This is a genomic window from Effusibacillus sp. SKA8 (assembly GCF_058273125.1).
Map to the genome: position 1 here is coordinate 115,344 of NZ_JBZCSF010000005.1, position 57,671 is coordinate 173,014.

A 57,671-nucleotide genomic window follows, 5' to 3' on the forward strand; every position below is an offset into this window, starting at 1 on the left:
TTGGGAATCACCCAGGAAGTGGACATCCACAGCGCCTGGTTAAACTCGTTGTCAATCTTTGCCCCCTGTGCTTTAGCCGCCGAAATGCGCCCATTCCAGGCGGCCGCCACGGCCACTTCCTTTGTCGAGAGCAGTTGGGGCGGCTGGGCTCCCGCATCCCACCAGACTTTTATGTCTTTTTTCAGCTTGTCAAGACTTTTCAGCGCCCGGTTCACATCCAGCGGATACAGTTTATCCGGCGCCACACCGTCGGCTAGCAGCGCCGATTCCAGCGTCCCCATGGGGTTTTTGTAAAGCGAACGGGGGCCGGGGAATTTGCCGGTGTCCCAGAAGTCCGCCCAGCTTTTCGGATGATGGTCCGGCGTGAAAAGTTCCGTGTTGTAGGCGATGTTCGTATAGTACAATTCCTGGCCGATCGAGTACTCCGTAACCAGTTCCGGATAGATGTCCGTTTTGTCGATGATGCTGTAGTCCAATTTTTCCAGGAGTCCCTCTTTGGCCAGACGAAGGGCGACGTCCGTGTCGGAGTTGACCACATCCCATTCCACGTTTCCGCTTTGCACCATGGCTTTCAGCTTCCCGACGTCCGTCGGGGACACCACGGTAATTTTTACATTGTACTTTTTCTCAAACGGTTCATACTGCGCTTTTTTGGCTGCCTGCGAGGAAGCCCCGCCCCAATCGACCACGACAAGTTCCTGCAAAGCCGGGGAATTCGAGTTGGCCGCTTTCTCACCCGGACCGCAGGCAACCAAGACAAGGCCGGTGATTAAAGCGAGCGAAGCCATTTTGATCTTGTTCAACATAAAATCTGCCCCCTTTATTTTTTTGAAACTCCAAACAACAGGATTAGCTTATCTCCGCCTCGTAAGGAATCAGTGACGACTCCATGCTGTTCCACCCGAGAAGGATGTCCTGACCGACTTCCAGCTCCCCGGAGAGACGGGCTGGAATTTTGACGACGATTTCTTCGCCGGAGGAAGTGACAGTTTTGACTTTTAAGGCGTCACCCACATAGATTTTTTCACGAACGGAAACTTTCAAAGCGTTTTCAAACTGGCCCGGTTCGCGGACAATATGGATATTTTCGGGACGCAAGGCGATAAATGCTTCCTTACCGTCGAAATCCGGCTCCTCTTTTACGTAAAAAACCGGACCCGCATCCCCGAACAACCGCACAACGGATTTTTCGTTTTCCCTGGCGACAATCCGACCGCCCAGAAGGTTGATTTCCCCAATGAACTCGGCTACAAACTTATTTTTCGGCTTCTGATAGATTTCTTGCGGTGAAGCGATCTGCTCGATTTTCCCCCGGTTCATGACGCAAACCCGGTCGGACATGGTCAACGCTTCTTCCTGATCATGCGTCACGCTGATGGTTGTGATTCCGAGGTTCTCCTGAATATGCTTGATCTCAAGCTGCATTTTTCCGCGGAGATTTTTGTCCAAAGCACCCAGCGGCTCATCCAACAGCAAAAGCGGCGGGTTGAAAACGATCGCCCTGGCAAGCGCCACGCGCTGCTGCTGCCCCCCGCTCAATTGTTTCGGATAGCGGTCGGCAAACTCGCTGAGATGGACCATTTCCAGAATCTTTTGCACCTTATCGCGGATTTGGGCCTTGCTGAACTTACGGATGCGCAGCGGGTAAGCGATATTCTGAGCCACAGTCAGATGCGGAAAAAGGGCGTAATTTTGAAACAGCATCCCGATGTCCCGCTCGTAGGGCTTTTTCTTCGTGATATCCTGCCGATTCAGGTAAATCGCTCCGCCGCTCAGTTCCTCAAAGCCGGCAATGAGCTTCAGCAATGAGGTTTTTCCCGATCCCGACGGTCCGAGAATGGTTAAAAACTCCCCTTTTTTCACCTCCAGATTCACACCGTCGACCGCTTTCACTTTCTTGTAATGTTTGGTTGCGTCAATCAGGGAAAGATGGGTCATCTCCATCCCCTTATCCCCCTTTTTGCACGGTTGAAATGGCAGCTTCAAGTATGTCCAGCCCCGTTTCCAGTTGCTCGTCCGTAATGACCAGCGGTGGCAAAAAGCGAAGCACATTCCCGTTGATGCCCGCGCTCAATCCGGCCAATCCGTTTTTCCAGCATTGTTTTACGATCTCAGCCGTTGCTTCTTTCGCGGGTGTTTTCGTCTCCCGGTCGGTGACAAGTTCCATCGCAACCATCGCCCCCAAGCCGCGCACATCGCCGATTAAACCGAATTTCTCCTGCATCTCCCGGAAGCGGCCGATCATTTTTTCGCCTATGATCCGGGATCGCTCCACCAGATTTTCTTCCTCGATCACGTCGAACACGGCTAGTCCCGCGGCACAAGCAACCGGGCTTCCGGCAAAGGTTCCTCCAAGCTGCCCCACCTCCGGCGCGTCCATGACCTCGGCTCTCCCGGTCACGGCGCTTAGCGGCATTCCCGCAGCAATCGACTTGGATGAAACCGTAATATCAGCGGCCACTCCAAAGTTCTCCATGGCAAACAATCTGCCTGTCCGTGCAAAGCCGGTTTGAATTTCGTCCGCGATGAGCAAAATCCCGTGCCTGTCACAAAGCTTTCTGATTTCTTGCACAAAATTTGCCGACGGTACGATGAAACCTCCCTCCCCCTGTACGGGCTCCATAATGATCGCAGCTACATCCTCCACCGCGACTTCGCCCCAAAAAAATTCTTCGATGCGTTTTACCGTTTCCGCATCCACTTCAGCGGCGGTCATTCCTTCCGGAGCCCGATAGTAATAAGGATAGGGAATTTTATAGGTGTCGGGAGCAAACGGTCCAAACCCGAATTTATAGGGCTTTACCTTGCTGGTCAAAGACATGGTCATCAGGGTCCGGCCGTGGTAGCCCCGGCTGAAAGACAAGACCGTTTTCCGGCCGGTGGCCTTTCTTGCGATTTTGACCGCATTTTCCACCGCTTCCGCCCCGCTGTTCACAAACATCGTTTTTTTCGCAAAATCTCCGGGTGTGTTGGCATTCAGTTTTTCCGCCAGTTCGACGTAGCTCTCATAAGGAAAAACGTGGAAGCACGTATGAATGAACCGGGCCGCCTGTTCCTGGACAGCCTGCACCACTTTCGGATGGCAGTGCCCCACATTCTGAATGCCGATTCCCCCGGCGAAATCAATGAAGGTGTTGCCATCCACATCCGTAACCAAAGCGCCGCTGGCTTCCTGCACGTAAATCGGTGTCACATGATAGGGCCCCACCGGAACCGCCTTTTGTCTGCGTTGATGCAAGTCCTGCGACCGCAATCCCGGGATGGCCGGTGCTGCCGTTACGTCTTTCGCCGTTCGCATCACAAAATATTCCCCCTTCGTTCTGAGATAAACAAAAGCCAATCGCACCCTCATGACAGAAAGCATCTGTGATGAAGATTCGACTGGCTTTTTCATCCGTGAACTCGCTTCTGGCGGGAAGGAGGACGGATGTAACAGTCAGAATTTTTGTTATTTTCTATAATCATACCACCCAAACTTAGTTCCGTCAATACATATCAACTCACATACATACATATCAACTCACATACATATCAACTCGCACGATGCCCTGCCGTTCCCATTCCCCGATTTGCTCCGCCGTCACCCCCAGCAGGCACCGAAAAATCTCATGGTTATGCTGGCCGAGAGCCGGCGGCGGAAACTCGGGCTGCATGTCCGGCAGAAGCCCCTTTTCCCGTACATGCGGATGGTTAACCATCTCTTCCGTTTCCAGTACGGGGGCCATACAACAGTCGACTTCCCGGGAAAATTTCGCCCACTCCGCAAACGTTCGGCTTTGAAAAAGAGCCTGCAATTCCATAAATACCTTATTTTCTTCCACAGCCGGACTGGTATGTGCCGGAATCCAATCCTCCCGTTCCACCGCTTTACAGAAATTCTCCCAAAATTTCCTTTCAAGTGCTCCCAACGTGACAAATCGGCCATCGAGAGTTTCATAGACGCGGTAGCAAACAATTCCTCCCCCCAAACCGGGAACTCCCTGCCCGATTCCAAGCAGTTGTTGGTACAGCGCATGCGTATTCATCATCCCGATCATGGAATCGGTCAGCGCAACGTCCAGATAACTTCCTTCCGATGTAAGAGCCCTTTTTATCAGTGCGGCGAGAATCGCTTCGGAGGCGGCGATTCCCCCGACCAAGTCGGCAAGCTGAATGGCGGGTTGAATCGGCCGTCCTTCCCGGTCTTTTAATTGTGCCAGTACTCCGCTGAGCGCCATGTAATTTAGGTCATGACCGCCCAGATCGCGCAACGGGCCCGACTGGCCGAACCCGGTAAGTGAACAGTAGATCAGATCCGGTCGCTCTTGTTTCAAGGCGTCATACCCGATTCCCAAAGCGTCGGCAACTCCCGGCCGAAAGCTTTCGATTACCACATCCGCCTTGCTTGCCAGTTGAAACGCGAGCTTTTGACCAGCCAGCGATTTCAGATTGATCGTGACGCTTTTTTTGTTGCGGTTGTTCGCGAGAAACACCAACCCGCCCCCGTTTGCCTGTTCGCCCAGCGTACGCGCGGGATCTCCCGTTTGCGGCGGTTCCACCTTGATCACTTCAGCCCCCATGTCGGCAAGCCGAAGTGTGGCATAAGGGCCGGGAAGATAGCGCGAGAAATCAACAACCCGAATTCCTTTCAGCAACAAATTCTTCATGTTCATCACACTCCCCCGTTTACCGGGTCGGTTCCCCCGTTCGGTATTTAATTCCCGTTTTTCCCTTCCGGACAAACCAAACAGTCGTTTTGTACCTGTTATATGTATTCTACTACAGAACCAGAACATGCAGGAATAATCCCCGGATACAATCTTGTTCGTTATTTTCGAAATTTTTTGTCACTTGCACTTGCAAAAATTCCTATCATATTTCAATATAAAAATTAAATATTATGAAATATTATGATATTTAAACGGTAAAGGCAGGAGGGGGTTCCAATGATGAAGTATCCGTTGACATTGCGATCGCTGTTGGAGCGCGCGGAAAAGATGTTTCCGAAAAAGGAGATTGTATCCCGCACCGCTTCCGGGGTCTTTCGTTACACGTATGCGGAATACGGACGGCGGACCCGCCGTTTGTCCAGTGCACTGCAGAAACTTGGGGTGCAGCGGGGAGACCGCGTGGGAACATTCGGTTGGAACCATCACCGTCATTTGGAGGCCTATTTTGCGGTCCCGTGCATGGGGGCGGTTTTGCACACGATCAACATCCGCCTGTCGGGAGAACACATCGCGTATATTGTGAACCACGCGGAAGACCGCGTTTTGTTGATCGACGAAGAACTGGTTCCCGTCATCGAGAAAGTGCAGGACCGATTCAAAACCGTCAAAGCCTATGTCATCATGTCAGACAAACCGGAACTCCCCTCGACCACTCTGACCCCGGCCTATTCTTACGAGCGGCTGCTGGAACAGGGAGACCCCGAACACGTTTACCCTGACCTGGACGAAAACGATCCGCTGGGAATGTGCTACACGTCGGCAACTACCGGAAACCCCAAAGGAATCGTCTACACCCATCGCGCGATCTTCCTGCACAGCATGTGTCTCGGGCTTGCGGACACACTGGCGGTCTCGGAAGCCGACGCCTGCATGCCGGTTGTCCCGATGTTTCATGTCAACGCCTGGGGATTGCCGTTTGCTGCCGTTTGGTTTGGCGCCAAGCAAGTCCTTCCGGGTCCGGTTCCCACCCCCCATGTGCTGTTGGACCTGATTCAACAGGAAAAAGTGACACTGACGGCAGGCGTGCCCACGGTCTGGCTGGGCGTTCTCAAAGCGATGGAAGAAGGAATTTACGACCTGTCGAGCATCCGGGCGATCGTTTGCGGCGGATCGGCGGCTCCGCGCAGCCTGATCCAAACCTACGAGCAAAAATACGGAATCCCGTTCCTGCACGCATACGGCATGACGGAAGCAAGTCCGGTTGTGACCGTTTCCCGCCTGAAAAGCTATCAAAAAGATCTGCCGGAAGAGGACAGGTTGAACATCCGGGCGAAGCAAGGGCTGCTCGTGCCCGGGCTTGAGGCGAGAATCGTCGGCCAGACCGGAGAAGACGTGAAGTGGGACGGCCGGGAGATGGGCGAATTGCTACTGCGCGGACCGTGGATCGCCAGCGAATACTATAACGACGAACGGTCGAAAGACACGTTTGTTGACGGTTGGTATCATTCGGGAGACGTGGCGGTGATCGACGAGGAGGGCTTCATCAAATTGGTCGACCGCACGAAAGATTTGGTGAAGAGCGGCGGCGAGTGGATTTCGTCCGTCGATCTGGAAAATGCGCTGATGGCGCACCCGGCCGTTTTTGAAGCGAGCGTTATCGGCGTGCCGCATCCGAAATGGGACGAACGGCCGGTTGCCTTCGTCGTCCTGAAAGACGCTTTTCGGGGTAAAGTGGAGAAACGGGAACTGCTCGACTATCTGCGGGGGCAATTCGCCAAGTGGTGGGTGCCGGACGACGTGGTCTTCCTCGACGAGATCCCGAAAACGTCGGTCGGCAAATTTCTGAAACGCGTGCTGCGCGAGCAATTTAAGGACCATCTCGTCCCGTAACCGCCTCCCAAAAAGAGAAACTGCCGCCAACCGGCAATAAAACCCCAAGGACTGACGCCCGTCAATCCTTGGGGTTGCTTATTTTCCACTTCATGGACTTACTGCGTCTTTGTTAGCAACCTTCCGTTTCGCACTCCGGCCGGCAGACACCCGGGCGGGACACCACATGGGGGGTCGCGTCGGAGACGGAGACTCCCCGTTTGCCGATCTTGACCGCAAGCCAAACCCCGATGGCGATCACCAGCGCCGCAAACAAAAACGCGGAGCGGAATCCGCCAAGATGGTCAATCATCCACCCGGCAGTACCCGGCCCGATCAATTGCCCCACCGCAAAGAACAACGTTACATAGCCAAGGGCCGCCCCGATCAGGGGAGCCGGCACCTGTTCGGTGGCCGCCGCCTGCACCAGCGACAACATGCCGCCGACCGTGCTGCCCAATATCATCTGAGCCGCCACAAATCCTGCAAGAGTCGGAATGAAAACGGGAATCCCCGTCCCCGCGATCACCACCCACAAAGAGGCGATCAACGCAGAACGCCGGCCGATGCGGTCGGAAATGAATCCCCAGATCGGACCGCTCACCATCCACAAAAAGCCGCCCAATGCGATCACTTTTCCCGCCGCAGCGGGCTCGATCCGCTGTTCCAACATAAATCCCGGCAAAAAAGTGATCGGGATGATGTACGCCACACCGACGACAAAATAGACCGCCGCCACCAGCAAAACCTCTTTTTTCCTATACACCTCGCCGACCAGGTCTTGCTTCGAATCCGCCTCAACCCTTGCTATCGGCGGATTTTTTAAAACAACGGCCGCCAGGATGGTGACCAACAGCGTGAACAAACCGAACAGCACCCACACAAAACGCCAGCTCCAGCCGGGAAACGCGCCAACGGTCGACGGGACGAGACTCCCCGCCGCCAACATGCCGATCCCCATGCCGCTGGACATCAATCCGATCACCAGACCTCTTCGGTGCGGGAACCACCCCACAAGCAGGGAAAGCAACGGAGTGAATGTCAGAGCCGTCCCGACTCCCGCCAGAAACATCATCACCAGCGCCCATCCGTAAGATGAAACCCACCCTAGTCCCAACAGGCTCGCCGTGACCACCCCTCCGCCCGCTATCACAACGAGCTTCGCTCCCCAACGGGCGGTAAGTAAACCGGCAAAAACCACCATCCCCAAATACCCGAGCGCTGTTGATGTTCCCAGCATTCCCGCCTGCGCATACGACAAGGACAGGCCGCTTCTCATGAACGGCATCACGACGCCATACGCAAACCTCGCAAACCCAAGAACCGCCACGTTCAGCAATACACCCGTCATCACATACAGCCAGATGGGACTTTTTCCCGTGTTCACCCAACCACTCCTTTGAATTGAATGATTACTCAGTCATTTTGATCCTATGTTTCTGAATATTCCACAATGTTTGACCGATTTCCTTTTTCAACTTTCACCGGCATTGCAGTTCTGCCAGTACAGGGACTTCCTTTTCGACAAAAGCTTTGATTTCTTCCGCAGTTTCCATTTGCAAAACTTTTTCCGCCAACTGCCGCATATCCGAACGCTTCAGCTTGCGAAGCAGGGCGCGGGCGGGCAAAACGGAGGAAGCGCTCATGCTGAATTCATTAAGCCCCATTCCCAGCAGGATTGGAAGCGCCGTCATATCTCCCGCCATCTCACCGCACAATCCGACCCGTTTCCCCGCTTTGCGGGCAGTCTGAATAACCATATTGATCAGACGCAACACAGCCGGGTGAAACGGTTGATACAGATGTGAAATCTTTTCGTTCGTGCGGTCGCAGGCCAGAGTGTACTGAATCAGGTCATTCGTTCCAATGCTGAAGAAGTCGATTTCTTTCGCCAACTGATCCGCAATGAGGGCTGCAGCCGGCACTTCGATCATGATACCGACTTCCATGCCGGGGTTGAAAGGAAGGTTATTTTTTGTCAGTTCCTCCCGGACTTCCTGCAAGATCCGGTTGGCCTCCCGCAATTCCTGAAGGGAAGCGATCATGGGATACATCAGTTTGATGTTGCCGTAAACGCTTGCCCGTAAAATCGCACGCAATTGTGTTTTGAACAAATCCTGTCGGTCCAGGCACAGGCGAATCGCTCGATAACCGAGAAACGGATTCGCTTCTTTCGGCAGGTTCAGATAGGGTAACTCTTTGTCCCCGCCAATGTCGAGCGTCCGGATGACGACGGATCTGTCCTTCCCCAACGTTTCCGCAACGGCTTTATAGGCTGTGAATTGTTCTTCCTCGGATGGAAGATCGTTTCTTCCCATATATAAAAACTCGGTACGGTAAAGACCGATTCCTTCCGCGCCGTTTTTTACCGCACCTGCCGCATCCTGCGGATTCCCGATATTGGCAGCCAGTTCGATCCGCACCCCGTCCGCAGTGACAGAAAGCTCATCTTTCAGCGTTTCGTATTCCGCCACCCGCGACGCATATATGGCCGCTTTTCCTTTATATTCCCGCAACTTTTCTGGTGTCGGATTGACAAGGACGATACCGTCATTTCCGTCAAGGATGACGTAATCTCCCTGCCGGATTGCAGCGGTAATATCTTTTAACCCTGCGACTACCGGTATTTCCATCGATCTTGCCATGATGGCGGAATGTGACGTCGCCCCTCCGATATCGATGGCAAACCCGGCCACTTTTTTCCGATCAAGCCGGGCTGTGTCAGAGGGGGTCAAATCATGTGCCACCAGAATGACCGGCTCCGTGAAGTCATCCAGTGATTTCGCTTCAATATCCGCATCCGCAAGCCGGCGCAACACCCGTCTGCTTACGTCGCGGATATCCGCCGCCCGTTCCCTCATGTATTCGTTACCCATATTTTCAAAAATGGCAACCAATCTGTCCGTAACCTCTTGTAACGCGTATTCCGCGTTCACCAGCTCCGCACCGATTTTGTCCTTAACCGCACCGACGTATTCCGGGTCTTGCAAGACAAGGATATGGGCGGAAAAAATCCCTGCCTCCGCATCCCCCAACTTTTGCCGGACCTTTTCTTTTATGGTTTCCAATTCGCTGACAGCTTGCCGCACCTTATCTTCAAACCGCTCGATCTCCTGGGCGGCTTCCTCCTTCGAAAGACTGCACTTACAGACCTCAACCGGCTCCTGTGCCCAAAGAAAGGCTGGCCCCATGGCATACCCGGGGGATGCGCCAACTCCCTTCTTCTCCATATTTTTCCTTCTCATAAAACGTCTCTCCTTAGCCATGAACTCGCTGCCCTTTTTGAAGCCATTATAATTATAGTTTTTCAGATTGTCACCGTCCCATACCGCGGCACCACAAATACCGCTAACAAAAGCAATCGGGCTGACAGTCTGCTATAATTTAACCCATGAAAGGGGATGAAAGGATGAAAAATCGAGTTTGCCAACTGCTGGGAATCCAATACCCGATACTTCAGGGGGGATTGGCTTACGTCGGTAACGGTACGCTGGCGGCCGCCGTTTCCAACGGGGGTGGGTTCGGCCAAGTCGGGACAGCCGGCCGCACGCCCGAAAATTTTAAAGAACAGGTCCGCATCGCCGCCGAACTGACCGACAAGCCGTTCGGAGCGAATCTGCCGATCAGCGAGCACTCGGACAACACTCCTTACATCGAAGCCGTCTTGGAAGTCAAAGACAAACTGACGGCCGTCAGTCTCTCCGCGGGGAATCCGAAGCCGCTGGTCCCCGTCTTTAAAAAAGCCGGTCTGAAGGTCATAATTATGACCGCTTCCGTCAAACATTCCCTAAAAGCGCAGGAAATGGGAGCCGATCTGATCGTTTGCGAAGGTTTTGAAGCCGGCGGCCACAACAGCCCGCTGGAGCTGACGCTGTTCAGTCTGATCCCGCAAGTCGTCCGCGCGGTGAAAGTTCCGGTTGTGGCGGCAGGCGGCATCGCAAACGGCCAGGGCGTGGCGGCAGCGTTCGCCTTGGGCGCCGAAGGCGTGCAGCTCGGCACGCGATTCGTCGCCACGAAAGAATGCGAAGCGCATGACAACTACAAACAGCTTTTGCTGGAAGCCAAGGACGATGCCACGGTCGTCATGGAGCGAAGCATCGGCCGTGTCACGCGCGTATTGAAATCGCCGTTTGTCGAAACCATCCTCGAATTCGAAAAAACGCAACCGGCCATCGAGCGGCTTCTCCCCTACATCCGCGGCGTCAACAACAAAATCGCGGCGATTGAAGGCCGTGTCGAAGCAGGATGGTTAAACTGCGGACAAAGCGTGGGACTGATCGACTCGATCGAAAGCGCGGCGGACGTCGTCCGCAATCTCGCCCGGGAAGCGAGAGAAGTGGCAACCGCTCTCGGAAGCATCCGGGAGATTTTTGCCGAGTGACACAAAGGGGCGGTCCCGAAGCGATACAATCCGCTTGCGGGAACTGCCTCTCTTTTTTTTATTCCGTCCGTTCTTTCAGACGAAACAGTTTTCTCAATTTTGATTTTTTTCGCTTCTCTGAGGTTTAAATCCTTTCAAATTGGGCAAATCTAGTTCTTGAAATGCCAATTTGGGAGGAGAATTGCACAATGAACCGATTCAAAATCGCTTTGCTTCCGGTCGTTTTGATGATATCAGGCTTGCTGCTGTTGACGTTGACAGGGGCAGCTTACGCCAAACACGTCTGTTTCTGCGACGGGGAAACGACAACCTCGCCTGTTGCATCCGCCGCCGTCCCAGCTGCAAAAGACACCTCGCCGGCTGCGCCTGCGTCGCGTTCGGGAATTTCGCAAAACGACAAGCAGTTCGTCGCCTACACCGTCAAACCGGGGGATACTTTGTCACAATTGGCACGGGAATACAATACGGAAGTCGACACGCTCATTGCGCTGAACAATATCACGGAGCCGCGGACTTTACGGATCGGGCAACCGCTGACCATCCCGCAAAAATTAAAACCAGCGGAAATTCCGGCGGTTATGGGCATCGAGAAAATCATGACGTTTACCCTGACCGCTTACACGGCCGGTCCCGAATCTACCGGAAAATCGCCGGGGCATCCCGCTTACGGCATTACCGCAACCGGCAAACGGGCCACGGAAGGGCGCACGATCGCCGTCGACCCGAAAGTGATCCCTTACGGCACCAAGGTTTACATTGAAGGTGTCGGAATTCGCACGGCGGAAGACACGGGCGGCGCCATCAAAGGAAACCGAATCGACGTATACATGGAAGATCTCAAACAGGCCATCCAATTCGGCCGCAAAGAAAACGTCCGCGTGTATGTCTTGTCCTCACCCAACGCGTAAACGGGTTTATTCTACTATTGATTGGACAAAATGATAAATACGCCTAACACTCATATAGTAAAATACACACCCAAAACGGAAGAAAAACAGAAAGGAGCATGGACAATGGTGACGATCGAACAAGTGATCCGATCGGAACAAAAAGGCCGCATCATCTATCAAGGCAATCTGTCGTCCCTGCATGCGGATGCCCTGTCGACCATTCCCCTTTACAACCACCCGGACGGTACGGGCTATCAGCGTCCGTTTGACACGGCCAGAGCCTTGTCGTATGCGGAGTATCTGGAGCAGAAAGACGCCTGCCTCACTCCGATCATTCTGAACGCAGACGGAAAATGGACATTTGAACCGTATGACAAAACGCAGCCTGATTTTGGAAGGCTTGTCTGCCAAGGACCGGCACGGGTGATTGACGGCCAGCACCGTTTGGGAGGCATCGACAAATATCACCGGCAGCGGCTGAACAAAGAAGCTTTGCCCGTTCCTTTTCTCGCATTCCATGTGCTTTATCCGGAAGAGGAAGTCTCCATCTTCGACACGATTAACACCAACCAGGTCGGTTTGACAAAGTCCCTGCTGGTCTATTTGAAACGCGACAGGGAGGAATACGCGCGGATTGCGATCGATCTCGCGGAACGCAATGATTCACCCTTCTGCAATTTGGTTGTGGTGGTAACAAAGAAAACCACAGACCGGCCGTTTACGTTGGACCATCTGAAACGCGCCTGCGAACTGATGCTCAAAGGCACTCCGCTGGAAGAGCTGAACCTTGAGAAAAAAAGGTTGGCAATCATCGTCTACTTCCGGGAAATCAGCCGCATCTTCGAGGAAGCGTGGAATTCCAAGACCGCCTTTAAATTGCGAAGCGTGATGGGCTTAATGAGCTGCGCGATGGTGGGACGCAACATTCTGGAAGCCGCCTGGCGGCCCGAAACGGCTTGGATCGACGAAGGGGAAGTCAAACGTCTCGTCTGGAAGATGCATACCTTCGACTGGTCGCGGACCGGCCAGATTCGCTACGCTTCCGGCATCCCCGGGCAGCGCTACGTTTCGCAGGTCCTTAACTATCTAGTTTTTGGTGTTCCGGTCAAAGCGAGTGAACCCGTTCCCGCCCCGAAATTCAGCATCAACGAACAAGTGGGATAGAAAAATCGCCCGACAAGTGACGTTACGCGATCGGGATTTGGAGCAAGTCGCTTGCCAGCAAGGAGTTTTCGCCATGGCGAGCCGCCGCCAGATCTCCGGCTCGTCCGTGCAAATAAACGCCCAGACAAGCCGCTTGCGTGGCATCGTAGCCTTGTGCGAGCAGACTCGCAATCATTCCCGTCAGTACGTCGCCGGTTCCGCCTGTGGCCATGCCGGGGTTTCCCGTTGTGTTGACATAGGCCGTTCCCCCGGGAGTGGCTACGACAGTTTGGGCGCCCTTCAAAACAAGCGTGATGCCGTGTCGCTTGGCAAACTCCCGGGCTGTATGGATCCGGTCCGCCTGTACATCCCGGATTGAAACTTGCAACAGCCGGGCCATTTCGCCCGGATGCGGGGTCATGATAGTGGCGGCCTGGCGGCGGGGCCAATTCGCAAAGTCTTCGGCGATCATGTTCAAAGCGTCCGCATCAAGCACCAGCGGACACGGCGTTCCTTCCCAGACGGTTTGCATCCACCGGCTGCCATGCAAAAAACGGCCCATTCCCGGCCCGACCGCAACCGCGTCCTTTCCATTGACAAGCGACAACACATCCTGCGGGGACGTCTCCGACCAATCGCCGCGGCTCTTATCGGGAATCCCGGCCAGCATCAGCTCTGGCACATGTCCGATCAGAGGCTCCAGCAGCCGGTCCGGCAAGGCCCACGTCACAAGTCCGCAGCCGGTCCGAAGCGCCGCTTTCGCGCAGAGCATCCCTGCCCCGCTCATGCGCCGCGAACCGGCCACAACCAACACATGTCCATACGTCCCCTTATGGGTATCCGCTTGGCGGGGGCGTGTCCAATCGGTTTGCAAACGTTCTTTCAGCATCCCGTCGGTAGCCAAAAAGGTCTGGACCCCGATCTGATCCGCCAACGCCGCCGGAATTCCGATCTGCGCGACCGTTACCTTGCCGGCCGCTTCCGCTCCGGGGTGTTGCACCAGTCCTCTTTTCAAAAAAGCCATTGTCACCGTGCGGACCGCCCGTATGCAAGGCTCGTACAACGCACCGGTATCGGCATCCAGCCCGCTCGGAATGTCGATCGCAAAAATCGGCAGCCCGCTCGCATTCGCTTCCCGTATCAACGCAGCGTAAGGTTCGCGCGGCGCACCTTTGGCGCCCGTTCCGAGCAAGCCGTCGATAATGCCGTCAAACCGACACCAATCCGTGCCGTTTGGCTGATAGACAACCGCGGGAATCCCCAGGCGTGCCGCAATATCCCGTTGCACGGCCGCATCTCCTGTCAGCCCTTCCGGCGCTTCCGCATATACGATCTGTACGCGGTGCCCCCACTCCGCCAGATGTCTGGCGGCGACCACCCCGTCTCCGCCGTTGTTGCCTTTTCCGACAAGTACCAGTAGAGATTTTTTTTCGCCTTGAAAAAAAGCCTGCACTTCCCGGGCGACTTCGCGCCCCGCATTCTCCATCAAAACCAGGGCCGGTATCCCCAAGCGGTCGATGGCATGCCGGTCAAGCAGCCTCATCTCTTGAGCGGTCACGAGATGCATCGTCCGCAACTCCTTTCGTTCCTGTCATGATTTGAATTCCGCCGCAAGCCGGTTGCGGTTCACCATTGTCTTGAGCGTCGAATTGAGCGTCGCCGGATCGGAACTGAACCCTCCATGGTCCCGAGCGCGGCTGATCAACTCGATGACCTCCTTCCCGGCCGGCAACAGAACCGGCCGGCTTTCCCGTTCCGCAACCACCCACGCCCCCCGCCCGTCGGATATGATTTTTTGCAAGGACGGACTGGTTTTCGCATACATCTGCATTCCGAAAATCGGTTGGTCTCCATGTTGCCCTTCCAGACCGCGGCTAATCAAATAGAGAATCGATTTGCCGTAGTACGGAACCGACTTGTCTGCCCGTTCCAGTTCGTCGCTCAATGTATACAGAAAGAAACGCTTCAGGTACAGCCTGTCACATGCCCGTGCGTACGTGTTTTCAAACTGGGCCACCGTACAGGCTGGCGCATACAAACTGCAGGTGATGATTTTCAGATACGGGTAGACATCCGCTTTTCCCTCCATCAACTGTTTCAGCAAAGTGAGCAACACGATCGAACCCGCACTATGTCCGACAAGATGAATTTCCGCATGCAGCTTTTCTTTGCGCAGGGCTTTTGCCAACAGGAGAAAAAACTTCCAGCCTCCCCCGTGGCTTGCAAATACTTGTTCCCCCCGGCGTTTCATCGCTTCCCACGGCTCCGGAAACAATTTCGCCGCCTCTTCGATCATCTCGTCGATCAGCACGCCGGCTGGCGACATTTCTTGAAAGCGCGTCTCAACCTTGTGCCGAAGATGATCTTCCAAAGCTTCCAGGAAGGAAGATTGCCACATGAAAAATACGGGATAAACGCCGTTTTGCAAAAGTGTCGCGTAACGCCCCTTAATCGCGCCACCTGCCATCGACTCGGAGACCAATCCCCCGTGGCAGTAAAACATCAGCCGATGCGGCCCCGATTTTGACTTAAAAAAATCGATGATACTCCCGGCCATCCGCTGCAACTGGACGACCGAGCTTTGATAAACCCCCGTCTGCGAAAGCTGCCCGTCCGCTTCCGTATTGACGATGTAATCCATCAGATCGCCCGGCTCTTCCCGCCCGTTTTTGCTTCTCCAATTGCGGAACCGATTCATCGGCATCTCCCTCCCCGGTTCATTATATGGGGATCCGCTGCCCGCGTATAACATGCAGACTTAAAGTCACCAAACCAGCCGTTAAAACATCATAAATTTCATCTTCCGTAACTTCAACGTGCAAATGGACAAGCCGGTTTCGATAGCCGGCTATTCCCCGTATTTTTTTTGCGAAGTCAAAGGGAAGCACGTTATTCTTCGCCAAGATATCAAGTATCGAAGTGTAATCTCCCGGCGTCGCAAGCCCTTTTTTGGAAATAATATGGCGTTAAGCATAGAACTCACCCTGTATGATGGCATCCGCCACTTCCTTTTGGTATCGTTCGTAAAAAGGTTTGAAATCCAAATAGTCACGCACCGCGATATCCACCAAATCCGTGTAACTTTCGCGATCTGTAACAATTAGCGGTTTTCCTTCCGCTACAACCGCATATTTTAACACAATCGACAAGTCGTCAAAAAATGCAACATCTACCTTCTGGCCGGGAAACAAACGATCCAACTCATCTTCCCTAGCCCGTGAACCGAACAACATAAGCGCCAGCAACGGATATGGCTTAAAAAGTCGCTCGAACTTCTCTGCAGGAAAAAACATCTTCATCACCTCTTCATTATTTTACCATCTTCTTGCCGCTTGATCACCGAATATCGCCACTGCATCGCCAAAAACCAAAAATCATTTGCTTCCGAATCCACTGCCTTCAAAGGTTCCCAGCCAGATTTTGGCCATTGTTGCCAAACTCGAAAACTAGTACCATCACCTTAGTAGACTTGCAAAAGTAAGGTGATCCGTATCAAGAAGCGGTTACTTGCGGCGCTGGCCTTTATTTTCTTATTTGCCGTCGGTTCCTCCGCCAACCAGGCTGTATCTGAGACAGAATATTCCGACATTATTGGCCACTGGGCGTCCTCCGCCATCATGGCTTTGACTTCCCAAGGCATCATCGGCGGGTATCCGGACGGCACGTTCCGGCCTGATGCGGTCATCACCCGGGCCGAATTTTCCGCATTGCTGGTTCGGGCTCTCAAGCTTCCCGAGCGTTCCGACAGCGCGTTCCCGGATACGGTGGGGCACTGGGCAGCCGGCAGCCTGGCAACGGCTCCTACGATTACAAGATAATCGGCCAAACTGCCGATCTGGTGGTTGTCATGACCTACGATGAACATTGGTTTGGCGGTGAAGCCGGCCCGATCGCGAGCCGCAAGTGGGTGGAAGATTGCCTGCGGTACGCAGTGTCGGAGATCCCCAACGACAAGCTTCTGCTCGGTGTAACGGTGTATGGGTACGATTGGCCCGAAACGCCCGGTGCCAAGGCGAAAGCCGTCTCATCCGCCACGGTGGCCAATTTGCTCGCCAAATACGGCGGCCGTTTGAATTTTGACGAAATAGCATCGGAATCTGGCGTCTCGGCCTCGAAAGCGATTTGTTTTGGAACACGCTCGAATCCTGGAACCGACGGTAAGTCTGGAAAAGCGGCGGGCCATTTTTCAATTGCTGTTCGGAAACGCTGTTGAAACGTTGCCGTCAACCGCAGGACGGCATCGAAAACACCAGTGCCGCAGCCCCGGCGATACCGGCGTCTTTTGTCAATTTCGCTTGCAGAATCGGGATGTTTCCCGCTTCGCGGTACAGCGATTTCTGCCTTACATAGCCGGCCACCGCCCGCAACAAAGGCTCGCCGATAGCGGACACGCCCCCGCCGATGACGATGGCCTCGGGTTCGAACAGATTGACCAGAGCGACACAGCCGATTCCGATATAGCGAAAAGTGTCGTCCATCACCCGTACAGCCCTCTCGTCGCCGGTTAAAAAAGCGGCAACCACGTCTTCGGCGCCCATCGGTCTACCGAAAGCCTCCATGGCCCTCCGGGCAATTCCGGTACCGGAGGCAAGGTACTCAAGACAACCCTTTTGTCCGCAGTAGCATTCCCCGCCACTCGAATCGATCGCCAGATGGCCGATTTCACCGGCATTCCCCGTTCTTCCCGACAGCAGTTTTCCGTTGATGAACAGACCGCCGCCAATCCCGGTACCGATCGTCATATAAGCAAACGTGTCATAAGGTTTGGCGGCTCCGAAGCATTTTTCGCCGAGCGCCGCACAGTTGGCGTCGTTTTCCATGCGGACAGGTCCCTTATAATGTTGTTTCAGTCTCGCAACGACATTGTACCTTTCCCATCCCCGAAGATTGCCCGGATTGATCAGACGGCCTTCCCGCGCATTCAACGGTCCCGGCGCTCCGATTCCGACACCGGTCAACGACTCCCAACCGAGTCCCGTTTCCCGCAACAGGTTTTCGATTCCCTCCATTAACCTGCTCATCGTCTGCTCCGGCGGCGACCCGACTTGCGTTGCGATGCGTCCGCTTTTTAACACGTTTCCCGTCTCATCGACCAAACCGTACGCGATCTTTGTTCCTCCGATATCGATACCCAGTGCGGTTTTCATCTGCCATCCCCTTATACCTTCCAAGGTATTTGGTGTTCCCCCCTGTTCAAGGCTTCCTAAATCCCTGCGGATGGTTCTTGTGCCATTCCCAAGCGCTTGCAATGATCTGCTCCAGGCTGTTGTATTGCAATTTCCAGCCCAACTCCGCCTGGGCTTTCGCGGAAGAGGCGATCAGCACCGCCGGATCGCCGGCGCGGCGGGGACCCACCCGCGCCGGAATCGGGTGCCCCGTAATTTCCCTCGCCTTGTCGAGTACCTGTTTGACCGAGAACCCGGTTCCGTTCCCAAGGTTGAAAATCGCGCTTTCATTCGTTCGGCGGAGCCGCTGCAAAGCCAACCAGTGCGCATTGGCCAAATCCATCACATGAATGTAATCGCGAATGCACGTCCCGTCTTCCGTCGGATAATCGTCGCCAAAGATCGTCACGAATTCCCGCTGTCCCAACGCCGTTTGCAGAAGGATCGGGATCAGGTGGGTTTCCGGTTCGTGATCCTCCCCGATATGCCCTGCCGGATGCGCTCCCGCCGCGTTGAAATAGCGAAGGGAAGTGTATTTGATGCCGTATGCGGCGTCGCACCATTTTAACATTTTTTCGATCGCCAGCTTGGTTTCCCCATAGGGATTGGTAGGTTCGGTGGGATCGGTTTCCTGAATCGGGATTCGCTTCGGTTCTCCGTACGTTGCCGCTGTTGACGAGAACACGATTTTCCCAACGCCGTGTTCCCGCATTTTGGCCAGCAATCTGTGGGCGGCAACCACATTGTTCTCGTAATATTTGAGGGGGTCCCGCACACTTTCCCCCACCAGGGAATCCGCCGCAAAATGAATCACGGCCTCAATGTCGTGAGCCGAAAAAATCCGGTCGAGCAATTCCGTGTCGCGAACGTCGCCCCGATAAAAAATCTTTGCCAGGACCGCGTCCGCATGCCCTTTTTGCAAATTGTCCAAGACGATTACCTCTTCGCCTTGCCGCAACAATTCAGCAACCGTGTGGCTGCCGATATAGCCTGCGCCTCCCGTGACCAAAACAGCCATTTTCTCCCCCCGATTCTTTACCCGACCATTCCCATCGCAGAAGCAATATGCCGCGCCACATGCACCCCGGCGGCGGACGCCTGCGCCAAGCCGCGGGTGATGCCCGCCCCGTCGCCGACCGCAAACAAACCCTGGATCTCCGTCTCAAACTTATCCGTCAAGCGCGGCCGGGCGCTGTAGAACTTCGCTTCCACCCCGTAGAACAGAGTGTGCTCGGAAGCGATTCCGGGAGTGACCCTGTCCAGCGCCTCCATCATCTCCATCAACGATTTCATCGTGTTGTACGGCAACACCAGGCCGAGATCGCCAGGTACGGCCTCTTTCAAGGTCGGCTCGATAAAACCTTCACGGATTCGCTTCTCGGTCGAACGGCGTCCTTTCAAGATATCCCCGTATCTTTGCACGATGACCGAACCGTTGGACAGATCGTTGGCCCGGCGGCTGATTTCCTTCGCATACTCGATCGGCTTGTCGAACGGCTCCGTAAACGTGTGCGAGACCAGCAGAGCAAAATTGGTATTCCGGCTGCCCAGCGCCGGATCCTTGTAGGAATGCCCGTTTGCGGTCATCACGCCCGAATGGTTCTCCACGACCACATGCCCGCTCGGATTGGAGCAGAAAGTCCGCACCCGGGTTCCCACCGAGGTGTTAAAAATGAATTTCGCCTCATACAAGTGTTCGTTGATTTCCTGCATGATCACATCGGATGTTTCAACCCGCACGCCGACATCAACCTGATTGTTCGTCATGGCAAGGCCGCGTCTTTTCAAAATGGCAGCCAGCCATTCCGACCCGTCCCGCCCCGGCCCGACAATCACCCGGTCGGCGCGGATCTCTTCCCCGTTTTTCAAGCGCACGCCCGCCACGCGGAAAGCTTTGCCGCCGGAAGCGCCGCCAGGCGGTTCCTCGACGAGAATGTCCTCGACAAACGTCCTGAACCGCGTCTCGACCCGGTTTTCCAGTGTCCGGTAAATATTTTGCAGGATCTTGAGATTCTCCTCGGTTCCAAGATGGCGGACACGTGCCTTGAGCAGCTTCAACCCCGCTGCGGCCGCCCGTCTTTCGATTGCCGCCACGGCGGGCGTGGTCGGATCGGTAATCTGGCGGGTCGCTCCATGTTCCAAATTGATGCGGTCCACATACTCAATCAGTTCCAACACTTTGGAAGGAGGCAAGTAGTCCTGCATCCAGCCGCCAAATTCGGTGGTCAGATTAAACTTCCCGTCGCTGTAAGCGCCGGCGCCTCCCCATCCGGCAGTGATCGAACACGCCGGCAAACATCCGGCGTACTCTTTCATCTTTGTCGGCGGCGGACACTTCTGCAGTTTCTCTCCGAGAATCGGGCAGCTCCTGTGAAAAATATCGTGTCCCTTATCGATCAACAGCACTTTACAGTCCGGTTTTAACAACGTGAGCTCATACGCGGCAAAAATCCCGCTGGGCCCGGCTCCTACGATAAGCACGTCGTATTTCACAACAGCATCTCCCCACAAGGCAACTTCGTTTTGTAATCGTATTCATCTTGCATCGCTACGATTCCGCTTCCCGGGCAATTTTTATCCACGGCCGTCCGTTCACCCACTCGACGGCGACATCCAAATCAAATGTCGCACTCAACATTTCCCCGCTCAAAATGTCCCGCTTCTCGCCCGCGGCAACAATCTCGCCGTTTCGCAACAACAACGCGTGCGAAAAAACCGGCTGGATCTCTTCGATATGGTGCGTCACATAAAGCAGCGTCGGCCCATTGGCGGCACTTCCCATCGCATCGATCTCCGCCAGCAACTGTTCGCGGGCCCGAATATCCAGACCGAAACACGGTTCATCGAGAATCAGCAGTTTCGGCTCCGCCATCAACGCGCGGGCCAGCAGCACTTTCTGTTTTTCCCCTTGCGAAAGCGTGCCATACCGCTCCCCGCCAAGGTGGCCGCAGCGAACCCGGTTCAACAAATCGAACGCCCGCTCCCGGTCGGACGAATCAACGCGTTCCCACAGCCCGATGGAAGCGAATTTTCCGCTAACGACCACATCCAACACCTGTTCCGACGGATCCATCTCTTCCCGCAGGGCGGAACTGACCCATCCGATCGATTTTCGCACTTCTTGAATCACGCACCGACCGTATGTATGCCCCAGAACTTTGATGGTTCCTCGGGTCGGCCATTCGTAACCCGTAATCATCTTCAAAAGCGATGTCTTGCCCGATCCGTTGAGCCCGATGATCGCCCAATGTTCACCGGGTCGGACCGCCCAATCCACATGCCTGAGGATTTGTTTGTCCTGCCGCAGCCATGACACATCGTGGACTTCGATCAGGTTCATGTTCGATTGCCTCCCCATGCAAAAGATCCCCTATGTCCCGTTAAAATTCACCTTTCAAGGACATAGGGGGAATTCCTTTCGGACTGAGACAAATGAATTTTTATTGCTTCTTTAGCATCTCGTAGACCTGTGCGACATCTTTGTCCCCTCTGCCGGACAAATTGACGATGAGAATCTGCTCTTTGTCCATCTCGGGAGCGAGCTTCATCGCATAGGCCACCGCGTGGGAACTTTCCAGCGCGGGAATGATGCCCTCCACTTTCGACAGGCGGAGAAACGCCTGCAGGGCTTCGTCGTCTTTCACCGCCACGTAATCGGCACGCCCGATCGCTTTGTAATACGAATGTTCCGGTCCGACGCCGGGATAATCAAGCCCGGCTGCGATCGAATGGCAATTCTCCGCGTTGTCCATCACATAACATTTAAATCCGTGTATGATATCCGGTTTTCCGACACTCAGAGGCGCCGCGTGAATTCCCGTTTCAAGCCCTTTGCCGGCGGGTTCGACACCGATGATTCTGACGCTTGCGTCATCGACAAACGGATAGAAGAGTCCGATCGCGTTGGAACCCCCGCCTACGCACGCCATGACCACATCGGGCAACCGGCCTTCTTTTTCAAGTATCTGCTGACGGGCCTCCCGTCCGATAACCGACTGAAAATGCCGCACCATCAAAGGATACGGGTGCGGGCCAACGGCGGAACCCAGCAAATAGAACGTATCTTCGTAGTTCTCCGCAAAATCCATCAACGCTTCGTCCACAGCTTCTTTCAGCGTGCGGTTGCCCGATTTCGCCGCTACCACCGTCGCGCCAAGCATTTCCATGCGGAATACGTTCAGCGCCTGACGCTCTGTATCCACTTCCCCCATATAGATCGTGCAAGGAATTCCAAACAGGGCGCAAACCGTGGCAGTGGCGACACCGTGTTGACCGGCTCCCGTTTCCGCGATGATGCGCTTCACCCCCATTCGCTTGGCAAGCAGGACTTGTCCAAGCGTGTTGTTGATCTTGTGAGCGCCCGTGTGGTTTAGGTCTTCCCGCTTTAGATAAATCTTGGCGCCCCCCAGTTCCTTCGTCAGACGCTCCGCCAGGTACAGAGGATTCGGACGCCCGACATATTCCCGCAAATAAAATTGAAACTCCCGCTCGAATTCGGGGTCATCCTTATATTCCAGAAAAGCGGCTTCCACTTTGTCCAGCGCTTTCTGCAGCGGTTCCGGCACGTAACTGCCGCCGAAGGCCAGCTCTCCCTCGCCAAACACCCCTTTGTCCGACACTTTCACAATGCTCATCTTCATCTCACCATGCCCTTCTTCATATCGCATAAAGATTTCATTCGAAATTCCATGCGCAAATTCCTTCATGAAAAATCAAAAACCGGCACCCGGAAGTCTGTTCCGGGCACTGGCGGGCATCACGTCACAGATCGTATACGATTTTGTACTTCGCTTCCAAATAGTTCACCAAGTAACCGGAATCAATCGATTCACCCGTCACGGACGCAAGAATCTCTTTCGGTTCGAGCAGCTTGCCGTATTTGTGGATCTTTTCGTTCAACCAGCCCTTAACTACACTGAATTCGCCGCGTTTTACCGCCTCTTTGTAATCGGGAACGTCGCGCCGCAAAGCAGCTTCAAACTGGGCGGCGTAAATATTGCCAAGGGAATAGGACGGGAAATACCCGAACAACCCGGCGGCCCAGTGTACATCCTGCAGCACGCCGTCAGCGTCGCTTTGCGGCACTACTCCCAGGTAATCCCGCATTTTGTCGTTCCATGCGCCGGGCAGTTCCGCCACGCTCATGTCGCCGCCAATGAGCGCTTTCTCCAATTCGTAACGCAGCATGATATGCAGGTTGTAAGTCAGTTCGTCCGCTTCGACGCGAATCAGCGACGGCTTCACCTGGTTGACCGCCCGGTAAAAATCGTCGACGGAAACGTCCCCAAACTGCTCCGGGAAAAATTGCGGCAGGAAAGGATAAAAATACGTCCAGAATTCGTGGCTCCGGCCGATGATATTCTCCATGAAGCGCGACTGCGACTCGTGAATCCCCATCGACGTCCCTTCGCAAAGCGGTGTTCCGATCAAATCCGGAGAGATGTTCTGTTCGTAAATCGCGTGTCCCGCCTCGTGAATCGAGCCAAAAATGGCGGAGCGGAAATCGTTTTCGTCAAAACGCGTGGTCACCCGGACATCGCCCGGATTGAGTCCCGTCGCAAACGGATGGGCGCTTTCATCCAGACGGCCCGCGCGAAAATCGTAACCGATTTTTTCGATCACAAATTCGCTGAACCGCCGCTGGTCGCTTTTCGGAAACCGTTGTTCGAGAAACGATGCGTCTGTCGCCCGTCCACGCTCTTGAATGGTCTGCAGTAGCCTGACGGATTTGCCCCGGAGATCGCCAAACAAATCGTCCAGGGTCTCGACCGTAATCCCCGGTTCGTAATGATCCAATAACGCGTTGTACGGGTGGCCTTGGTATCCCCAAATCCCGACAAACTGTTTCAGATAGTGCAGGATCTTTTCAAGGTACGGCCGGAACGCCGCAAAGTCATTGTGTTTCCGCGCTTCTTCCCAGGCGGTTTCCGATTTCGAAGTTAACACGATATACTCTTGGTACAACTCGGGCGGGATCGCTTGGCTTTTCTCGAACTCTTTCTTGCACTCGCGAACAATTCCGCAGGTGACCGGGTCAAGTTCCCGCAAAGCTTCAGGCGATGACAGCGCAGCGAGAAACTCCTTCATTTCGCCGGATACACTCATTTTAAACAGATCGGCGGATAATGTGCCGATCACCTCCGCACGCTGTTCCTGCCCTTTTTTTGGGGCGCCTGTTCGCAGGTCCCATCCGAGAACCGCAATCGCTTCCGCATAGTCCTTCATCCGCCTGGTATAGGCGCGAAACTCCTGTACAATGGTCGTCAAGGCTTTCCTCAAGGCAAATCCTCCTAACATCATGAAAATCCAAACGACGTTCCAAATTATACCACAATTGTCCGTACACGCTTGGTTTTATTTTCAGCTATAATAGTTCTTGTATCCTTATTACGCGTCGGATTATAAGGCCATCCGTAGCCGTCGCAACAGCGGAGTAAAACGTACATGTTTTAAGGAGGTGCCTACAGATGAAGGATATTGCACCGATTGATGACTTAGACTATAGAACCCGTATCCTGCGGAAAGCGGAGGAAGTCGTCCGGTTGATCCAATCGACTGAAACCTTCTCCCGGTTTCGGCAGGCGGAAGATAAATTAAACCGTCATCCTGACGCCCAGGCGCTCTTGTTTGTCGCAAGAGCGAAGCGCAACGCGTATTCCCAAACCTCGCTCCGTTACGGATACGACCATCCGGCTTCAGTCCGGGCGAAGCGGGAATATGACGAAGTTTTGCGGCAAATCGCTGAAATCCCTCTGATCGAGGAATATAAAAACAACCAGGAAGAATTGAACGAACTGCTGCAAGGCGTCACCCGCATTCTCATCAATACCCTTGCGCCGGAGGTTCGCACCGAAATCTACGAGGAATCCTCCGAGGGCGGTTGCGGGGACTGCGGCGGCTGCAAAAGCCATTGACAGCGGTTATTATAGGGATATGAACAGGAGCCAAGTCAAGCGAGGTGCGCTGTGATCAAAAGACTTCTCACGGTTTTGCTTTTTGTCGCGGTCGTTATTGTCGGCTATTTGAACAAGGATCTGTTTCTCGAATGGATTCGCGCCGGCGGAGCGGTTTCCGTCACGGTGGGTATTCTGTTTGTCGCGATTGTCGCCTTTTTCCCAATCGTCCCGTTTGTCGTTGTTGCCGGCCTCACCGGCGCGGTATTCGGCGCCTGGGCCGGAACGATGGTCACATTGACGGGCGCGGTGATCGGAGCCATGATCATGTTTGGACTCGCCAGGTTCGGATTCCGGGAACCGGCGCAGAAATATCTGAGCAAATATCCCAAAGCGAAAGAATACGAAACTTATTTTGAAAAAAACGCCTTTCTCAGCATTTTGTTCGTTCGCGTTGTGCCGGTCATCCCTTCCCAGGCGGTCAATATTTTATCCGGGGTCAGCCTGGTACCGTGGGTTACGTTTTTTTTCGCAACCACCCTCGGCAAACTGCCTTCCAACCTGATCTTTAATCTGGCGGGCAGCAGCTTCGGGCAAAACAAGCTTACCGCCTTTCTCATCAATGGCGTTTATTTTGCGGTCATTGCCGCTGCGACCTTTGTGTATCTGCGCAAAAAACAAGCCAAACAGGAAGAGGTGTAAGAGAAAAGGCGTAAGAAACAAAACGGCGGAGCTTTTGCAACAAAACGCAATCCGCAAAAGCCCGCCGCTTCTTATCGCTTACCTGCCATAGCAACAGAGGACATTATTTTTTCGTTGTAATCGAGGACGAATACCAGAAGACCAGCCACAGCAGAGCGGCAAATCCAAACAGCCCCAAGGCGAACAGAATCAACCCCATCCGATATCCCTCCGTTACTTTACGAGCTCTTTGATGCGGGTTCCGCACCATTCCGCAAACTCGGACACGGAAACCACATCGGTCACAATCAGTACCGCCAGGCCAACAACCACCGCATACATCCAGACCGCCATCGCTCCCGGTACAAGGCGGCGGAGCACTTTGCCGTCTTTTGCGTCGCCATACCAACCGACAGCCGCGATGAACGCCAAGCTGGTCAGGGTAATCAAAATCTGGAATCCCGTGATGGTGCCGTTAATCGTGGCAATGGCCTTCCCCTGAGCGATATATTTGGTCAAAAGCTGAATTTGCAAAATCAGGTGGACTGCGTACAGAATCGCGCCGACCGCCATGGTGCCGAGAAACTTCTTGTAGCTGCTGTTACGGAACAAAATCCCTGCAATCAGCAACACCACTCCGTTGACCAGCAACACTAAAGTGCTGAGATTGGAAAGGTTGGTCACCTCCGAAGGCAATTGAACCCCAAATACGTCAGGCCGCCAACCGCGGAGATAAACATTCGCCGCAACAAACGCAGCGAAGAAAAAGGTGAACGAAATCAGGCCGAGCCAAGCTGCAAGCTGGCCGTTATCCTTAGCGCCGGGACCGGGTTCCGGCAGATGCAGTTGATGATGCTGTGTAGCCAATACTTGTCACTCCTTTCAAGAAATGAACCGTAAGTTCAAACCGAACCTTAGTTCGCGCTCACAATCATCATGACAAACAGCGCCGTCATGTAAACCAGGGAATAGCGGAAGCTTTTTTTCGCCCATTTCATGTCGTCCTTGGCGTAAAACGCTTCGACCGAAATGTAGAGATACGCGATTCCCAACACGACAGCCGCAATCAGATACACCAGGCTGACAGTTCCCAGCCCGTAGAGAATGAACGAAACGGGAACCATGGCCGCAACATAACGCAGCGACTGGCGCTTCGTCACATCAAATCCGTACACTACCGGAAGCAGCGGAATCTTCGCGGCACGGTAATCTTCCACCCGCAACATGGCAAGAGCCAGAAAATGCGGCGGCTGCCAGAGGAACATGAAAGCAAAGATCGCCCATGCGCTGGCATCAAGCGTTCCAGCCGCCGCAGCATATCCCATGATCGGCGGAATCGCCCCCGAGATGCCTCCGATGACCGTACTCAGCGATGACCTGCGCTTCAGCCACAACGTATATACGACCACATAGACAAACAGTCCGATCAATCCCAAAACAGCGGTCAAACCATTGACAAACAACGCAAGAACCGCAGTTCCGACAATCGCCAGGAGCAATCCGAAAACCAAAACTTTTTTCGGCGTCAGAATACCCGTTGCCGTCGGACGTTTGCGGGTCCGTTCCATTTGCTGGTCCAGATCGCGGTCGATGTAGTTGTTCAAACTGGTTCCCGCCATAATGACCAGCGCGGTTCCGACAATCGCCAGAACCATTTTCAAGATGTTAAACGATTCCTCCGGATTCGCATGCATGACCGCACGCATTCCAAGCCAATATCCGGCAAATACCGCGATCACGTTTCCCATTGTAATGCCAAGTTTGGTTGCCGTCACATAATCCCGCCAGGTGCCCGTCCGGTTCAGTTCGGAGAAAGGCCCCGGTTCCATGGCCCGGTTTGTCGCAGGTACATATGACAATTGTTGTTTCACAGCGTTTTCCCCCTATCCGTTGGTTACAACCGTCCGGCCTCGCGGAATCTCACTTTTCGCCGGGCCCAGTGCTATCACGTGTGCGCTTTCGAATTTTACGCTTGCCGCGATGTAAACGCTGACCCACAGCATCATGGCCGCAACAGCCATATGAGCCGCAGCAGTGAACAGCTCAAGCTTTGTCACAAGCGAAAAGAAGCCAAGAAACACTTGCAATCCTAACAATATCATTATACTAATAGTTTGCCCGAAAAACAGCTTCTTTTTTCTTGCATAGACGAACAACCAGAACAGGGACAATACGACGGGAAACGCCGCGAACATATGAAGATTCATCACCGCTTCCGCAACCGGATAAGCGGTGATCAGCTTGTCTGGAAGCGGCTCCTCCGGGTGCACAAAGGTGTATGAGGCGCTGCTGTGCTTGAAAAAACCTCCCACCAATATCTCAAGATAAATGGAGCCTACGGTAAACAGGGCCGGTTTGTACAACAGCTCCAGCGACCGTTTCCGTTCGGCAGCAAAATCCGGCAATTGTGCCCGCTCCACTGCCGCTTTTGTCCGGACTCTGACCGTCAGTATCACCAGCACCGCCAGCAGCAGCATGGCAAACGCCATATCGACGGCAGTCAGGCCGGAGGGCAGTTTTTTGAGTACATTTATACCGCCCATCACTCCTACGAGACCCAACAAGCAGACCGACAGGACGGAAAGCGTCCGCACCAGCCGGTCATTCGGATGCTTCCTCCACAGCGATATCGCGTTCCAAACGATCAGCAATCCTGTCAACGAAGAAAACGTGCGGTGGGTGAATTCCACCAGGATGATTCCCTCCAACGGAGGAATAATCCTGCCGTTGCACAACGGCCAGTCCGAACACGCCAGGCCCGCCTTAAACCCTACCACCAAAATTCCAAGGATAATCAGAATGTATGTCGCGATCGTCGTAATGAGGGGCAAGCGGTATCTCATGCTCCTGCCCTCCTTTCCTGTCTTGTCAACGCAAGAGCCCGGTTCCCCGGATTCCTATGCCGTAACCGAATCGTCACCGGTGAAACGGTCTCGGTCTTTTGCGGAAATCCCATAGTTATAGGGATAGGACGTGACAACCGGGATTTCGTGGAAGTTGTGTTCCGGCGGTGGCGAGGAAACGGTCCACTCCAGCGTTTGGGCCCCCCATGGGTTCGCATCCGCTTTCGCGCCCTTCCACAGTGAAACCGCAAGATTGTAAAACACGAGAATTGTAGCAATGCTGGCCAAATATGAACCCCATGTCGAAATCTGGTTCATCGACAGAAGCTCCGCCGTACGGGTATAGTCGTACACACGGCGCTGCATGCCGAGGAAACCGCTGATATGCATCGGGAAAAACGTCAGGTTCGTGCCGATAAAGTACAGCCAGAACGTCCACTGACCCAATTTTTCGTTGTACATGCGGCCCGTCACTTTCGGGAACCAGTAGAACATGCCGGCTATAATCGCCATCATCGAGCCCCCGAACAGTACGTAATGGAAGTGGCCGACAACGAAGTAGGAGTCATGCAGGTGCAGATCGACGGGAACCGACGCCAGGAAAATGCCGCCAAGACCGCCAATGGTGAACAGGAAGATAAATCCGAACGTCACAAACAACATCGGCGTGGTGAATTGAATCGACCCGCGCCACAATGTGGACAACCAGTTAAAGATCTTAATCGCGGTCGGAACCGCAATGATCAGCGATGTGATCATGAAGGGAATTCCCGCTTCCACTTGCATGCCCGCTGCGAACATGTGGTGCGCCCAGACAAGGAATCCAAGCAAACCGATGGCGATCGAAGAGTACGCAATGGCGTGATAACCGAAAATCGGCTTGCGCGCAAACACGGGAATAATCTCGGAAACGATCCCCATCGCCGGGATGATCATCACATAAACGGCCGGGTGCGAATAGAACCAGAACAGATGCTGATAGAGCATCGGGTCTCCGCCCGCCGCCACGTTGTAAAAAACGGTTCCCAGGTGCCGGTCGAACAGCAAGGTTGTAACAGCGCCAGCGAGGGCGGGAACGCCAAACAACTGGATGAACGAAGTGACCAGCATCGCCCATACGAACAGCGGCATCCGGTTTAACGTCATGCCCGGAGCACGCATATTAAAGGTGGTTACGATTGTGTTGATCGCGCCGAGGATCGAAGACAGCCCCAAAATGTGCACCGCCGTCACCCAAAGATCGAGACCGATCCCCTTCGTTTCGATACTGTAAGGCGGATACGCCGTCCAGCCGACATCGGGCATTTCGCCCATCAGCGGACTGATCATAAGAACGATACCGCCCAGCAGGTACAGCCAATAGCTCAAGGCGTTCATCCGCGGGAACGCCATATCCTGCGCTCCGATCATAATCGGCACGAGATAGTTGGCAAATGCGCCGGCAAGCATCGGAATCACAAACAGAAAAATCATGATGGTGCCGTGCATGGTAAAGAACTGGTTAAAAGAATCCGGTTTCAAAATTTGCCCGTCCGGCAATGCGAGTTGGGTACGGATCGCAACAGCGGCAAGCCCTCCGAAAATCAGGAAAAACAACCCTGTAACCGCATACATGATGCCGATTTTCTTGTGGTCGACCGTAAGAATCCAGTCGCGCCAAAAAGACTTCGGACGTACTGTTCCTGCAACTGCGGCTGTAGCCATAAACCTCTCACTCCTCCCGTCATTCCCCTGTTATTTGAGAGTTTTGATATACTCGGTGATCGCCTTGATCTGCTTGTCATCGAGCTTGCCTTGGAACGAAGGCATCGTATTGGCAAATCCGTCAGCGATTTTCGCACCGGGATTCACTATGGATTCCTTGATGTAGGCTTCATCAGCTTTCACCGTACCGCCACCCTGAAGTTTGCGCTCCGAATCGTAGAGCCCTTTCCAGGTCGGACCCGCAGCCTTGGAGCCGTCGATGGAGTGGCAGGAGAGGCAGCTTTGCATCGCCAGCTTCTGGCCCGCCTGCGGCCCTTCTTCCGAAGCTTTCTTCGCATCCACCAGGAATTTCTCAAACTGTGCGGCCGGTTCCGTCTTCAGTGTCGCCAGCATCTTGGTGTGAGCGGTACCGCAGTACTCGGCGCAAATCACGCGATACGTACCCGGTTTGATTTCACCGAGCGGAATGATTGTCTCACGACCGGGAACCGCGTCCTGTTTAATACGGGCTTCCGGTACCCACAGACTGTGTATGACATCAGCCGATGTGACCTTAAGTACTACGTTTCTCCCTTCGGGAACGCGCAAGTCGTTGATCGTGGAAGCTCCGTTCGGATATTTGAATTCCCAGGACCATTTGCGGCCGACGACTTCAATCTCGTAAGCGTCCGCGGCAGAGGCCTTTTGGATGTTGTAGGTCAACTGCGTGCCATAGATCCCCAATCCGACCAAAATCAATGCCGGCACCAAAGTCCAGATGATTTCCAGCCGGGTATTGCCGTGAACGGCAAGACCTTCTTGATTTCGCTTCGACCGCTTGTACTTGAAAAGAAATAAAATCAGCAAGAATTCCACTAAAATGAAAACGACCAGGGCTATGCCGAAAATAAGCGCGAAAAGAGAGTCCACCTTATTCGCCAAACTGGTGACGGACTCCGGCAGCCAATTTGTTGGCACGTTTCTCCCTCCCAATTCTCTGTGAATTTTTTTCAACAAATATTTGAAAACATTTTGTCCTCCGTTTTAAAAATCCCCCTCCCTTTCGCCCGCTTTTCCGTCTTTGACATGCGGCGTTTTTGCGTCTTGCCCCCTATGCAACAGGTCGGAAGCCAGCAGACTACACTTTATTTTACGATAATAGAAAAAGTTTTTCATCATAATTTGTAGAAATCCTATACGACAATTTTTTCATACTTTCGATTTTTTGTCACAATCACGACAAAAATCGGACATATTTTTGGAAATCAGCTCCATTCTCGTTTCGCACATGCGAATGCCACATGCACGCGCTCCACATGGCTGAGTCGAATCGGGGCGTTGCAGTGCCTATGGAATCGGTGCACCGGTTGTCACAACAGAAATGAACGGATTGGGATATGGAATCTGCGCGTGGAAAAGGGGAAAAATCGCTTTCATGGGGAGGGGAGAGCCGGCGGAAAAAGCCTTCCGCCGCTCAATCAAACAGACTCGCCAATTCCCTGACATCCCGGACAATATGATCGGCGCCGTGCGCTTCAAACATGCCTCTCGCACGTTCCCCTTCATGCCCCGTCAGGGTCGCGGCAAAAGACACGCCAAGCGCTCTGGCAGCTAGAAGATCCGCCAGCGAATCCCCCACAATCAACACGTCCGGGCGGTTTAAAGGCAGCTCTTCCTTTAAAATTTCGGCATGCGAAGGAGTGGCGCCCCGCAGCGCCCGCAAATACGAAAACGGATGCGGCTTGGCAAGCGGCGCCGCGGCAGGCACTTCGTTTTCCGCTTCCAATACGGTGGACGCGGTTGCAATCCGCTCTTCCGGAATATACTTCAAGACTCCCAACACGCCAAGAGGAACCAGCGTTTCTTTCCGCGGACGGCCCGTTGCGATGCCGAGCACGATCCCCTTACCGGCCAATTTTGCAAGCAGCGCCTGCAGTTCTTCACCCGGTACGATCGGTTCCTCGCGATCCAAATACCCTGGCTTCCGCTTGCCGTCGCCCAGGTAGAACTCCTGGAAAATCTGCCGCGTCTCCTCCCACAGCTGGCTGGACCGGCCGAACGCCTCCGTCTCGGCTCCCACCCATTGCCGCGCAAGTTCGTTCAGGTAACTCAAAAATTGGTGTTTTTCCAATTCTCCCGGAAAATCGGCGGTGAACTCGGCAAACGCGGCGGTAATATCGAGCTTCGACCGGATTTCCGGAAAATCGGCCAGCGTTATGCCTCGGCGGCACAGTTCCCGCGCCCACTCCCTGTCTTCGGCGCGGGCCAGGTTTTTCAGCAGGGAGTGGCAAACCATCAGGTATACCATATCCCAGTTGCTGTTGACACCCCGCCCTTTTAAAAAGTCGAGCACTTCATCCTTCGGCCCGAGCACCTGCCGGCGAATTTCGGCCAGACGCTGGCGGTCCGGATCCGGTTCCGTCACAGCTTTTCCCAAAAAACGCTCCGTCACGATCACTTCGTGAATCGTCTGCGATGTCGCGTTGAAATATGTATCTTCGCCCAACATTACGCCGTCCACGTCAAACAATACCGTCGTGTACCTCATATGTCCTCCCCTGGCTTCAACTTTTTACTTTTTCATGATACCCTGTTTCGACCAAGAAGGAAACAAAAAAACGGACCTGACAAGCCTGTCGGGTCCGCTCATACTCTATAACCTTTGCACATCCTACTCCACAGTGAAATATTTCGCCTCCGGATGGGCAAACACCATCGCCGACACGGAAGCTTCCGGATCCATCATGTACCCCTCCGTCAACTGAACCCCGATATCCTCCGGATGCATCAAACGGAACAACCTCGCTTGATCTTCCAGATTGGGGCAAGCGGGATAGCCGAAGGACACGCGGATGCCCTGGTAACGCGCTGCAAACCGCTCCTGCATCGTCATATCCGCCGGATCTGGGAATCCCCAGATGTCTCGCATGATGTGATGAACCCGTTCGGCAAACGCTTCCGCCAATTCCAGAGCCAACGCCTGAATCGCGTGGGAGCGCAGGTAATCTCCCTTGTCCTTCCATTTGTTCGCAATCTCGCGCACACCTTTGCCGGCCGTGACAACCAGAAACCCGACATAATCCGTCTCGCCGCTTTCCACCGGTTTCAAAAAATCGGCCAGACACAGATACGGAGCCTGCCGCTGCCGCGGGAACGAAAACTTCTCGATCACCTTTGAACGATCCTCCGGGTCGTAAATCAGAATATCGTTCCCGGACGATTGCGCCGGGAAGAACCGGTATATGCCGTGCGCCCGGATCAGCCCCGTCTCTTTCGCTTCCCGCAAGAGTTGGTCGATCACGCTCATCAATTCGGTCGTCTTCGGGTCGCCTTCTTCCAACAGTTTCTCGACATTTCCCTTGACACCGAGATGCTTTCCGAGAAGCATCCGCAGGTTCAGGTAAGGCTGCAAAAACGAAATCGGGTAGTCCCGTAACACGTGGTGTTCCAGATCGGGCGGCGTAAAGACCGGGACATCGCGGCTTACGGCCGAGCGCCTTTCTCCCTCCACAGCCGCTTCCGCCCCCGAGCCCGCCGCCGCTTTCCCCGGCTCCATCACATACGAGTTTCGGATTTCCCGCAGCTCCTGAATCAACGCTTTGCGCTGCTCTTCATCGCTCAGGCGGTTCGCGAGCTCCAGCCCCTCCATCGCGTCTTTCGCGTACAGGACAAGCCCGTCATACTCGGGTGCGATCCGGGTATGCGTAAACTTCCGCGTCAAAGCGGCTCCGCCGACAAGAATCGGCACATTGACACCCGCCTCGCGCAAATCCTGGGCGGTCGTCACCATCTGTTGGGCCGATTTTACCAGCAGTCCCGACAGTCCGATCGCGTCCGGCTTTTCCTCGCGATAGGCGGCAATCAACTGTTCCGGCGGGACTTTGATGCCCAGGTTGACGACCTGATAACCGTTGTTGGAAAGGATGATTTCCACCAGATTCTTGCCGATGTCGTGCACATCGCCCTTTACGGTAGCCAGCAAAATTTTCCCTTTGACGGCGGTTTCCGTCTTCTCCATAAAAGGTTCGAGGTACGCGACGGCCGCCTTCATCACTTCGGCGCTCTGCAGCACTTCCGCGACGATCAGTTCGTTGTCGTTGAACAGGCGGCCGACTTCCTCCATGCCTTTCATCAGCGGCCCGTTGATGATCTCAAGCGGCTGATATTTCGCAAGCGCCTGCTTGAGATCGTCGATCAGGCCTTCCTTTGTCCCCTCGACCACATAATTCGCCAAGCGTTCTTCCAAAGTCAGATTGGAGACTTCTTTCACCTTGGCGGCTTTCTTGTCGCGATAGAAAGCGGTAAATTCCGCCAATGTCCGATCGTTGGTGTGAAAAAGCAAATCCTCCGCCATCCGCCGCTCCTCTTCCGGAATCGAAGCGTAGCGTTCCAGCTTTTCCGTGTTGACAATCGCGTAATCGAGCCCCGCCTTGGTGCAATGATACAGAAAGACGGCGTTCAACACTTCGCGTCCCGCCGGCGGCAGCCCGAACGACACGTTGGAGATGCCGAGAATCGTGCCGCATTGGGGGAACGTTTCTTTGATCAAACGAATCCCCTCGACCGTTTCCAGAGCGGAACCGATATACTGTTCATCCCCCGTCCCGACCGGAAACACAAGCGGGTCAAAAATAATGTCCTGCGGATGGATCCCGTACTTGTTGACAAGCAGGTCGTAAGAGCGTTTCGCGACTTCCAGTTTGCGCTCGCGGGTAACCGCCATTCCCTGTTCGTCAATCGTGCCCACCACGACGGCCGCTCCGTATCGGAGGATCAACGGAGCGACTTCCGCAAACCTTTTTTCCCCCTCCTCCAGATTGATCGAGTTGATAATCGCCTTTCCCTGCGAATGTTTCAACCCCAACTCGATCACGTTCGAATCGGTCGAATCGATCATCAGAGGCACTTTAACCTTCTTGACGACAAAGTGCAGAAACTTCTCCATGTCCGCGTATTCGTCCCGGTCCGGATCCGCCAGGCAGATATCGATGATGTGCGCCCCTTTTTTGACCTGCGTGCGCGCGATCTCCGAAGCGTCTTCATACCGGCCTTCCGCGATCAGCATGCGGAATTTCTTTGAGCCGATGACGTTTGTCCGCTCTCCCACCATCAGCGGGCGGTTGTCCGCTTCCAGATATACCGTCTCAATCCCGGAAACGGCCGGAAGATGGCCGCCGGCCGCTTGCCGCGGCTTGAAGTCTTTCAGAGCCTCAGCCAGCGCCCGGATATGATCGGGCGTCGTGCCGCAGCAGCCGCCCGCGATGTTCAACCAGCCGAGCTCCGCAAACCCGGCCATTTTTTTCGCCAGCCCCTGCGGCGACTCGTGATAATGGCCGTTCTCGTCGGGCAGCCCCGCGTTCGGATAGCAGCTGACTCCGCACTGCGCCAGTCCGGACAGGGTGCGCAAATGGTCGCGCATGAATTCCGGACCGGTTGCACAGTTCAGCCCGACGGTGATCGGGTTCAAATGTTCCAGCGAGATATAGAAAGACTCGATATTTTGACCGGCAAGCGTCGTTCCCATCGGCTCGATCGTTCCTGACAGCATCAAAGGGAGTTCGACGCCCAGTTCTTCAAAGGCTTGCTTGATTCCGATGCTCGCCGCTTTGACGTTCAGCGTGTCTTGGGCGGTTTCCAGCAGCAGCACGTCAACGCCGCCCCGGATCAACGCTTTTGCTTGCTGCCGGTAATTTTCCGCCAACTCGTCAAAAGTGGTGCCGCCTGTCACCGACAGCGTCTTGGTTGTCGGGCCCATCGCTCCCGCAACAAAACGCGGCCATTCGGGAGTGGACCATTTTCTCGCCGCTTCCACCGCTAGCTTCGCAGCGGCCAGGTTGATTTCGTCCGCGCGGTCCTGCAGATTGTATTCGGCCAGTACGAGACGGGTGGAGCCGAATGTGTTGGTTTCGATGATGTCGGCTCCCGCTTCCAGGTATTTTTCGTGAATCCCCCGGATCACGTCTGGGCGGGTGAGGTTCAAATACTCGTTGCAGCCCTCGTATTCTTCGCCGCCGAAATCCTCCGCCGTCAAACCCGCCTGCTGAATCATCGTTCCCATGGCGCCGTCGAGAATCAAGATCTTCTTTTGCATTTGCGCCACCAACGGATGCTGTTGGTACGCCTTGGTTGCCGTTGTGCTCATGTCGGTTCCCCTTCCCGCGATATCCAAAAACAGGGCGTGCGTAATACAAAAGCCCTCTCCTGATAGAGAGGACTGTATGCTCGAATGCCGCTCCTCCTATCTTCCAGAACTCGTTCTGCTGGAATTAGCACCGTGTGCGCACACCGGTTGCTGTGGTTTCACCGGGCCAGATCCCTCCACCACTCTGGATAGAAGTATGAAAATCGTTTTCGATTTTCTATTTAGTTTGCATGAAATCGGAGAGCCTGTCAAGGCGCCGCCCGCAATCCACTCATGTGTTGTTTGGAGCCGGGGGATGTTGTTCGTCGTAATCACTCAGTGTGTTCCGCAAATATGGCTATTCCGAAAAAATTGGAGGTCAGTTCCAACTCTGCCGATGGTATCGAATACTTTCACCGGATCCCGGTGTCCATTGTATTCATAAATACATACCGGGTTTAGTGTCTGGCGGCATCCAGAATTCTTTTCAGAGAGATCTTCTGCGGGCGTGTAACCATACACCGCTTTATTTCCTTTTGCGTCGACCACTCCATCAGATGTCCGCCCGGATCTTCAGTTCCGTCACCGCCTCCGCCGAGTCGATGTAAAGCGCAGGAGATTAGGAACTGGTGACGAGGCTTTTATAACCATCAAACAACATTACTTTTTCATGTATACAATCGGCAAATTCTTAAAACCTTGCCTCCACTGTTCAATTGTCTTAGGTAACTTTGTTTTGTAGGAATTATCATTTGTGTAGTACTTAACTTGTTTATCATCAATGAGAGCAGCCCAAAACTTCCCTTTAGAATCAGACATGACAATTGCTTCCATAATGGTGTACAATCCCTTGACTGAACCTGATTTTACAGTTGCATCAAAATCATCTAAGTTTTTGGGTTCGGAAATTAATTTGAATCTCTCTATAAATAAATCATAATCATCTCCAACTAGTTCTTTAAATTTTTGATCTTGGTCATAGTTTTCAAAAACACCAAGCTTTACTAAGTCGATCTTGTTTTCTTTTTCTACACTTTTTTGATAAGTTCCATCAAAAGTAACTCCCATACCAACGTATGATAAACATCCCTGGTTTTGATCAACTTTTATAGCTTCACCTGTTAAATTAAACGTAATCGTGCAATTATTTCCGGATTCATAAATGGCTGTATTTCCTTTTTTAGTGGCAGTACCTTTTATCTTGCCCGTATTTCCACCACTCGAAGCTTCAATTACAAAGTCAAAACCACCAGCATTTTCGTTTGTTATTACTATTTTGGCGCTATTGAAATCTCCGGAACGAGTCCACGTTCCCGACCAAACCGGCTGGGCTACATCCTTAGGATCAACTTGTTTTTCTACCTTAGGATCAACCTGTTTTTCTGTCTTGCTTTCCGTAACCGCTATTGGTTGTTGGTTAGCTTGTCCCCCTTTAGGGGAGGTACATCCGGATATTAAAAGAAGCCCAAAAATCAAGACAAAAACTTGTTTCATGATTAATACTCCTCGTTAAACGAGCATTATCACTACAAAATGGTTGGTTATATCAAATTATCTCAGGACGCAATTATGTCAATTAGAAAGTAAATCGGGGAAGGCTTTCCATACTTCGTTTTCAACATTTATGTTTTTTGCTATATCCCGATATTTTATTTCAAATTCCGCATGATCCCCTTCAGCGTGGCTAACACTTACACTGATGCCTAGAGAATCCTTCGTTAAATAACTAAATGTATCGGACTGATTTTCAGTACCTATATTGTCTAGTGAGTCCGCTTTGCTAAACTTTTTTATTAAATCATCGTTAGAAAACTTATCCAGTACGCCATTATGTTCAGACTTCAATGCTTTGAATTCTCCATTCTTGAATTTTTCTACAAAGCTCTTATCTATAATTACAAGGTCTTTTAATCTTAGTCTAATTTCTTTATTGATATTTATATTCGTTGTATAAAAAATGTTGTTAGGATGGGCTGCATCTTTCACCTTTCCTATCCCCGAGTATTGGATGCTCAACAGATTTGCACTGTTCCATTTAATCTCATAATTGATTTCCAAGGTTAACCCATTATCCACCAGCGGGTAATAGTTTAACACCTTTAATGCCTCATTCTTTATTATGTCATTAACTATTTTCTGCTTATTGCTATCGCTTAAGTTAGTAATTTGAGGATAGTTTATTTTGACATCCTTATCCGTATAGCTCTCTTTTGTTATTCCATAGGTGATACCTTTTGAATTGTCTGAATTGATCTGATTCTTATTGCTGTTGATATTTTTGTCGTTTTTTTCAGTTACGGACTCCGGTATAGCTTGCTTATTAGCTGCATCATTCTTACCTTGACTGCATGATGACATTATCAAGGTAAATGATATTAATAGAGTTATAAGGGTATTTTTCTTCACCATGCGAATATTCTCTTCTCCTTACTTATAAACTATTCCGGACTTGTTCCGGCTGTGGAAATATAAAGCTCACTATGTAAAAACTATCCGCATTATTTAACGCTATTGATCCAATCGACAAGTGCCAACAGGTCTTTGGTCATGGTGGAGAAGGTACGGATTTCTTTTGTTTCCGGTGTGAGTACACAGGCCACGACGTTCTTTTTGTGTACATCAAGGCCGCAGACGGGACTATAGAATATTCATATCCGTCAAACTCCTTGCGGCTTTAAATTGAGGGGCTGGCGCAACGACCATTATGGATCATTCTATCCCGCGTGCTTCCGAATCGGAGCCACAATCTGTGGTACACCTGGTCGTTGGGGTTCAGTCTAAAAATCGGGCTCGCAAGCACCATAGAGTCACGAACCTGCCTTCGCCAGCCGCAAGTTGATTCTATCGCAACCACTCCATTTTCATCATCTGATGGTGCCGCCGTAGCGGCATGGGGGTCTATTTAAAAATTTCAGTACAAAGATTATAGTATCTCCGTCTATCCTCTAATCCATTATAGCCACCATTTACCTTCAGAGTAATCCGTTCTACAGACGCTCCCTGATCACAAAGAGAATTCATGTTGTGTTCATCCCACCAAAATCCTGCACTCGTCCATGGATATTTTAATGAAACATAGTCTACTCCATCCATGATTTTGGGATCACCCATTGCATCTGCAAAACGCTGATAATTGGATCTCCCAGTTAATTGTATATATCCAGCCCCTTTATATTTAGGTCCGTCTCCTGGATATACATTACCAAGATCTGTTCTGCCTTCGTATGCTTCTCCACTAGCAAGTTCTTTAGTGTAACGTCCTGCACCTGATTCGTGGCTACACTGACTAATAAAATGTCTTAGCCTCTGAGGAGTAGTTATATTATATCTCTCTAAGCAGTTATTCAAATCATTTAACATTTCATCACTAACATTAACCCATCCAAGTTGTTTAAGTTGATCGGCAGTAACATAAACCTTAGAGGTGTCTTGAATGATCTTCGGCTTCACTCTGGCGATTTCAGTCGTAACCGGGACTTGTTCGAAAGTTGTTTTTGTGATTTTAACCATACCGCGATTTCCATCCCACATGATGCCCAATCCCAAAGCGTCTGCCACATCCCGAACTTTTACATACGATTGACCGTCAAATACATTTGAAATTGAAAATGCTTTTCCGTCTATTTCAACTCTGCCATTTCTCTCCGAATAAGAAACCTTGAGTGAATCAGCCAGTTTTTTGGCTGACATATAGGTTGTACCGTTATCAAGATAGGAATCGCCGATTTCCTGCGGTTTGAAAGTGGCAATCTTGTCTTTCACCTGCTGAGTCCGTTTGGTTGTTTTCGAAATGATAACAGAACTTGAATTATTATCCCAATCCACATTAAACCCTAAAGCTTCCGCGACGTCTCTAACCTTAACATACGATTTTCCATCCACAACTTTTGCCGGTGTAAATTCCCGTCCTCCAATTACAACTCTACCGGTGTTTGAATTCCATGATACTGAAACACCAAGTGTTTGAGCCAGCTTTCTGGACCACATATAGGTCGATCCATTCTGAAGATATGCATCGGTTCCATCCGGTCTGATTTTTGCGATTTGTTCTTTGACAGGTACTGTTTTGGTAGTTGTTTTTGTAATCGTAACCGTACCATTTCCATTATCCCATTCCGCATCATATCCCAGGGCTTTTACGACATCCCGAACTTTGACATAGGCTTGTCCATTCATGGAATTCGAGATGGAGAAGTTTTTTCCTCCCATTTTTACGATCCCCTTCCCTGGGTCAACCGAATGGGAAACCCCTAGGATACCTGCCAATTTTTTTGAAGACATATACGCAGTATCATTATTGAGATAGGCATCTTCGATCTCCTTGGGTTTGATACTTAACACTTCTCTTGTTACGGCCTGTGTCTTATCCGTTGTTTTGGTGATCATCAATTCGCTTGTGGAACTTTCCCACCCTACACCGAACCCTAATTTTTCGGCGACCTCCCTGATTTTGACGAAAGACTTTCCATCTTCGATTTTGGCAGGTGTGAATTCATACCCGCCAATATTTACCGTGCCCTTCGCTTGATTCCATGAAGCGGAAACACCAAGAGTGTCAGCCAATTTTCTTGACCACATATACGTAACGCCGCCTTGCAGATAGGCGTCTTCTTGCCCGATTTGTTTTGGAGTTGAAGCAACGTAGGCGATCCCGGACATTGCATTCATCTTTCCTTTGGAATAAAGAAAAGATTTCGATTTCGAATCGATATTGGGAGAAATTTGAAGAATGACCCCTTGGTTTTTTAAATTTTTTGTTTCATCGACACTTGATTTTTTTGAAACGGACCATTCTCCCGCATAGTGATTTACCAATCCGCCGCTCTTTGGGCTGGTTGGGTTGTAAATCGCAATCGACACTTCCAATTCCCCCTAATAAAGTTGATAGGTTCTCGGCCATGCCAAGTGAAACCTCAAGGTTTTGTGCCATGAGGTTCTTTCCGTGTCCCTCCATCAATTTGATGAAGTGGTTCTCAACGGATGGACTCCTATCTTCGTGATCTCGAATGGAATCGCCCCCCTTATAGAGGATAGCTGAACTAGGATACATTCTGTGAACTCTAAGATGTGGGAAAAACATGAAGGCAGGTATGCACACATGGAGTAAAAACAGGAGTAAAAACGGGTCATTCGGGTTGGACGTACAGAGCAATACTCCTGAGTGGAAAACAATTACAGACAATTTCATTTTATCTCATACACAGTGGTGGAAACAAGTAAAAAATGAAATTTTCATATATTTTTTAACATTAATTACTCCAATTTAAAATCTGATACAAACACAGTGTGTTTTGAGCTTTTTACGATGCATGTTTTTCGGGAGCTGTCCTCATAAGTGGGTGGAAATCGGTCTAGCGCCATCGCCACTGTCACGCATAGCGCTAGCCCGCATCTCATCTTTATTTTGGCCATGCCGCGTACCGTGTGCAGTTCAAAGCCAAACGAAACGTCCGGCTGAACGTCCAGCCGACTGCCGCGTTCCACCGGCTTTCCGGACATCCCAAAAAGATCGGAGCCGGCTTTTCTACTCACCTGGTGACTGATCAAAAAAATCGGCCAACCGTGCCAGCACATCCTGTTTTGATTTTTCCACAACCGTTATCCGTTGCTCTTTGTCTTGCAATTCCGCGATTTCGTCGGGAAAATGCTGGACAATGCCGCATTGGCTGATGGCTTCGTCAAACTTGGCGGGATGAGCGGTCGCAAGCAAAACGCATTTGTTGCCGCCTCCCGCTTCCTCGTACGCGGCTGCGCCGCACGCTGTGTGGGGGTCGAGCAAGTATCCGTACCTGTCGTAGTACGCTTTTATGGTTTCCAGGCATCTCTCGTTGTCGATCGCTACAGATGCGAAATCTGTCTGCACGATTTTTAACGTTTCGCCGTCAACGGCAATTTCTCCTTTTTCGGCAAACTGCTGCATGGACGCGGCCAAGGCGGCGCTGTCTCCGTTCAGCAGGGAATACAGGTATCGCTCGAAGTTGCTGGCAATCTGGATGTCCATGGCCGGACTGTGCGTACTCTTGAACTCCCCGGGTTTGTAGACCCCCGTGTGGACGAATCGTTCGAGAATGTTGTTTTCGTTCGTAGCCAAAATCAGCCGCTGAATGGGCAGCCCCATTTTTCTTGCAAGATAGCCGGAGTAGATGTTGCCGAAGTTTCCAGTCGGGACACAAAAATCCACGTCTTCAAAGGATCCTTCTTTCGCAATCCGGAAATAAGCGTAGAAATAATAAGCCGTCTGGGCTAAAATTCGCACGATATTGATCGAATTGACCGCCCTTAAGGAATACTTGTTTTTCAATTCGACATCGGAAAAGATGTCCTTCACGATTCGCTGGCAATCGTCAAAATTCCCTTTTACGGCCAGGTTCAACACATTGTCGTCCAAAACGGTCGTCATTTGCAGTTCCTGAACTTTGCTCACTTTTTGATAGGGGTGCAAAATACAGATCTTGATTCCCGCTTTGCCCTTGACCCCGTGGATGGCCGCCGCTCCCGTGTCCCCCGACGTGGCACCTAGGATGTTGATCACCTTGCCATATTTCGCCGACACGTAGGCATACAAGTTGCCGATAAATTGCAGTGCGACATCCTTGAACGCAAACGTCGGACCGTGGAACAGTTCCAGTATATACAGGCCGTCATGGATGTTTTTTACGGGAGTTGCTTCTTCACTGCGAAAGCCGGCGTAACTCTCCTCGATCAGCTTTTTTAGATCGCCATAAGGAATTTCATCCCCGGTATAGTATGTCAAAATCTTCAGCAGCAACTCCCGGTAGGAAAGATGTCTCCACCCGTTTAACTCGCTTTCCGGTATGGCAGGTATGGTGTCCGGTACAAAAAGCCCTCCGTCATCAGCCAGTCCGCTTAAAAAAGCGTCAATGAAACCGCATTTCTTCACCTTTCCGCGTGTGCTCGTGTATAACATTGGCCTCTCTCCCACTCGATTTGTTTTTTCGGAAACCGTTTTCCGCCGGAATCCCGGTTTCTTTCGTTCTCATCATACCACACCCGCAAAGATCCCCCAAAGAGTAAGTCTCACGTCCGTTAGGTGTTCACCCTTTTTCAAATGATTCCGTACCGGTGCCCCGAATGGCCGAATATGGTAGTAACGAAGTTTGTGTAAAACGCACAATTCAAAGGAGGAGCGCCCTATGCCGTCAAAAAAAGAGAAAAGTCGAGCCAAACACCGGGACAAACACAAAAAGTCCATCCCCTCTTCATTCGATCATTGGTATTGGGATAGGGATGAATTTGAAGAGAACTTGACAGAACCCGACTTGCAGCAACAAAAGGCGATTCCCGAACAGGCGCAAGCAAATTTCGCTGCACGGCCATTGCAATTTGTGGAGCGGCAAGATGATATCTGCTCTTTTCTGGTTTATACCGACAACCTCACCGATCAGGTCGTCACAACGGAAAAAATTGCCGACAATGCCATCAATTCCTCAAAGATTAAAGCGGGTGCCGTCAGAACGGACAATTTGGAAGATTATGCGGTGAACGCCGCAAAATTGGCCAACAACTGCGTGACTTCCGTTAAAATTTCACCGTATGCCATTTTGAATCAACATATTGCCGACTCTGAAATAACAGGCGAAAAAATTCGCAACCGTTCCATCTCCGGTGAAAAATTGATGGACAACAGCATCTCTTCAGACAAACTGGCAGACAAAACAATCGACGCGATGAAGATTGCGGAAGGTTCGATCACGACAAAACATCTGCAGGAGCAGTCGATTACTGCCGAATTGATCCAAGACCAATCCATTACGTCAGAAAAAATTAAAAACGGTGCCATTCGGACCCATAACCTGGCCAATCAAGCAGTCCTTTCGGCGAAATTGGCAGACGGGGCCGTAACCACACGAACCCTCCGTAACGGGTCTGTTACCGAAGAAAAGATCGCATTAAAAAGCATTTCGTCCGATCATATCCGGGAAAAATCCATTTCCCGGCACCATATCGCACCCGAAACCATCCAGGGCGCTCATATCGCAAAAAACAGCATTGCTGAAGAACATATTGCAAGCCAGGCGATTGCCGCCAAACTGATAAAAGATTCTGCCGTAACCGCCGAAAAACTGGCAGATGATGCTGTTACAACCAATAAACTGGCAAATGATGCCGTGACGGGAGAAAAAATAAGTCCGAAAAGCATTTCCTTCCTCCATTTGCAAGCCAATTCCATTGCAAGTCAGCATTTGCGTGAAAGAACCGTCCAGTCCGAACATATGAGTGTCAAAAGCGTAAAAAGCGAACATATCGGAGACGAAGCGGTAACCACCCGCCATTTGGCGGATCGTTCGATCACCACATCCAAACTTGCACCGGAATCGGTCTCCACCGATAAAATCATCGACCTGTCCGTCACCACTTCCAAACTTTCCGATCATTCCGTCACGAAAGACAAGATTGCCGACAAATCGATCGATTCCCTACACATTAACGAAGGGGCAATTACCTCCGAACATATTCGGGAAAATTCCATAGGAACCGACCATATGGCAGACCGGTCCGTTACAGGCGAAAAAATCACGTTTGCAGCGATCACCGCTCAACATGTGGCCAATCACTCCATCACGGAGGAAAAATTAACATTCAACCCTGTTCATTCCAACAAAAAGAATACACTCTACCAATTTAATGTCGCCTCCTTTCACTTTGACGAATATGAAGAAACGAGTAAGTGTGTCATCGTGTTTGATGAACCGTTTGCCAATTCGAATTTTGCGATCGTGGCCATTACGAACCACCCGGATTGTTACGCGGTCATAACGGAGAAGACCAATCAGACGGCCACGATTACAGTGATCCGAAGAAATCCCGGCAGCGAGTTGTTTGGGGTTGCAAATTGGATTGCAATCGGGGAGAAAATGAATTTGACCGGGTTCCCAGCGGAAAATGCGGTCGAGCAGCCGGAAACGGCTTGCGAAACGTAAGCCGACGGTCGGACAGCCGTTTCCAGTTCCTGCAAGATGGCTCCTACCGGGTACGCCACCAATATGAAAATGAAAAGGCTCCGTCCAAAACGGAGCCTCCTGTTCGCCGTACTGATTTCCGGCCAACAGTTGCCGACACTCCCTAAGCGTGCCGGCGTTTAACCGCCCAGACATACAAGCTGCGCCACGCAAACAACAGGATAAAATTCGAGATCATCGCAACGAGAAAGAAGGAAAAGGGAATCCCTTTGCCGAGATACAGCGCCCGCAGCCCCAAGCCGCCGGGGATTGCCAGCAGCCAGACGGGCAGCGTCCGTCTGAACATCATCCGGTAGTTTTCATAATGTTTTTCTTTATACAATCCCGCCAGCAAAGCGACCAACAGCCATGAGACGATAAAGGGGGCCGCCGTCACCAAAATCCCACCGAAAGTCGTCAGCGTTTTGTGTTCCGACTGCCCCAGAAACGCAAAAAGAATCAACATTGCGATATCCCCGAGAACCAGCAACCACAATTTCATCCGTTCCCCCCGTCTCCTGTCTCAAATCATTCTCATACCAGAATGATTATACCATAAAAAAGAACCACTAATTTGCCCATTTTTGAAGGGCTTCGCATAACCGGTCGATTCCCTTCACCACATTCTCGTAGGAAGTGGTTAACGATACGCGTACATAGCCTTCCCCCACGTCACCAAACGCTGTGCCGGGCGCCACCACCACCGAGTATTCATCCAGCAGCCGGTTGGCAAAGTCCACGGAACCCATCCCGGCGGGGAGCGGTACCCAAAGGTACACCGTGCCTTCCGGCTTGCCGACCTCCCAGTTGATCGCTTGAAATTTGCCGAGGGCATAGTCCCGCCGCCGCTGGTATTCCTTCCGCAACTCCTCGCCGAAGTCGCTGTGCCACACCCCCGTCAGGGCTGTGGCTCCGGCAAATTGGACAGGCGCAAACACCCCCGAATGAATATGGCTTTGCACCACCAACAAGGAGTGGATCGCTTCCGCGTTGCCGACTGCGGCACCCAGCCGCCACCCCGCCATATTGAACGCTTTCGAGAAGGTGAAAAATTCGACCCCCGCTTCTTTCGCTCCGTCATATTCCAGAAAACTTCTCGAACGGACCCCGTCAAAGGTGATCTCCGAATAGGCATGGTCATAACAGACAAGCACATCGTTTTCCCGGGCGAACCGGATCGTTTTTTCGATAAAATCTGCAGGGGCAAGCACCCCGGTGGGATTGTTCGGGTAATTGAGAAAAAGCAGCTTGGCCCGTTTCCGAATGTCTGCCGGAATGGCGCCGTAATCCGGCAGATACCGGTTCTTTCTCAAAAGCGGCATGCGATACGTCTCTCCGCCCGCGAAGAAAACTCCGTCGTTATAAGCCGGAAAGGCGGGGTCCGGCACAAGGCCGACATCCCCGGGACCGATGTAAGCCAGAGAGATGTGAAACAATCCCTCTTTGGAACCGAGCAAAACCAGTACCTCTTTGTCAGGGTCCACATCCACGCCGAAGCGTTCCTTGTACCAGCCGGCGATTTTCTCCCGTAAGAAAAGGGAACCCTGAAACGCGGGGTAATGGTGATTTTCCGGATCTGCGGCGGTTTCCTGCAGCCTTTTGACGATTTCGTCCGGCGTCGGATGGTCAGGATCCGCTTTCCCAAAGTCAACGATATCCGTTTTTCCCGCTTCCCGCAGCCGGTAGACCCGTTCATCCAATTGGGCGAAGATATACGGCGCCAGCCCCGCCAGCTTTTCTGCTCTGCGCATTCGCGTTCCTCCTCGCGGCCGATGTTACGGTACCTGTATTCTGAAGGTATCAAACGGAGGATAGTATTTCCAAAACAGCAAAATGGCATGCCTGTGAAGGCATGCCACATACTTTCGCCAATTACCAAGTTTTAATTCCGTACACCCCGGGTGGCGGATTCTGAATCAAGTCAAAGATCGGATAACCGTAGGATACGAGGATCAAAATCGTGGCTACAGAGATCCATACGGGCCAACGTTCGAGAATCCCCGGAGTTGTCTCCGCTTCTTCGGCAACTTCGCCCATCGGATACTCCTGTTCGCCCTTCGGCGCTTTAAACGCCAGGTAGAATACGAGCCCCACTTGCAGCATCGCGGCGACAAACAGGAAAGCACCGCCGAGCGCAATCACTTTATGCCACGGAACCCAACTGAGGGCCGTCGGATCGTTCATGTAGGTAGTGCCGGCCGTACGGCGCGGACCGCCGAGCAACCCGAGAGTATGCATTCCGCCGGACATGAAGATCATTCCGATCGACCACAAAACCGCTTGCAGTCTGCCCAAACCGTGGGTCAGCCGGGTCATTTTCCGCCCCGTCAGGTGAGGGATCAGCCAGTAGCTGACGCAGAAGAAGGTCAAAGCGACCGCAGTGCCAACCGTAAGATGGAAGTGGCCCGTTACCCAGATGGTATTGTGGACAACGATGTTCAACTGGTTGCTGGCGTTGATAATCCCGCCGGCGCCTGCCGGTACAAACCACAGCATCGCAACGAACAGCGAGAAGAACCGGGCATCTTTCCAGGGCAGCGCTTTAAACCATCCGAACAGCCCCGTTGCGCCTTTTGAGCGTCCGGCGATTTCGAAAGTCGCAAACATCGTAAACGCAGTGATTAAGGAAGGAATCGCAATCGCCAGTGTCAGGGCGACATGCAGGAACTTCCATCCCTCATTGATCCCCGGCTCCAGCAACTGGTGGTGGAAACCGATCGGCGTCGAAAGAATGACAAACATCATAAAGACTAAACGCGTGATCGAATCGCTGAAGATCTTGCCGCCGATAATCTTCGGCATAATCAGATACCAAGTGATGTATGCGGGCATCAGCCAGAAGTATACCAGCGGATGTCCGAAGAACCAGAACAGCGTGCGGCTGAGAACGATGTTCACCGTATCAACCCAACCGAACGACCAGGGAATCAACTGCAATACCACTTCGGCAGCAACGCCGAGGGTAGCGATTTGCCAGAGCGCCATTGTCGCCACCGCCGTAAACATGAACAGCGGCGAGAATTTTCCCGGATTGTTTTTCCGCCAAGTGCGGTAATGGGCAAACATGCCGTACCCCGCCACCCAGCTTCCTACAACCAACAGAGCGGATCCAACGTAGAACCAGGGGGACGCCTTCATCGGAGCGTAGAACGTGTAAAGCACCGACGCCTGATTCGTGAGGATCGTAATGGCAGCCATTACGGTACCAATTACCATCATCCAATATCCCAGCCACCCCAACCGCATGCCGGTCGGTGTCAGCGAACCTCCGCTGACTCTGGCGATCCCGGAGAACAGAAACCCCACGATGAAGAACGTTGTAAAAATAAGCCCCATCATGACGCCATGGACAGTCAAAACCTGATAGTAGTTCAGCCAAGAGGGCAATTGAATAAGTTGCGCACGATCAAGCCCTTGCAGCAATCCCATGATCGCGGCCACACCAAAGCCGACAAACGCGACCAGGACATACGAAAGACTGAGCTTCGCCGCTTTCTGCTCCACTCTTACTTGTTGTGACATGTACCCATTTCACTCCTTTCCGCCTATTGCACGATGACTTTTGCCATCATCATATGGTGAGCCGCACCGCAGTACTCGTTGCACAAAATCAAATACTCGCCCGGCTTGTCAAATTTTTGGGTAACCTTGTTGATATTTCCCGGAACCACCATCATGTTCACATCGGTCCCCGGAATTTCAAACCCATGCACCACATCTTTGCTGGTGCTGATGAAAGTTACCGTCGATCCGGCGGGAACTTCAATTTTGGAAGGGTTGTACCCGAACGCATAGGAAACCATGACGGCTTCATATTTCTTGTCTCCGACTTTACGCAAGCCGGGTTTGTCAAAAGGCGCCGTTTGGTCGATTTTTTTCGGATCGATCGTTTGCAAATCGCTCGGCGGCGTCATCCCCATGGCGAATGCGTTCACAAAAAGGGCAACGATGAAAGCAACTACAATTGCGCCGCCAATAACCAGCCAAATTTTCTCTGTGCGATGGATGTGCATGCCTGAACCTCCTTGTTTCAGAAACTGGATGACTGCATTCCTGCATTTCTACGTTTCTACTGTCTGCTTAAAAAGAGATAAAATACGCCTACCCAACTGGCTACGATAAAAGCGCCCACAAGCAACGACGAGACAAACGCCCCTTTCAGGGAGTACTGTTCCGCCCCTTTGCTTTCATGCAATTGCGGGGAAACGGAGTTGTCAAGCCCGGGAGTGGTATGGTTCATGCGTAACCCTCCTTTCACCTGAATTCGATTTTGTGAAATGTGATAGAAAAAGCAGTGTGATCCGTTCAAAGTGATCCGTTCAAACAATTGCTCACAAGAGAAAAATAACAATTTAGTTTTAATCCCAAGTACAGTATAGATTCAAAATGGCTCTTTCGGGTATCAGGGAATTCCCTTATTCGACAATCAACAACGCCGTTAAAGCTCAAAATACCTTGATACACAAAGGATTTTCCGCTTTTCGAACATTTCGTGAACAGTTGCCCGCGCCAAAACAAAAACCACCCTGATTCATTCGGGTGGTGAAAAACTTGCGGTTCGCCGCTCCCGGCATCCGCCAACTCCATCGGATTGCCGCTTGCAGAGGCAAAAAAGTGGCCATTTTTTGTCCGGCTATCTCATCCCCGATGTTCGTGACGGTCAAAAGGCCGATCAAACTTACTAGGAAGTTTTTTGGTAGTTCTCAACAAGTAATTGCCCGGTTCTAAAATCGAATACGAAAGAGTGTTGATCCGGACTTTGAAGCGTAACAAGCCAGGCAATTCTCGTTCCGTTATAGTCTAAGGGAGCAATATATATGTCGTCTATTTTCTCAGGGTCAAAGCCTCGCTCTTTCAGTTTTGACAGGATAGCATTTCTTGCGATTCCGTCTTTCAAAAGAACTGATCCGGCGATGCGGATGTTGCCCTTAGAATCCCCGTTGAGCCAAACGACTTTCTCATTCCCCTGCGCGTCTTGACCAATCAGCATGGTTACCACGGGACCGGGCCGGGTATGGCGAACCTCTGCCACCGATTTCAAAAGACCGTTCTGCAATACGTACGCTTTTGCATCATCGGCAGAAGGCGCAAAAGAATGACCCGTTATATCCCCAGACTCGCATCCGTTCAATGTCAAAAAAAGAAACGCACTTAACACTCTTACCAGATATCGCTTGATTCGAATCACCTCCCGCAATGCTCTTTTTAGTATAAATACGAAGCAAACTAAGCGCCTTATCCCTCCAAAGCCTCAGCCGCCGCTTCCGCCGTGTCTTTGCCCTGCTGGATGCAATCCGGAACGCCAAGACCCCTATAGCCGGCGCCCGTAAAAAAGAGGCCGGGAAACTCCCGATTCGCTTCCTTCTCAAACGCGGACAACCGTTCCAAGTGGCCGACCGTATACTGCGGCATCGCTTTCCGCCACCGTGTGATCCTTGTAAAAATCGGCTCATCCGCAATCCCCATCGCATCCTTTAAATCCCGTTTCACCTTGTGCAGGATGGACTCGTCCGATTCGTCGACGATCGCTTCGTCACCCGCCCGGCCGACATAACAGCGCATCAACACTTTGTCCGGCGGAGTGGTGTGCATCCACTTGGAAGAAATCCAGGTGCACGCCGTGAGGGTCCGGCCTTCTTTGCGCGGCACCACAAATCCGGTTCCGTCCAGCGGATACGGAACGGATGCGGCAGGATACGCCAACAAAACGTTGCCGACCGATACATACGGAATCTTCTCCAGTGTCGCCGCAGGCTCGAAGGAGCACGGCAGCATCCGGGCGGCTTCATACGCGGGAACGGCGACGACCACCGCGTCCGCGTCATATGTCTCCCCGTCTTCGGTAGTCACCTGATAACGGAAAGCATTACGGAATGTACTGTCGTTTGCCGCATCCGTTACTTTTTTGATCTTCCTCACGGCAACGGAAGTTTTTACGATTTCCGGCCCGAGTTCCTCTTCCAGTTTGTTGACCAGTTGTATCAAACCGCGGCGCAGCGAGAAAAACATCGTCTTCGGCAGCGGGCGCTGATCGCCTGCCACACCGGAATCGGCGGCGGACAAAGCGGCTCCGGTCTCCGATTTCGGTGTCGGAGTCCTCCCCTCCGCTTTTGCGCCCGCCTTCGTCTGCTTCGCCTGGGCCAGCATGCCGAGGATCAAACTGCCGTACTTTTTCTCCATCGCTTCAAATTGCGGATAAGTGGCACGCAGGCTTAGATTTCGGGTGTTCCCCGCGTAAATGCCCGCCAGCAGCGGTTCCGCGATCTGATCGACCACTTCGTCCCCCAGTCTGCGGGCGAGAAAACCGCCGAGCGACTGATCGCCGGAGTGTTGGCTGCGGGGAATGACCAGATCCAGTGCCGCGCGTGCCTTGCCGGACATCGAAAGCAGCCGCGTCGTCACAAATGGAACAAACTGGGTGGGAATCCCTACGTTCAGTCCCTCCGGAATCCGATGCAGTTTGCCTTTGTGCAGAATGTACGTTTTTTTGTTGCGGGGATTGGTTTCGACCCATTCGTCTGCCAACCCCAGTTCCCGGCACAAATTCAATGCGGCGACTTTCCGGGTCAACAGGGCGTCAGGCCCTTTTTCCATCACAAAACCGCCAAAGAGTTCCGTCGCGATTTTTCCTCCGGGGCGGGCAGCCCTCTCCAGCAGGAGAATCCGCAAGGGAATCCCTTTTTCGCGGGCGTGTTTCCGCAAATAATAAGCCGCGCTCAAACCCGTAATGCCGCCGCCGATCACAACGACCGTTTTTTCTCCCGCCATTACGCTCATTCCTTTTTTGTATGATCCCGCACAACCGTTGCCAACGCCTGCAGAAAATCTTCGTCCGCATTGAGCATCGCCGTGCGGACCAGCTTGATTCCCAATTGCCGCGCCAACGCCTGACATTCCACGTCAATGTCGTAAAGCACTTCGAGATGATCCGCCACAAAGCCGACCGGACAGATCACGACCGAGCGCGTCCCTTGGTCTGCCAACCCGCGGAGAACCTCCGACACATCCGGGCCGAGCCAGGGTTCCGGCGTGCGCCCCGCACTTTGCCATGCAATCCCCCAGTTCGGATGTCCGATCGCTTGCGCCAATGCTGCCGCCGTTTCCCGCAACTGCTCCGGATAAGGATCGTTCATTGCCAGAATGCGCTCGGGAAGGCTGTGAGCGGTAAACAGCAAACGCACCGACTCGCGTTCGCCCTCCGAAAAATGGGCCAGTGCCGTCTGCACTCTCCCTGCCAGCGCTTGCAAAAACTGCGGTTGCAGATGCCACTGCTTGACAAACGTGAAAGCGGGGCCGCCGTACCGCTCCGCCCCTTTTTGGGCCTCCGCAATGTAAGTGCCGATGCTCAGCGCCGAATAATGGGGGGCAAACACGAAACCGACCGCCTCCCGGATGCCGTCGTCCGCCATCCGCTTGACTGCGTCCCCGATAAACGGTTTTGCGTGTTTCATCCCGGTATAGACGCGGTAGGCAACCCCGTCGCCGCTGCCGTTCAAAATTCGTTCCAACCCTTCCGCCTGCTTGCGGGTGATTTCGTTCAACGGCGACACGCCGCCGATGGTCTTGTATCGTTCCACCAATTCCGCCAACTGTTCCGGAGAAGGTTTTCTCCCCCGGCGGATATGGGTGTAATATTCTTCCACCCGATCCAGGCTGGCGGGCGTCCCGTAGGCCATCGCCAGGACGCCGACCGTTTTTTTGCCCATTCGAATCCCACCTTCAATAAGCGGACCGGTGCCCGTACATCCTCCAGTTTAAGATTGGCTGCCGGTTTATCCGTTCAGTTTCGAGGCGCTGTAGCGGTGAACAAACTCGGTCAGCTTCTGCAGCGTCTCCACTTTCACTTCGGGGAAGACGCCGTGCCCCAGATTGAAAATATACCCAGGCTGGGCCATGCCCATGTCGAGAATCTCCTTCGCCTTTCGTTCAATGACATCCCAGGGGGCCAACAGCAGCGCCGGATCCAGATTCCCCTGCAGCGCAAAGCCGGATCCGACCCGGGCGCGTGCGGAATCAAGCGGAACGCGCCAATCGACGCCGATCACGTCGACCGGAAGCTCCTTCCACACGTGCAGCAGTTCGCCGGTATTGATGCCGAAATAAATCGTCGGCACGCCTGTGTCCTTAAGCCCCCGGAAAATCTTTTGCATAGTCGGAAACACGTACTGGCGGTAGTCGCCCGGCGACAGACTGCCGATCCAGCTGTCGAACACCTGCACCGCTTGCGCTCCGGCAGCCACCTGCCCTTTCAGGTATGTAACGACCATGTCGTCCAGCTTGTCCATCAGCGCGTCCCACACATCCGGCGCCGTGTACATCATTTGCTTCGTCTTATAATAATTTTTTGAAGGACCACCCTCAATCATGTAACTGGCGAGCGTAAAGGGCGCCCCGGCAAATCCGATCAGCGGCACGCGTAATTCCCGCCGCAAGATGCGGATCGCTTCCATCGTTTTCGGCAGATCAGCTTCCGGGTCGAGATCGCGCAGTCGGCGCACATCCGCCACTTCTTTGATCGGATTGGCAATCACCGGGCCGTAGCCGCCCTTAATATCGACATCGATTCCCATCGCTTTCACCGGGATCATGATATCGGAAAAAAGGATCGCGGCGTCAACGTTCAACTGCCGAACCGGCAACAGCGTGACTTCCGCGCAGACTTCCGGAATCTCGCAGATTTCCATCAGGCTGTATTGCTCGCGGATCCGGCGGTACTCCGGCTGATACCGGCCCGCTTGCCGCATATACCAGACCGGAACATGATCAACCGGCTCTTTCCGGCAAGCCCGCAAAAAATTATCGTTAAATGCCATCTTCCTCACCACTTTAAACAATTTTAGCCAATACTTTCTTTATACCTTATAAAAGCGCAGGGAGGCAAATGAACAGACTGTGACCGCAATCGGGCCGCATTGCACCTTGTTCCCGGTATGATATACTTATTCCCGAACGCAACTATAAGGAGTGAATGCAGAATGAGCGAAGTGTTACATACATTGGACGGCTGGTATGTCCTGCACGACTACCGCACCGTCGATTGGGCCTCCTGGAAAGCCCTGCCGAAGGAAGAACGCAGGGCGGCGACGGAGGAACTGCTGACCCACCTGCGCGAATGGTCTGCCGTCGAGGAGAAAAAAGAGGGCAGCACCGGCACGTACACCATCGTCGGCCAAAAGGCGGATCTTCTGTTTTTGAACCTGCGTCCGACCTTGGAAGAACTGGGAGAATTGGAAACCGCCTTCAACAAAACCCGTTTTGCGGAGTTCACCATCCCCAGCTACTCCTTTGTGTCGGTGGTGGAACTCGGAAATTACCTGCCGCAAGAAGGCGTCGACCCTTACCAGGATCCGGTGATCCAGAACCGGCTGTACCCGATTTTGCCGAAAACCAAAAACATCTGCTTCTACCCGATGAACAAAAAACGGGAAGGCAACGACAACTGGTTCATGCTGCCGATGGAGCAGCGCCGCGACCTGATGCGGGCGCACGGCTTGACCGGCCGCAAGTATGCCGGCAAAGTCACGCAGATTGTAACCGGCTCCACCGGGTTGGACGATTGGGAATGGGGCGTTACCCTGTTTGCCGATGACCCGCTGCAGTTTAAAAAGATCGTGTACGAGATGCGTTTCGACGAAGTCAGCGCCCGGTTCGGCGAATTCGGCGAATTCTTCGTCGGCACCCGCATCACCGCCGAAGAACTCGCAAAATATCTGGAAGTGTAAGTCGCAACCGGCAATCGAACTCCATGGAGCAAAACCCGGTGGGGCTTTTGGGCCTACCGGGTTTTGTTGTAGGATCTTTTCAACTGCATGTAGCGGCGGAACATGGCCACGCGCCACGGTACGATCATGCCGAACGCCAAAATAAAGAAGACCGCTCCCGTTTGTTCCAGTGTGATAAACTGTTCGACATAGCTATGGAGCGCGATACGGACAGCCAGCAAACCGAGCAGAATCAACGGAAAAGCCTTCGAGCGCTTGAGATAAATGTCCCCGTTGTTCAGTTCGAACCTGGAAGTCCGGATCAGAGGATAGGAAAAAAGCACTCCGACCAGCAGCGCAACCACTGCGTAAACGGGAGGAACATGCGTCTGCGGAAACAGGAACATCAAAAAGCCGGTGCTCATCCCCAAAGGCGGGATGATAATTTTTTTGACGGATGTCGGTTTTCGCGCGGCCCGCAAACGGATGCCGATGACAAGCAACGCCATACCGATGGCCCCGATCGTGGTTGCCGTCTGCAAATTTATCGCATGAGGATATGCCATGTTCTCCCCCCTCGAAAACTTTTGAGCAGCTTTCACCAAGCTTTCACTATATTTAGTATAAACAAAACGGAGGTTCCGACAACATTTTTGTCCCTGGTTGTCCCTGGTTGTCCTTGTTACATTCTGGTTCATGCGCAACGTCTTGACTGCAATGATATGATAAAAAATAAGTCAAGCATTAAGACTTATGCGACGGAGGAATCTTTTTATGAAGAAAATCGAAGCGATCATCCGCCCGGAAAAACTCCAGGAAGTGATTTCCGAACTGCGCAAAATCGGAGTCACGGGTTTTACCGTCACGCCCGTACAGGGGCGCGGCCAGCAAAAAAACGCCACCGGCGTGTACCGGGGACATACCTACACCATCAACTTGCATCCGAAATTGAAAATGGAAATTGTCGTGTCCGAAGAATACGTGCAACCCGCCATCCGCACGATCATCAAAACCGCTCAAACCGGCGAGATGGGGGACGGCAAAATTTTTGTCTACCCCGTGCTGGAAGCCTACAACATTCGAACCGGACAAATCGACGAAACGATCGATGAACTGAACAAATCATGAGGGCTGCTACAGGCTCTCTTTTTGTTTTCGGTTTTATTTTTTGTATTTTGTGTAATATTATCTAACATAAATGGTTGACAAAAATAACATAAAAGATTGACAAATGTAACATTCAAGATATAATATAACTAGTCGATCACGTAAGCTACGGGGGTAATTTCAAAATGACGGATTTTGCGACCGGATTGAATACGGTGTGGGTTGTGCTGGCCGCTGCCATGATCGTGTTTATGGAAGGCGGCTTCAGTCTGTTGGAAGCGGGTCTGGTGAGGACCAAGAACGCCGTCAATGTCACGATGAAAATCTTTGTGGATCTGACATTTGGCGCCCTTGCGTTTTATGTGCTCGGATACGCTCTGATGTTCGGCGGGGATTGGTCCGGGCTGATCGGAACCGATTTTCAGGCGATCAGCAATGGGACCGCTCCAAACGGACTTCCTCTGTCAGCCTTTGTCCTCTTTCAAATCGCGTTCGCAATGGCCGTTGCCTCGATTGTTTCGGGTGCGGTGGCGGAACGCATGAAATTTTCCGCTTACATCGTCACCATTATCCTGCTGTGCGGAATCTTGTATCCGGTCTCGGGGCACTGGATTTGGGGCGGCGGCTGGCTGCAGCAACTCGGTATGAAAGATTTTGCCGGATCGGCGGCCATTCACGCAATGGGGGGGTTTGCCGCCCTCGCATTGGCCGTGCTTCTTGGGCCGCGAAAGAACCGTTTTAACAAGGACGGCAGTGTCAACGTGTTTGCGCCCAGCAACATCCCACTCGCTTCGGCCGGCGGTTTTATTTTGTGGTTCGGCTGGTTCGGCTTCAATGCGGGCAGCACGTTGAACGCTCTGGACGCCAATCTGGCGGGCATCGCGCTGAATACCTTCCTCGCCGCAGCGGCGGGCGGAGCTTCCGCCATCCTGTTCAGCATAGCCCGCTTCAAAGTCGCCGACCCGAGCATGGCGATCAACGGTTCGCTGGCGGGCCTGGTCGCGATTACAGCCGGATGCGCTTTTGTCGGCCCCAAATCGTCCGTCCTGATCGGCGCTCTTGCGGGAATCCTCGTGATTCTGGCGACCGGCTGGGTGGATCGTATGAAAGTCGACGATCCGGTCGGCGCCATCGCCGTCCATGGATTTAACGGGATTTTCGGAACGGTTGCAGTCGGGCTGTTCGATTTGAACGACGGCCTGTTCACCGCCGGCAACTATCACCTGCTGCTGATTCAGATTTTGGGGGTCGCGGTCGCTTCCCTGTGGGGATTCGCCACCGCTTATCTGGTCGGGTTCGCGATCAAGAAAACGATCGGCATCCGGGTTACTGCCGCCGAAGAAGAACAGGGACTCGACATCGTCGCTCACGGAATCCCTGCGTACAACGAGCTGGAGCGGTTCAGCGACGCAAATCCGGCTCCCGGATTCCAGGTGCCGCTCACCGATTTGGGTCACAAAGCGGTTTTGCAGGAGCAGCCGTGAGATTTTTGAGGGAGAGTAAATAGCAGGACGGGGACAACTCCCCGTCCTCTCTTGTTTACTCCGGGGATTACCGCCTGGGAGGAGCCTGAATCCGCGCTTCG

General features: G+C 52.7%; 50 protein-coding genes, 1 pseudogene and 1 riboswitch (2 of these 52 cut by a window edge). Of the genes and pseudogenes, 12 read left to right on the forward strand and 39 right to left on the reverse strand.

Features of this window, described 5'->3' with window-relative positions:
- The 4 genes from AC4ED1_RS06145 to AC4ED1_RS06160 form a co-directional block, all read right to left on the reverse strand.
- Nucleotides 1–806 carry the 5' portion of an ABC transporter substrate-binding protein gene (locus tag AC4ED1_RS06145; RefSeq protein ID WP_490936739.1) on the reverse strand. 256 nt of this gene lie to the left of the window's left edge, so only the first 806 of its 1,062 coding nucleotides appear in the window; the start codon lies at nucleotides 804–806; the stop codon falls past the left edge of the window.
- 43 nt (nucleotides 807–849) lie between these two features.
- A complete protein-coding gene (locus AC4ED1_RS06150) occupies nucleotides 850–1,944 on the reverse strand; it encodes an ABC transporter ATP-binding protein (RefSeq protein WP_490936741.1) in 1,095 nt (364 codons plus the stop codon).
- 4 nt (nucleotides 1,945–1,948) lie between these two features.
- Nucleotides 1,949–3,298 (reverse strand): 4-aminobutyrate--2-oxoglutarate transaminase, encoded by a 1,350-nt coding sequence (gabT, locus tag AC4ED1_RS06155; RefSeq protein WP_490936859.1) that lies wholly within the window; start codon nucleotides 3,296–3,298, stop codon nucleotides 1,949–1,951.
- A 217-nt stretch (nucleotides 3,299–3,515) separates the two neighbouring features.
- Entirely contained in the window at nucleotides 3,516–4,646 is a 1,131-nt protein-coding gene (locus AC4ED1_RS06160) for a CaiB/BaiF CoA transferase family protein (RefSeq protein ID WP_490936743.1), read from the reverse strand.
- Nucleotides 4,647–4,925: 279 nt separating this feature from the next.
- Here AC4ED1_RS06160 and AC4ED1_RS06165 point away from each other — a divergent pair, with 279 nt between their 5' ends.
- Entirely contained in the window at nucleotides 4,926–6,539 is a 1,614-nt protein-coding gene (locus tag AC4ED1_RS06165) for a long-chain fatty acid--CoA ligase (protein WP_490936745.1), read from the forward strand.
- A 112-nt stretch (nucleotides 6,540–6,651) separates the two neighbouring features.
- On the opposite strand, the gene AC4ED1_RS06170 is transcribed toward AC4ED1_RS06165, so the two are convergent.
- Both AC4ED1_RS06170 and ptsP read right to left on the reverse strand, forming a co-directional pair.
- The gene (locus AC4ED1_RS06170; protein ID WP_490936747.1) at nucleotides 6,652–7,905 is read right to left on the reverse strand and encodes an MFS transporter; all 1,254 of its coding nucleotides are present in this window, start codon (nucleotides 7,903–7,905) and stop codon (nucleotides 6,652–6,654) included.
- A gap of 94 nt (nucleotides 7,906–7,999) precedes the next feature.
- Nucleotides 8,000–9,748 carry a phosphoenolpyruvate--protein phosphotransferase gene (gene ptsP, locus AC4ED1_RS06175; protein WP_490936861.1) on the reverse strand — a complete coding sequence of 583 codons (1,749 nt, stop codon included), beginning with the start codon at nucleotides 9,746–9,748 and terminating at the stop codon, nucleotides 8,000–8,002.
- 179 nt (nucleotides 9,749–9,927) lie between these two features.
- Here ptsP and AC4ED1_RS06180 point away from each other — a divergent pair, with 179 nt between their 5' ends.
- From AC4ED1_RS06180 to AC4ED1_RS06190, 3 genes are all read left to right on the forward strand, one after another.
- A complete protein-coding gene (locus AC4ED1_RS06180) occupies nucleotides 9,928–10,899 on the forward strand; it encodes an NAD(P)H-dependent flavin oxidoreductase (protein ID WP_490936749.1) in 972 nt (323 codons plus the stop codon).
- Between the two features lie 188 nt (nucleotides 10,900–11,087).
- A complete protein-coding gene (locus tag AC4ED1_RS06185) occupies nucleotides 11,088–11,807 on the forward strand; it encodes a 3D domain-containing protein (protein WP_490936751.1) in 720 nt (239 codons plus the stop codon).
- A 105-nt stretch (nucleotides 11,808–11,912) separates the two neighbouring features.
- A complete protein-coding gene (locus AC4ED1_RS06190) occupies nucleotides 11,913–12,953 on the forward strand; it encodes a DGQHR domain-containing protein (protein WP_490936753.1) in 1,041 nt (346 codons plus the stop codon).
- A gap of 22 nt (nucleotides 12,954–12,975) precedes the next feature.
- On the opposite strand, the gene AC4ED1_RS06195 is transcribed toward AC4ED1_RS06190, so the two are convergent.
- From AC4ED1_RS06195 to AC4ED1_RS06210, 4 genes are read right to left on the reverse strand one after another with little or no spacing between them, the layout of a single operon-like run.
- On the reverse strand, nucleotides 12,976–14,499 hold the full coding sequence (locus AC4ED1_RS06195; RefSeq protein WP_490936755.1) for an NAD(P)H-hydrate dehydratase: 1,524 nt from the start codon (nucleotides 14,497–14,499) through the stop codon (nucleotides 12,976–12,978).
- A gap of 24 nt (nucleotides 14,500–14,523) precedes the next feature.
- A complete protein-coding gene (locus tag AC4ED1_RS06200) occupies nucleotides 14,524–15,630 on the reverse strand; it encodes a hypothetical protein (RefSeq protein ID WP_490936757.1) in 1,107 nt (368 codons plus the stop codon).
- Between the two features lie 22 nt (nucleotides 15,631–15,652).
- A complete protein-coding gene (locus AC4ED1_RS06205) occupies nucleotides 15,653–15,892 on the reverse strand; it encodes a DUF86 domain-containing protein (protein WP_490936863.1) in 240 nt (79 codons plus the stop codon).
- Nucleotides 15,893–15,898: 6 nt separating this feature from the next.
- A complete protein-coding gene (locus AC4ED1_RS06210) occupies nucleotides 15,899–16,225 on the reverse strand; it encodes a nucleotidyltransferase domain-containing protein (RefSeq protein WP_490936759.1) in 327 nt (108 codons plus the stop codon).
- A 189-nt stretch (nucleotides 16,226–16,414) separates the two neighbouring features.
- Between AC4ED1_RS06210 and AC4ED1_RS06215 the strand changes: the two genes are divergently transcribed.
- On the forward strand, nucleotides 16,415–16,750 hold the full coding sequence (locus AC4ED1_RS06215; protein WP_490936761.1) for an S-layer homology domain-containing protein: 336 nt from the start codon (nucleotides 16,415–16,417) through the stop codon (nucleotides 16,748–16,750).
- Between the two features lie 29 nt (nucleotides 16,751–16,779).
- Complete coding sequence (locus AC4ED1_RS06220) at nucleotides 16,780–17,145, forward strand: hypothetical protein (protein WP_490936763.1); 366 nt, start codon at nucleotides 16,780–16,782, stop codon at nucleotides 17,143–17,145.
- Nucleotides 17,146–17,155: 10 nt separating this feature from the next.
- Here the strand turns inward: AC4ED1_RS06220 and AC4ED1_RS06225 are convergent, their stop codons facing one another.
- The 6 genes from AC4ED1_RS06225 to AC4ED1_RS06250 form a co-directional block, all read right to left on the reverse strand.
- Nucleotides 17,156–18,079, reverse strand: a complete 924-nt coding sequence (locus AC4ED1_RS06225; RefSeq protein WP_490936765.1) for an ROK family protein — start codon at nucleotides 18,077–18,079, stop codon at nucleotides 17,156–17,158.
- A 46-nt stretch (nucleotides 18,080–18,125) separates the two neighbouring features.
- Complete coding sequence (gene galE / locus AC4ED1_RS06230; RefSeq protein ID WP_490936767.1) at nucleotides 18,126–19,115, reverse strand: UDP-glucose 4-epimerase GalE; 990 nt, start codon at nucleotides 19,113–19,115, stop codon at nucleotides 18,126–18,128.
- 17 nt (nucleotides 19,116–19,132) lie between these two features.
- Nucleotides 19,133–20,590 (reverse strand): NAD(P)/FAD-dependent oxidoreductase, encoded by a 1,458-nt coding sequence (locus tag AC4ED1_RS06235; RefSeq protein WP_490936769.1) that lies wholly within the window; start codon nucleotides 20,588–20,590, stop codon nucleotides 19,133–19,135.
- A 55-nt stretch (nucleotides 20,591–20,645) separates the two neighbouring features.
- Nucleotides 20,646–21,437 (reverse strand): ABC transporter ATP-binding protein, encoded by a 792-nt coding sequence (locus tag AC4ED1_RS06240; protein ID WP_490936771.1) that lies wholly within the window; start codon nucleotides 21,435–21,437, stop codon nucleotides 20,646–20,648.
- A gap of 100 nt (nucleotides 21,438–21,537) precedes the next feature.
- On the reverse strand, nucleotides 21,538–22,731 hold the full coding sequence (gene trpB, locus AC4ED1_RS06245; RefSeq protein WP_490936773.1) for a tryptophan synthase subunit beta: 1,194 nt from the start codon (nucleotides 22,729–22,731) through the stop codon (nucleotides 21,538–21,540).
- 127 nt (nucleotides 22,732–22,858) lie between these two features.
- A complete protein-coding gene (locus AC4ED1_RS06250; RefSeq protein ID WP_490936775.1) occupies nucleotides 22,859–24,376 on the reverse strand; it encodes a carboxypeptidase M32 in 1,518 nt (505 codons plus the stop codon).
- Nucleotides 24,377–24,564: 188 nt separating this feature from the next.
- On the opposite strand from AC4ED1_RS06250, the gene AC4ED1_RS06255 reads away from it, so the two are divergent.
- Together AC4ED1_RS06255 and AC4ED1_RS06260 are read left to right on the forward strand one after the other, a co-directional pair.
- The gene (locus AC4ED1_RS06255) at nucleotides 24,565–25,011 is read left to right on the forward strand and encodes a YlbF family regulator (RefSeq protein ID WP_490936777.1); all 447 of its coding nucleotides are present in this window, start codon (nucleotides 24,565–24,567) and stop codon (nucleotides 25,009–25,011) included.
- A 51-nt stretch (nucleotides 25,012–25,062) separates the two neighbouring features.
- Nucleotides 25,063–25,692, forward strand: coding sequence for a TVP38/TMEM64 family protein (locus tag AC4ED1_RS06260; RefSeq protein ID WP_490936779.1), 630 nt, complete (start codon nucleotides 25,063–25,065; stop codon nucleotides 25,690–25,692).
- A gap of 213 nt (nucleotides 25,693–25,905) precedes the next feature.
- Here the strand turns inward: AC4ED1_RS06260 and AC4ED1_RS06265 are convergent, their stop codons facing one another.
- The 12 genes and pseudogenes from AC4ED1_RS06265 to thrC form a co-directional block, all read right to left on the reverse strand.
- Nucleotides 25,906–26,538 carry a hypothetical protein gene (locus AC4ED1_RS06265; RefSeq protein WP_490936781.1) on the reverse strand — a complete coding sequence of 211 codons (633 nt, stop codon included), beginning with the start codon at nucleotides 26,536–26,538 and terminating at the stop codon, nucleotides 25,906–25,908.
- Between the two features lie 47 nt (nucleotides 26,539–26,585).
- Nucleotides 26,586–27,542, reverse strand: a complete 957-nt coding sequence (gene cyoE / locus AC4ED1_RS06270) for a heme o synthase (RefSeq protein ID WP_490936783.1) — start codon at nucleotides 27,540–27,542, stop codon at nucleotides 26,586–26,588.
- Nucleotides 27,543–27,554: 12 nt separating this feature from the next.
- A complete protein-coding gene (locus AC4ED1_RS06275) occupies nucleotides 27,555–28,514 on the reverse strand; it encodes a COX15/CtaA family protein (RefSeq protein WP_490936785.1) in 960 nt (319 codons plus the stop codon).
- Nucleotides 28,515–28,568: 54 nt separating this feature from the next.
- Entirely contained in the window at nucleotides 28,569–30,218 is a 1,650-nt protein-coding gene (gene ctaD, locus AC4ED1_RS06280; protein ID WP_490936787.1) for a cytochrome c oxidase subunit I, read from the reverse strand.
- Nucleotides 30,219–30,248: 30 nt separating this feature from the next.
- The gene (gene coxB, locus AC4ED1_RS06285; RefSeq protein ID WP_490936789.1) at nucleotides 30,249–31,175 is read right to left on the reverse strand and encodes a cytochrome c oxidase subunit II; all 927 of its coding nucleotides are present in this window, start codon (nucleotides 31,173–31,175) and stop codon (nucleotides 30,249–30,251) included.
- Nucleotides 31,176–31,671: 496 nt separating this feature from the next.
- Nucleotides 31,672–32,745, reverse strand: a complete 1,074-nt coding sequence (locus AC4ED1_RS06290) for an HAD family hydrolase (protein WP_490936791.1) — start codon at nucleotides 32,743–32,745, stop codon at nucleotides 31,672–31,674.
- 123 nt (nucleotides 32,746–32,868) lie between these two features.
- A complete protein-coding gene (gene metH / locus AC4ED1_RS06295; RefSeq protein WP_490936793.1) occupies nucleotides 32,869–36,339 on the reverse strand; it encodes a methionine synthase in 3,471 nt (1,156 codons plus the stop codon).
- A 93-nt stretch (nucleotides 36,340–36,432) separates the two neighbouring features.
- Nucleotides 36,433–36,534: riboswitch (SAM riboswitch) on the reverse strand.
- Between the two features lie 444 nt (nucleotides 36,535–36,978).
- On the reverse strand, nucleotides 36,979–37,812 hold the full coding sequence (locus tag AC4ED1_RS06300; RefSeq protein WP_490936795.1) for a hypothetical protein: 834 nt from the start codon (nucleotides 37,810–37,812) through the stop codon (nucleotides 36,979–36,981).
- 78 nt (nucleotides 37,813–37,890) lie between these two features.
- Nucleotides 37,891–38,727, reverse strand: coding sequence for a polysaccharide deacetylase family protein (locus AC4ED1_RS06305; protein WP_490936797.1), 837 nt, complete (start codon nucleotides 38,725–38,727; stop codon nucleotides 37,891–37,893).
- 98 nt (nucleotides 38,728–38,825) lie between these two features.
- Nucleotides 38,826–38,966 (reverse strand): annotated as a pseudogene (locus tag AC4ED1_RS06310) (IS110 family transposase); the annotation flags it as partial.
- A gap of 250 nt (nucleotides 38,967–39,216) precedes the next feature.
- A complete protein-coding gene (locus AC4ED1_RS06315) occupies nucleotides 39,217–41,178 on the reverse strand; it encodes a stalk domain-containing protein (protein ID WP_490936799.1) in 1,962 nt (653 codons plus the stop codon).
- 664 nt (nucleotides 41,179–41,842) lie between these two features.
- Nucleotides 41,843–43,246, reverse strand: coding sequence for a threonine synthase (gene thrC, locus AC4ED1_RS06320; RefSeq protein ID WP_490936801.1), 1,404 nt, complete (start codon nucleotides 43,244–43,246; stop codon nucleotides 41,843–41,845).
- Nucleotides 43,247–43,472: 226 nt separating this feature from the next.
- On the opposite strand from thrC, the gene AC4ED1_RS06325 reads away from it, so the two are divergent.
- Entirely contained in the window at nucleotides 43,473–45,260 is a 1,788-nt protein-coding gene (locus AC4ED1_RS06325) for a WIAG-tail domain (protein ID WP_490936803.1), read from the forward strand.
- Between the two features lie 142 nt (nucleotides 45,261–45,402).
- On the opposite strand, the gene AC4ED1_RS06330 is transcribed toward AC4ED1_RS06325, so the two are convergent.
- The 9 genes from AC4ED1_RS06330 to hemE form a co-directional block, all read right to left on the reverse strand.
- A complete protein-coding gene (locus AC4ED1_RS06330; protein ID WP_490936805.1) occupies nucleotides 45,403–45,780 on the reverse strand; it encodes a DUF3054 domain-containing protein in 378 nt (125 codons plus the stop codon).
- A 67-nt stretch (nucleotides 45,781–45,847) separates the two neighbouring features.
- Nucleotides 45,848–47,029 carry an aminotransferase class I/II-fold pyridoxal phosphate-dependent enzyme gene (locus tag AC4ED1_RS06335; protein WP_490936807.1) on the reverse strand — a complete coding sequence of 394 codons (1,182 nt, stop codon included), beginning with the start codon at nucleotides 47,027–47,029 and terminating at the stop codon, nucleotides 45,848–45,850.
- A gap of 121 nt (nucleotides 47,030–47,150) precedes the next feature.
- Nucleotides 47,151–48,800, reverse strand: coding sequence for a b(o/a)3-type cytochrome-c oxidase subunit 1 (locus AC4ED1_RS06340; protein ID WP_490936809.1), 1,650 nt, complete (start codon nucleotides 48,798–48,800; stop codon nucleotides 47,151–47,153).
- 23 nt (nucleotides 48,801–48,823) lie between these two features.
- Nucleotides 48,824–49,291, reverse strand: coding sequence for a cytochrome c oxidase subunit II (locus tag AC4ED1_RS06345; RefSeq protein ID WP_490936811.1), 468 nt, complete (start codon nucleotides 49,289–49,291; stop codon nucleotides 48,824–48,826).
- Between the two features lie 56 nt (nucleotides 49,292–49,347).
- Complete coding sequence (locus tag AC4ED1_RS06350; protein ID WP_490936813.1) at nucleotides 49,348–49,518, reverse strand: cytochrome c oxidase subunit 2A; 171 nt, start codon at nucleotides 49,516–49,518, stop codon at nucleotides 49,348–49,350.
- A gap of 441 nt (nucleotides 49,519–49,959) precedes the next feature.
- Nucleotides 49,960–50,466 (reverse strand): hypothetical protein, encoded by a 507-nt coding sequence (locus AC4ED1_RS06355; RefSeq protein ID WP_490936815.1) that lies wholly within the window; start codon nucleotides 50,464–50,466, stop codon nucleotides 49,960–49,962.
- Between the two features lie 47 nt (nucleotides 50,467–50,513).
- Nucleotides 50,514–52,046 carry a protoporphyrinogen oxidase gene (gene hemG, locus AC4ED1_RS06360; protein WP_490936817.1) on the reverse strand — a complete coding sequence of 511 codons (1,533 nt, stop codon included), beginning with the start codon at nucleotides 52,044–52,046 and terminating at the stop codon, nucleotides 50,514–50,516.
- Between the two features lie 5 nt (nucleotides 52,047–52,051).
- Nucleotides 52,052–52,984, reverse strand: a complete 933-nt coding sequence (gene hemH / locus AC4ED1_RS06365; RefSeq protein WP_490936819.1) for a ferrochelatase — start codon at nucleotides 52,982–52,984, stop codon at nucleotides 52,052–52,054.
- A 66-nt stretch (nucleotides 52,985–53,050) separates the two neighbouring features.
- Nucleotides 53,051–54,091: a uroporphyrinogen decarboxylase gene (gene hemE / locus AC4ED1_RS06370; RefSeq protein ID WP_490936821.1), complete on the reverse strand. Its 1,041-nt coding sequence runs from the start codon at nucleotides 54,089–54,091 to the stop codon at nucleotides 53,051–53,053.
- A 162-nt stretch (nucleotides 54,092–54,253) separates the two neighbouring features.
- On the opposite strand from hemE, the gene hemQ reads away from it, so the two are divergent.
- Nucleotides 54,254–55,000, forward strand: a complete 747-nt coding sequence (gene hemQ, locus AC4ED1_RS06375; protein WP_490936823.1) for a hydrogen peroxide-dependent heme synthase — start codon at nucleotides 54,254–54,256, stop codon at nucleotides 54,998–55,000.
- 53 nt (nucleotides 55,001–55,053) lie between these two features.
- Here the strand turns inward: hemQ and AC4ED1_RS06380 are convergent, their stop codons facing one another.
- Nucleotides 55,054–55,545: a CcdC family protein gene (locus AC4ED1_RS06380; RefSeq protein ID WP_490936825.1), complete on the reverse strand. Its 492-nt coding sequence runs from the start codon at nucleotides 55,543–55,545 to the stop codon at nucleotides 55,054–55,056.
- Between the two features lie 208 nt (nucleotides 55,546–55,753).
- Between AC4ED1_RS06380 and AC4ED1_RS06385 the strand changes: the two genes are divergently transcribed.
- Nucleotides 55,754–56,107 (forward strand): P-II family nitrogen regulator, encoded by a 354-nt coding sequence (locus AC4ED1_RS06385; protein WP_490936827.1) that lies wholly within the window; start codon nucleotides 55,754–55,756, stop codon nucleotides 56,105–56,107.
- Between the two features lie 164 nt (nucleotides 56,108–56,271).
- Nucleotides 56,272–57,570, forward strand: coding sequence for an ammonium transporter (locus AC4ED1_RS06390; protein ID WP_490936829.1), 1,299 nt, complete (start codon nucleotides 56,272–56,274; stop codon nucleotides 57,568–57,570).
- 67 nt (nucleotides 57,571–57,637) lie between these two features.
- Here the strand turns inward: AC4ED1_RS06390 and AC4ED1_RS06395 are convergent, their stop codons facing one another.
- Nucleotides 57,638–57,671, reverse strand: the 3' end of a protein-coding gene (locus AC4ED1_RS06395; protein WP_490936831.1) for a tetraprenyl-beta-curcumene synthase family protein. Its footprint extends 1,052 nt past the window's final position; only the last 34 of its 1,086 coding nucleotides appear in the window; its start codon lies beyond the right edge, outside the window; it ends in the stop codon at nucleotides 57,638–57,640.

What these genes read in the sequence shown, in the direction of transcription:
- AC4ED1_RS06220 (WP_490936763.1), top strand. Translation starts at nt 16,780, where the DNA reads ATGACCTACGATGAACATTGGTTTGGCGGTGAAGCCGGCCCGATCGCG.
- hemH (WP_490936819.1), bottom strand. Translation starts at nt 52,984, where the DNA reads ATGGGCAAAAAAACGGTCGGCGTCCTGGCGATGGCCTACGGGACGCCC.
- AC4ED1_RS06200 (WP_490936757.1), bottom strand. Translation starts at nt 15,630, where the DNA reads ATGAATCGGTTCCGCAATTGGAGAAGCAAAAACGGGCGGGAAGAGCCG.
- AC4ED1_RS06290 (WP_490936791.1), bottom strand. Translation starts at nt 32,745, where the DNA reads ATGAGGTACACGACGGTATTGTTTGACGTGGACGGCGTAATGTTGGGC.
- AC4ED1_RS06300 (WP_490936795.1), bottom strand. Translation starts at nt 37,812, where the DNA reads ATGAAACAAGTTTTTGTCTTGATTTTTGGGCTTCTTTTAATATCCGGA.
- AC4ED1_RS06325 (WP_490936803.1), top strand. Translation starts at nt 43,473, where the DNA reads ATGCCGTCAAAAAAAGAGAAAAGTCGAGCCAAACACCGGGACAAACAC.
- AC4ED1_RS06345 (WP_490936811.1), bottom strand. Translation starts at nt 49,291, where the DNA reads ATGCACATCCATCGCACAGAGAAAATTTGGCTGGTTATTGGCGGCGCA.
- AC4ED1_RS06225 (WP_490936765.1), bottom strand. Translation starts at nt 18,079, where the DNA reads ATGAAAACCGCACTGGGTATCGATATCGGAGGAACAAAGATCGCGTAC.
- AC4ED1_RS06255 (WP_490936777.1), top strand. Translation starts at nt 24,565, where the DNA reads ATGAAGGATATTGCACCGATTGATGACTTAGACTATAGAACCCGTATC.
- trpB (WP_490936773.1), bottom strand. Translation starts at nt 22,731, where the DNA reads ATGAGCATTGTGAAAGTGTCGGACAAAGGGGTGTTTGGCGAGGGAGAG.
- galE (WP_490936767.1), bottom strand. Translation starts at nt 19,115, where the DNA reads ATGGCTGTTTTGGTCACGGGAGGCGCAGGCTATATCGGCAGCCACACG.
- thrC (WP_490936801.1), bottom strand. Translation starts at nt 43,246, where the DNA reads ATGTTATACACGAGCACACGCGGAAAGGTGAAGAAATGCGGTTTCATT.
- AC4ED1_RS06150 (WP_490936741.1), bottom strand. Translation starts at nt 1,944, where the DNA reads ATGGAGATGACCCATCTTTCCCTGATTGACGCAACCAAACATTACAAG.
- AC4ED1_RS06210 (WP_490936759.1), bottom strand. Translation starts at nt 16,225, where the DNA reads ATGTTTTTTCCTGCAGAGAAGTTCGAGCGACTTTTTAAGCCATATCCG.
- ptsP (WP_490936861.1), bottom strand. Translation starts at nt 9,748, where the DNA reads ATGGAGAAGAAGGGAGTTGGCGCATCCCCCGGGTATGCCATGGGGCCA.
- AC4ED1_RS06340 (WP_490936809.1), bottom strand. Translation starts at nt 48,800, where the DNA reads ATGTCACAACAAGTAAGAGTGGAGCAGAAAGCGGCGAAGCTCAGTCTT.
- AC4ED1_RS06185 (WP_490936751.1), top strand. Translation starts at nt 11,088, where the DNA reads ATGAACCGATTCAAAATCGCTTTGCTTCCGGTCGTTTTGATGATATCA.
- AC4ED1_RS06195 (WP_490936755.1), bottom strand. Translation starts at nt 14,499, where the DNA reads ATGCATCTCGTGACCGCTCAAGAGATGAGGCTGCTTGACCGGCATGCC.
- metH (WP_490936793.1), bottom strand. Translation starts at nt 36,339, where the DNA reads ATGAGCACAACGGCAACCAAGGCGTACCAACAGCATCCGTTGGTGGCG.
- AC4ED1_RS06240 (WP_490936771.1), bottom strand. Translation starts at nt 21,437, where the DNA reads ATGAACCTGATCGAAGTCCACGATGTGTCATGGCTGCGGCAGGACAAA.
- AC4ED1_RS06180 (WP_490936749.1), top strand. Translation starts at nt 9,928, where the DNA reads ATGAAAAATCGAGTTTGCCAACTGCTGGGAATCCAATACCCGATACTT.
- AC4ED1_RS06330 (WP_490936805.1), bottom strand. Translation starts at nt 45,780, where the DNA reads ATGAAATTGTGGTTGCTGGTTCTCGGGGATATCGCAATGTTGATTCTT.
- hemQ (WP_490936823.1), top strand. Translation starts at nt 54,254, where the DNA reads ATGAGCGAAGTGTTACATACATTGGACGGCTGGTATGTCCTGCACGAC.
- AC4ED1_RS06380 (WP_490936825.1), bottom strand. Translation starts at nt 55,545, where the DNA reads ATGGCATATCCTCATGCGATAAATTTGCAGACGGCAACCACGATCGGG.
- AC4ED1_RS06160 (WP_490936743.1), bottom strand. Translation starts at nt 4,646, where the DNA reads ATGAAGAATTTGTTGCTGAAAGGAATTCGGGTTGTTGATTTCTCGCGC.
- AC4ED1_RS06385 (WP_490936827.1), top strand. Translation starts at nt 55,754, where the DNA reads ATGAAGAAAATCGAAGCGATCATCCGCCCGGAAAAACTCCAGGAAGTG.
- AC4ED1_RS06275 (WP_490936785.1), bottom strand. Translation starts at nt 28,514, where the DNA reads ATGAGATACCGCTTGCCCCTCATTACGACGATCGCGACATACATTCTG.
- ctaD (WP_490936787.1), bottom strand. Translation starts at nt 30,218, where the DNA reads ATGGCTACAGCCGCAGTTGCAGGAACAGTACGTCCGAAGTCTTTTTGG.
- hemE (WP_490936821.1), bottom strand. Translation starts at nt 54,091, where the DNA reads ATGGCATTTAACGATAATTTTTTGCGGGCTTGCCGGAAAGAGCCGGTT.
- AC4ED1_RS06305 (WP_490936797.1), bottom strand. Translation starts at nt 38,727, where the DNA reads ATGGTGAAGAAAAATACCCTTATAACTCTATTAATATCATTTACCTTG.
- AC4ED1_RS06350 (WP_490936813.1), bottom strand. Translation starts at nt 49,518, where the DNA reads ATGAACCATACCACTCCCGGGCTTGACAACTCCGTTTCCCCGCAATTG.
- AC4ED1_RS06190 (WP_490936753.1), top strand. Translation starts at nt 11,913, where the DNA reads ATGGTGACGATCGAACAAGTGATCCGATCGGAACAAAAAGGCCGCATC.
- hemG (WP_490936817.1), bottom strand. Translation starts at nt 52,046, where the DNA reads ATGGCGGGAGAAAAAACGGTCGTTGTGATCGGCGGCGGCATTACGGGT.
- gabT (WP_490936859.1), bottom strand. Translation starts at nt 3,298, where the DNA reads ATGCGAACGGCGAAAGACGTAACGGCAGCACCGGCCATCCCGGGATTG.
- AC4ED1_RS06165 (WP_490936745.1), top strand. Translation starts at nt 4,926, where the DNA reads ATGATGAAGTATCCGTTGACATTGCGATCGCTGTTGGAGCGCGCGGAA.
- AC4ED1_RS06390 (WP_490936829.1), top strand. Translation starts at nt 56,272, where the DNA reads ATGACGGATTTTGCGACCGGATTGAATACGGTGTGGGTTGTGCTGGCC.
- AC4ED1_RS06335 (WP_490936807.1), bottom strand. Translation starts at nt 47,029, where the DNA reads ATGCGCAGAGCAGAAAAGCTGGCGGGGCTGGCGCCGTATATCTTCGCC.